The sequence below is a fragment of the Streptomyces sp. AA4 genome, from assembly GCF_000158875.1.
Classification (GTDB): Bacteria; Actinomycetota; Actinomycetes; order Mycobacteriales; family Pseudonocardiaceae; genus Amycolatopsis.
Genome location: NZ_GG657746.1, coordinates 3,110,220 through 3,164,634, shown reverse-complemented (window position 1 = coordinate 3,164,634; position 54,415 = coordinate 3,110,220). Strand labels below are relative to the sequence as shown.

Genomic DNA, 54,415 nt, shown 5'->3' with positions numbered 1-54,415 from the left:
AGCAGGCTGCCGCACACCGCGGCGGCAGCGGACGCGTCGGTGTCGACGACGTCCCACGTCACCTTCCCGGCCTCGACCATCGCCTTGAGCTTGGCGTTGTTCGACGGGCCGTCGAGGGTGACCGTGGTCCCGGTCTGCTTCTCGTACGGGTCGAGCCACGCGGCGCGCTGGCCCGCCTGGTACGCGCCCTGGCCGTAGGAAACGAACACGAGCGAGTTCGGGCCGCCCTCGGAAATCGCGCAGCCGGCGGTGGCGAGCAGAAGCGCGGCGGACAACAGCGTCGGCATCCGGCGTCTCATGGCTCCTCCGTCAGCTCGCCGCGGCCGCGACGTGCTTGCCCAGCACGTCCGCCAGCGTGTCGATCTGGTCCTCGGTGATCACCAGCGGCGGCGACAGCACGATGCTGGTCCCGGACGCGCGGACCACCACCCCGTCCGCGCGGCAGCCCGCCTGCACCGGGGCGGTGGGCCGGTCGGCGAACTCGATGCCGAGCATCAGGCCGACGCCGCGGACCTCGCGCACGTGCGGCAGCTCGGCGAGCGGGTCGAGCCGCGCGCGCAGCCGGGCGCCGAGGACGGTGGCGCGTTCGAGCAGGTTCTCCTTTTCGATGAGGTCGAGGTTCGCCAGCGCGACCGCCGCGCCGACCGGGTGGCCGTTGTAGGTGAAGCCGTGCAGGAACGTCGCCCCGTCGGCGAGTTCGAGCACCCTCCGTCCGATCAGGACCGCGCCCATCGGGATGTACCCGCTGGTGAGCCCCTTCGCGGTGACGATCATGTCCGGTTCGACGCCGAAATGCTCGCTGCCGAACCAGTGCCCGGTGCGGCCGAACGCGGTCACGATCTCGTCCATGATGAGCAGAATCCCGTGTCGGCGCAGCACTTCCTGGACGCGCGGCCAGTAGCCCTCCGGCGGCGGCACCATCCCGCCGACGCCGAGCACCGGCTCTCCGATGAACGCGGCGATCCGCTGCGGACCGATTTCCTCGATGCGCTTCTCCAGCTCTTCCACCAGAAGGTCTGTCGCATGTGGACCGTGTTCGAGGCCGTGCGGTTTGCCGAGCCATTCGACGTCCGGCAGCAGCGGGCCGTATCCGGCGCGCAAGCCCTCGATCCCGGTCGCGGCCAGCGACGCGCCGCCCATGCCGTGGTAGCCGCCGTGCCGCGCCAGCACCACCGTGCGATCCGGCTGGCCCGCGTGATGGAACGCGAGCCGGGCGAGTTTGATCGCGGTTTCGTTGCCTTCCGACCCTCCGTTGGTGAGGAAAACCCGTTCCAGCCCGGCCGGGGCGAGCGACAGCAGGCGTTCGGCGAGCCGGATCGACGGGGCGTTGGAGTAGTCGCCGAACGACGAGTAGAACTCCAGCTTGCGGATCTGCTCGGCGGCGACGTCGGCGAGTTCGGCGCGGCCGTGGCCGACCGGGCACTGCCAGAGGCCGCAGGTGCCGTCGAGGTACTGGTTGCCGTCGGTGTCCCACAGCAGCGCGCCTTCGCCGCGGTCGAGGACGAGCGGTGCGGCCGGATCGCCGATGACGGTGTGCGGATGGACGAGGCTGCGCTGGTCGGCGGCGGCGAGTTCAGCGGTGGTCAATGCGGATTCCTTTCCGGACGCGGTTCAGAACCGCAGAGCGACGGCTTTGGTCTCGGTGTAGGCCTCGATGCCTTCGGCCCCGCCTTCGCGTTCCTGGCCGGAGTTTTTCTGGCCGCCGAACGGAAGTTCCGGACGCACCGGCGCCGGGTCGTTGACGCCGAGCACGCCGAAATCGAGCCGGTCGAGCGTGCGCCAGATACGGCGCAGATCGGTGCCGAACACGTACGCGGCGAGGCCGTAATCGGTGGAGTTGGCCAGTTCGATCGCTTCGTCGTCGGTGCGGAAGGGCGACACCGCCAGCACCGGGCCGAACGTTTCCTGGTGGCTGATGAGCATGTCCGGGGTGACGTCGACCAGCACGGTGGGCTCGAAGAAATGGCCCGGCAGCGCGGAATCCGTCCACCGGTTGCCGCCGACGAGCACGCGCGCACCCTTGCCGACCGCGTCCGCGACCTGGTTCTCCACCTTCGCGAGCCCGGCTTCGTCGATCAGCGGCCCGACGTCGGTGCCCTCGGCGTCGCCCCGGCCGACCTTCAGCGCGGCGGTTTTCTTCTCGATCAACGAAAGCAGGTCGTCTCGGACGCTTTCGTGGACGTACAGCCGGTTCACTGCCGTGCAGCTCTGCCCGGCGTTGAAGAACTTCCCGGCGACGACACCCGCCGCGGCCGCTTCGAGATCGGCGTCCTCGAACACGATCGCCGGGGAATGCCCGCCCATTTCGAGCGACGTGCGGCGGAGAACGTCGCCGGTCCGGCGCAGCAGGCCCAGTCCGACCTCGGTGGAGCCGGTGAAACTGACCTTGCGCAGCCGCCGGTCGGCCAGCAGCGCGCCGACGAGTTCGGCGGGCCGGGCGGTGGTCAGCGACTGCAGCACCCCGTCCGGCAATCCGGCGCCCTGCACGATTTCCAGCAGCGCGGTGGCGATCAGCGGGGTCTGCTCGGCCGGCTTCGCGAGCACCGGGCAGCCCGCCGCGAGCGCGAGCCCGACCTTGCGGATCAGCATGCTGGCCGGGAAGTTCCACGGCGTGATCGCGAGCACCGGGCCGACCGGCGCGCGCAGCACGAGCCCCGGGCCGGCCGCGTTCGCCGGGGTGACCCGTCCGTACGCGCGGCGGCCCTCCTCGGCGGCCCACTCCAGCATCCGGGCGGCTCCGGCCAGTTCGCCGTTCGCCTCGGCGAGCGGTTTCCCGTTCTCGCGGCTCAGCAACGCGGCCAGTTCTCCTTGCCGGGCACGGATTCCCGCGGCCGCGGCGCGCAGGTGGCCGCTGCGGGTCTCCGGGTCGGTGCCCGCCCAGCCGCGGGCAGCGCGCGCGGCCGCGGCCAGTGCCTCCCGCGCCTGTTCGGGCCCCGCGTCGGCGGCCTGGCCGAGTACGGCGAGGCTCGCGGGGTCGACGACGTCGAACGTCGCCGGGGCGGAACGCCAGCGGCCGTCGATCAGCAACGTCGCGGCGGCGGTGTCGGGCATCGGTGCGCCTTTCGGGTCGGCGGGTTTCGGGATGCGCCGAGTGTGCCCCCGGGTGTTGATTAAGTCAACACCCGGGGCGGGCGGGAAATTCCGAAAAGGACAGTGGGAAGATCTTGCGGCACAACGGTATTCGGCAACACCTCGACCCCGGCCGCGTCGTGCGCGGCCGGGGCGGGTTTCGGATTCGCGTTACCGCGCGGCCGCGAGCAGGCCGCGCAGGGCTTCGAGCGCCGGGCCCGGATCGACGTCCGGATCCGCCGCCTGGTGCAGGAACATTCCGTCGAGGGCGTAGAAGACGAGCTGGGCCAGCCCGCCGTCCGCCGACAGTTCCTTGCCGACCGCGGCGAGATAGCCGTCGTAGAGCCGCCGCACGACCGGCCGCAGTTCGGGCCGCCGCGCCGCTTCCACGACCAGCTGGTACTGGAACACTTGCAGGTCCGCGCTGTCCCGGAACCGCCGGCGCACCTCGGGACCGTCCGCGCAGACGCCGGTGCGGGCGCCGATCAGGCCGTTCTCCGCGCTTTCCTCCAGCACCAGGTCCAAAGAGGACTGGAGGAGGTCGTCGATCGAGGAGAAATGGTGCTGGACCGCGCCGGTGGTGCAGCCCGCCGCCCGCGCGACCGCCCGGTAGGTGAGGCCACGCAACCCTTCGGAGGCGACCACGCCGACCGCCGCCCGGCGCAGGGCGAGCTTCGTCCCGGTCGGGTCGTCCGCGCTCATCCGCACCTCCTCGGCTGGGGTGGCGTTCACGCTACATTACATTTGTAATGCAGACCAGAGCGGCGAGTATCCCGAAGAGAACTCGCGCACTGCAACGGATTCCGGTCAGGCTTTCACGGCCGCCAACGCGGCGAGCACGCGCTCCCGGGTCGGCACATCGAGCCGGCAGGCCTCCCCCGCGACCGATTCGGCCGTGCCCATCACGTCGGTCCCGTCGACCAGGATCGTCGGCGAGCGGTAGCGGCCGATGCGTTCGACGACCGCCGCGTCGAGGCCGCTCTCGGCCAGGCAATCGGCGACGAGCGACCGGGCCGCCTCGGCGTTCGGGCAGTCCGGCGCGGTCAGCAGTTCCACCCGTGTCCCGCGGATTTCCGGCCCGGTCGCGCACATGCGGCCAGCGTAATCCTCCGGCGCAGTTTTCGGGCGGCTGCGAAGGGTGTACCCACCTTCACCGTCAAGTCGGATAGGAGCGCTACTGCCCCGGGCACCCCGCGAAAGACATGCTGATGCCGTGCCCGAGAGGCGGGCACCGGAGGGAGTCGGGTGTCATGGCGAGCGCTGTCCCGCGGATCCTTCCGGAGGCAACCGCTTCGCCGTTACCGCTGCTGCTGCGCCGGACGGCCACGGTACTGACCGTGCTCGGGCTGGCGATGGTTCCCTGGCTGGTCTTCCTGCACACCGAACTGCCCGCCACCGCCCAGGCCGCGCATTGGGCCTGGACCTGGACCGGCCTGGACAGCCTCGAGGCGCTCGGTCTGCTCTCCACCGGACTGCTCCTCAAACGCGGCGACCGCCGGGCCTGCCTGACCTCCGCCGCGACCGCGGCCCTGCTGGTGGTCGACGCGTGGTTCGACACCATGACAGCCGCCCCGGGCGCGGACTTCACGATGGCGGTCCTGATGGCGGTCCTCGCCGAACTGCCGCTGGCGGCGGCCTGCGCGGTGCTCGCGACCCGAGCCTTTCCCCGGCCGGGCGCATGAGCGGCGAAGCTCAGGGGCCAGCGCGCCCCACGGGAAGGTCAGGCCCGGGACGCTCCGAGGAACCGCAGCACAGCCAGGACTCGGCGGTGGTCCGCGTCGGCCACGGGCAGGTCGAGCTTGGCGAAGATGTTGTTGATGTGCTTCGCCACGGCGCTCTCGCTGACCACCAGCGCCTGCGCGATGCCCGCATTCGAGCGCCCTTCGGCCATCAGGCCCAGCACGTCCCGTTCGCGGGGAGTCAGCCGCGCGAGAGGGTCGCTGTCGCGGCGCAGCAGCAGCTGGGCGACGACCTGCGGGTCCAGGGCCGTTCCCCCGTCCGCCACCCGCCGGACCGCCGCCACGAAGTCGGCGACGTCGGCGACCCGCTGTTTGAGCAGGTAGCCCACGCCGCTGGTGTTCGCGGACAGCAAGTCGGCCGCGTACCGCTCCTCCACGTACTGCGAAAGCAGCACCACCGGCGTCCCCGGCCAGCGCCGGCGGATCTCCATCGCCGCCCGCACCCCCTCGTCGGCGAAGCCGGGCGGCATCCGGACGTCGATCAGGGCGAGGTCGGGCCGGTGCTCGGCCACTGCCGCCAGCAGCCCCTCGGCGTCGCCGGCTTCCGCGACGACCTGGAACCCGCCGGTCTCCAGGACCTTGGCCAGTCCGACCCGCAACAGCACCGAATCCTCGGCGATCACCGCGCGCACGGCAGCTCCGCGGCGACAGTGGTGGGGCCGCCGACGGGGCTGCTGACCCGGAACGCCCCGTCGAGCGAGCCGACCCGCTTGGCCAGCCCGGTCAACCCCGTGCCAGCGGCGTCGGCACCGCCCAGCCCGTCGTCGGCGACGCGCACGCGCAGCACCTCGCCGACCTGACGGACCAGCACCTCCGCACGCGTCGCGTTGGCGTGCTTCGTCGCATTGGTCAGCGCCTCGGAGATCACGAAGTACGCGACGGACTCCACGTTGGGCGCCAGCCTTTCCGCCAGATCGACCCGCAGCCGCACCGGCAAGGGCGTGCGGGCGGCCAGCCCGGACAACGCCGCGTCGAGACCTCGGTCTTCGAGCACGGCCGGATGCAGCCCCCGCACCAGGTCGTCGAGTTCGGCGATCGCTTCCTTCGCTTCCGAATGCGCTTTCTCGATGACCTCGCGGGCCTCGTCCGGCAGGTCCGGGCGGGTGGCGAGCGCCAGGCCCAGGTTGACCGCGAGGGACACCAGGCGCTGCTGGGTGCCGTCGTGCAGGTCGCGCTCGATCCGGCGGCGCTCCGCATCGACGGCCTCGATCAATCCGGTCCGGCTCACGGCCAGCTCGTCGACCCGCTCCTGGAGCCGCTGCGCCCGGCTGGGCCCGAGCAGGCCCGACGCCAGCCGCGCCTCGGCTCGGGCGGCTGCCCGCGCGGTCCAGGGCAGAGCGCACAGGAGGAGGAATCCGGCCGCGGTGTACGCGGGTAGCTGGGTCGCGTAGCCGAACCAGGCCTGGCGGATTCCGGTCGGCAGCGCCCATGCCCAGGCGTACGCGGTGACGCCCGCCAAGCCCGCCGCAGCCGCCGCGAGCACCAGCAGTTCCAGCAGCGCGAGCAGCGGGCCCAGCACGAGGTGGTAGCCGATCTTGCGCCAAGGCCGGGTCGCCGCGAGCCACTGGGCGATCGAGGCCCACGTCCATCGTTCCGGCGTGGCGGGGGCGAGCCGGGGGAAGTCGACCCCGAGGAGCACCCGATAGCGAGCCCGCTGAACGGCCGTCAGCACCGGGGTGCCGAGCAGGACCAGTACCGCCGACACGGAAACCGCGAGGAGCCAGTTTCCCGTCCTGGCGGCCGTCGCCGCTGCCCACGCCCAGACAGGCACCAGCGCCAGGTGCGGCAGCACCCCAGCGGCGAGGAAGCCGGTGTCCCGCCGCGCTCGGAGGACCGCGCGTTTCAGCGCGGCTGGAATCGTCATGGCATGACGCTAAGCCACCGTGGGAGGACGGTGCCATGAAGCCTGTGCCCGGCCCGATGGTGAACCTAGTACCCGGTTGGCGCGCTTCGAGGCGCCGCTGTTCAGGCAGGCTTGAGCAGCGGCATATCCCGGGAAATCTCCCGGAACCCGACGCTGTAGTACAACCCCCGCGCCGCCGGATGCCCAGGCGCACCAAGACAAGCGACCGTCGCATGGGTGGCCCCCGCCGCCCGCGCGCGGTCCATCCCGTGCAGCAGCATCGCCCGGCCCAGCCCGAGCCGCCGGTACTCCGGGTGGGTCCCGACCGGCTCGAACTCGACGGTCCGGTTCACCTCGTCGAGCCACATGATCGTGGACGCCGCCATCGTCCCGTCCGGTGCTTCGACCAGAAGGTGCAGGTCGCCGCGGTACGCCGGGGTGGCGCGGACGCCCTCGTAGCTCTCCAGCGAGTACGCGATGACGCCCCAGGCGTCGAGATGCGCCTGGACGGCCGCTTCCGGTCCGGCTTCGGCTGCGGTGCGGAAGCGGAATCCGTCCGGCAGCACCGGGTTTTCGAGCACGTCGAGCGCGCGTTCGTTCAGCTGGGTCCAGGATCCGGTGTCGCCGAGGCCGTCCGGATCGGGCCGGTAGCCGTGCGCCGCCCAGCGTTCCAGGCCGAATTTGTCCGCCGTGCCGGGCAGCACGGTGCGTTCGAGACCGTCCGCGGTCGCGTCGAACCAGTCGATCACCTCGTCGACCAGTCCGGCATGGTCGGGATGCACCTGATATGCCAGATATGCGCCGGTGATGTCTTGGACCGAGCCGTCGCTGCGCCGCACGCTCCGGGGCAGCTGCGCCCAGCCCCACGCGACGAGGCCGTCCCCGGCGAACCACAGCCGGCGGACCCAGCTCGCCCCTTGCGCAGTGTGTGCTTTGCCCCAGTTCCAGGCCAGTTCGCCGTAGGACGCGTCGCTGTTGACCAGTTCCGGGCGCACGGCGGTGATCCGCTGCGCGAGATCCTGCATGAGCTGCACGTCCGCGGCGGTCAGCAGATCGGTCATGGCCGGACTCTGTCAGGCGGACGCCCGCGCGTCGACCGGTTTTCCGCCGCAGCGGCGGATCACCGCGTCGGCGAGCAGGTCCGTCGGGTCGAGCACTCCGGCGGACTTCCCCGCCACCAACGGAAGTTCCGTGCACGCCAGCACCGACAGCGGCGTGTCGACGTCGGCCAGCGCCCGGTCGAAATGCGCCGCTCCGTCCGCCAGTTCGCCGCGCTTCACCGCCGCGACCGCGGCATCGACTTCCCGCTGCCCCGCTTCGGACGGCACCACCCACTCGACCGCGGGCACTCGCCGCTGGTACAGCCCGGCGGCGATCGTGCCGCGAGTGCCGAGCAGCCCCACCGGACCCGTCCGTCCGGCGAGGAATTCCGCGGTCTCCGCGACCATGTCGACGAACGGCACCCCGCTGTCGGCGGCCAGCCGGTCCAGGAAGAAATGCGCGGTATGGCACGGGATCGCGATCACGGACGCGCCGAGATCGCGCAGTTTTTCCGCCCCGGCAAGCAAAGCCGGGTACGGGTCGGTGCTTCCGCCGAGGACCGCGGCGACCCGGTCCGGCACCGTCGGGTCCGCCCAGATCGCCACCCGCAGGTGGTCCTGGTCGCGGTCCGCGGCCGTGCGCGCGACGAGCTTCGCGTAGAACTCCGCGGTCGCCGCGGGACCCATGCCGCCGAGGACGCCCGCGATCACTGGAACGTCGACCGGTAGCCGAACAGCCCCGCCGCACCGCCGGTGTGCACGAACACCACGCGGTCGGTCGCGGCGAACCGGCCTTCCTCGATCCCGCCGAGCAGGCCCGCGAACCCCTTCCCCGAGTACACCGGGTCCAGCAGGATTCCTTCGGTCTCGGCGAGCAGCCGCACCGCGTCCACCATGGACTGAGTCGGCACGCCGTAGCCCTCGCCGACCCAGCGGTCGTCCACCAGCACGTCGTCGCGGGAAACCTCGGCGCCGAGCAACTCCGCCGTCCGGGCGGCCAGGCCGTGCACCGCGTCGATCTGCCGTGCTTCCGGCTGCCGCACGCTGACGCCGAGCACCCGCGCCGGACTGTGCACCGCCCGCAATCCGGCCACGAGCCCGGCCTGGGTGCCGGTGCTGCCGGTCGCGTGCACGACCCAGTCGACCGGGACCGGTGCCGCGTCCAGCTCCAGCGCGCACTGGACGTACCCGAGCGCGCCGATAGGATTCGACCCGCCGCCCGGGATCACGTACGGCCGCCGTCCCTCCGCGCGCAGCTTGGCCGCCACGTCCTCCATCGCCGCTGACATGTCGGTTCCGGCCGGTACTCGGTCCACGATCTCCGCGCCGAGCAGTTCGTCGAGGAACACGTTGCCGGAGTTCTCGTACTCCTCGTCGCGCACCTGGCGTTGTTCGAGCAGCAGTTTGCAGCCGAGCCCGGCGCGTGCGGCGGCCGCGGCGGTCTGCCGGGCGTGGTTGGACTGCGTCGCGCCCTGGGTGATCAGCGTGTCCGCACCCTGCGCGAGCGCGTCGCCGACGAGGAATTCCAGCTTGCGCGTCTTGTTGCCGCCGGTCGCCAAACCGGTGCAGTCGTCGCGTTTGATCCAGAGGTCCGGTACGTCCCGGTGCCGTTCGCGCAGCCGCGCGGTGAGCCGGTCCAGCGGTTCGAGCGGGGTCGGGAAGTGTCCGAGCGGGAAGCGGGCGAAGCGCGTCGTCTGTACCACGGACGCCATCGTGCTTCCCGCGCCCGGCCGCTGTCCACCGCGTCTACTACGGATGCAGTTCGGCCCGGATCGCCTCCGCCGCCCGCGCCAGCCGGGCCCCGATCGCAGAGATATCAGCCGGACCGGTCAAATACACCACCGCGAGCGCGGCCGGATGCTGCCCGGGCACCGCGAGCGGCACCGCGATCGACGACAGCCCGGGGATCACCTCGTCGTGGCTGGTTTCGTACGGCGCTTTCTCCCCGCGCAACTGCTGCAGGATCGCGCGCCCCGGGGCGCCCGCGGTGATCGGATGCCGGGTGCCCGGCCGCTGCGCCACCGCCGCCTTCGCCTGCCGCGGCTCGACGCTGGCCAGCGTGACGACGGAATCCTCGCCGTCGAGCGTCGCGAGGAACGCGGTCATACCGAGTTCGTTGGCGAGCACAGTCAGTTCGGGCAGCGCGGTCGACTGAAGATCGCGGGAAACGTTGCGCGCCAACGCCGCCAGCCGTGCGCCCAGCTCCAGTTCGCCGTTCGCGCCGCGCACGACCAGTCCGTGGTCCTCGAGCGTGCGCACGATGCGGTAAGTGATCGACCGATGCAGCCCGAGCCGTGCCGCCAGCTCGCCGATCGACAGCGGAGTGTCGGCGTCGGCGAGCACTTCCAGCGCGGTGAGCCCGCGCGACAACGTCTGCGACCCGGCCGCTTGCTTGGCTTCCGTCACGACTCGGTCCTTCCCCGCGGGGTCTTGTGCACCGGAGCGGCCCACCTTAGCATCGATGTACTCAATAATTGAACAACGAGTTCTATTATCGAACACGGTCCCCTTTGGCGCTCACAGCGAGGTGAGGAAATCCATGCAGTTCCACCACCACGGCTACGTTTCCGGCGAACCGCGCGTCCTCCCCGCCGCCGGAACCGGGATCGACCGGCCCGCGGAACTGCCGGACGAGGTCGACGTGCTGATCGTGGGCACCGGTCCCGCGGGCATGATCACCGCCGCGCAGCTGTCCCGGTACCCGAACGTCGTCACGCGCATCGTCGAACGCCGAGGCGGACGGCTCGAAGTCGGGCAGGCGGACGGGATCCAGGCGCGCAGCGTCGAAACGTTCCAGGCCTTCGGGTTCGCGAACCGGATCGTCGAGGAGGCGTACCGGATCACCACGATGTCCTTCTGGAAGCCCGATCCCGCCGACCCGAAGCGCATCGTCCGCTCGTCGCGCGTCCCCGACGACCCGACCGGGATCAGCGAATTCCCGCACCTCATCGTGAACCAGGCCCGCGTGCAGGACTATTTCGCCGAGTACATGGCCCATTCGCCGAGCCGGATGAAGCCCGATTTCGGCCTGGAATTCCAGTCGCTGGCCATCGCCGAAGGCGACGAATACCCGGTGACCGTCACACTGCGGCACACCGCCGGCCCGCGCACCGGCGAGGACCGGGTGGTCCGCGCCAAATACGTGGTCGGCTGCGACGGCGCCCGCAGCGCGGTGCGCGAGGCGATCGGGCGGAAGCTCGTCGGCGATCAGGCGTTGCACGCGTGGGGCGTGATGGACGTCCTCGCCGTCACCGATTTCCCGGACATCCGCACGAAATGCGCCATCCAGTCCCACGACGGCGGCAATATCCTGCTGATTCCCCGCGAGGGCGGCTCGTTGTTCCGGATGTACGTCGATCTGGGCGAGGTGTCCGAGGACGACCGCGGAGCCGTCCGGAAGACCACGATCGACCAGATCATCGCGCGCGCCAACGCGATCATGCGTCCGTACACTGTGGACGTCAAGAACGTGGCCTGGCACAGCGTGTACGAGGTCGGCCATCGCCTTACCGACAAATTCGACGACGTCCCTGTCGGGGAAGACCGGCTGCCGCGCGTCTTCATCACCGGCGACGCCTGCCATACGCACAGCGCGAAAGCCGGACAGGGCATGAACGTCTCGATGCAGGACGGCTTCAACATCGGCTGGAAACTCGGCCACGTCCTCGACGGCCGCGGTCCCGCCCCGCTGCTGGCCACCTATTCCGCGGAACGCCAGCTGATCGCGAAGAACCTCATCGACTTCGACAAGGAATGGTCGGCCCTGATGGCGGCCCGGCCGGAAGACCTGGCCGATCCGGCGGAACTGGAAGAGTTCTACGTGAAGACCTTCGAGTTCCCGTCCGGATTCATGACCTGTTACCAGCCCTCGGTCCTCATCGCCGCGCCGGAACACCAGGACCTGGCAACCGGATTCCCGATCGGCAAACGCTTCAAATCCGCTCCCGTCATGCGGGTCTGCGACGCCAACCTGGTCCACTTAGGACACCATGCCCAGGCCGACGGCCGTTGGCGCGTCTACGTTTTCGGCCCCGCCGCCCAGGTGGCCGAGTTCGCCGATTGGCTGGGGAAGTCCCCGGACTCCCCGGTAGTGGCGCACACGCCCAAGGACTTGGACGTCGACGCCTGGTTCGACGTCAAGGTGATCTACCCGCAACCGTACGAGGAGGTCGATCTCGGCGAGGTCCCGGAGATCTTCCTGCCCCGCACCGGCCCCTTCTCGCTGATCGACTACGAGAAGGTTTATGCGGCCGACCCGGCGGACGACATCTTCGCCGCCCGCGGAATCTCGCCCGACGGCGCGGTGGTGGTGGTCCGGCCCGACCAGTACGTCGCGAACGTCCTCCCCCTCACCGCCACCGCCGAACTGACCGCGTTCTTCGCGCCGATCTTCAGCGCCGGATAGCCGGTCACCCCCGCAATACCGCGGCGAGCCCCTCCCGCAGATCCCGGACGAAGTACTCCGGCACCTCCAGCGACGGGAAATGCCCGCCCCGTGCGGGTTCCCGCCACCGGACGATCTGCCGGAACCGCTCCTGCGCCCAGGGACGAGGGGTTTTCTCGGTATCGCGGGGGTACATGGTGACCGCCGCCGGAACGTCCACGCGCAGCTCCGGATCCAGCGAATTGTGGCTCTCGTAGTAAATCCGGGCCGCCGACGCACCGGAGCGCGTCAGCCAGTACAACGTGACGTCGTCCAGAACGCGGTCGCGCGAAATTGTCTCAAATGGACTGTCCTCGGTATCCGACCATTCCGCGAATTTGTCCACGAGCCAAGCCAGCAGCCCGACCGGCGAGTCGACGAGCGAGTACCCGATGGTCTGCGGCCTCGTCGCCTGCTGCTTCGCGTACGCCGAGCGATGCCGCCAGAAATGCCGGGTTTCCTCGGTCCACCGGCGCTCTTCCGCGGTCAGCCCGTCGGTCGACAGCCCGGGCGGGCCCTCCGCGAACAGCGTATGGACACCGAGAACCCGCTCCGGGAAGCGGCCGGCGAGAACCGTGGTGATGTTGCCGCCCCAGTCGCCGCCGTGCGCCAAGAACTCGTGATATCCCAACCGGCCCATCAGTTCCACCCACGCGGCGGCGATCTTTTCCGTTCCCCACCCCGTGGTGGCCGGTTTGTCGCTGTACCCGAAACCCGGCAAGGACGGGGCCACGACATGAAACGCCGGGGCGCTCGGGTCGGCCGGTTCCGCCAGGTCGTCCACGATATCGATGAATTCCGCGACGCTGCCCGGCCAGCCGTGCGTCATGATCAACGGCGTGGCGTCCGCGCGCGGGGACCGGCGGTGCAGGAAGTGGATGCCCAGGCCGTCGATCACCGTCCGGTACTGCCCGATCCGGTCCAGGCGCTCCTCAAACGCGCGCCAGTCGTATTCGGTACGCCAGTAGGTGACGAGATCCACCAGATCGGCGAGCGGAACGCCCTGGTCCCATCGGCGCGAGCCGTGCACCGTCTCGGCCTCCGGAAGCCTCGCCGCGGCCAGCCGCGCCCGCAGATCGTCGAGGTCAGCGTCCGTCGCGCGGGCTTCGAATGCCTCTATTTCGCTGGTCAGAGCGGTCATGAGTCCTCCTAGCTTGCGTGGAACCGGCTTAGCCGGTTCTATCAGTCGCCCGCGCCTGAGCGCAACCGGCTAAGCTGGTTCCATGCCTGCTGGGTTCCCTGACTTCCGCCTCGGCACCGTGCTCGCGACGAGCTTCACGGCGACGCGGACCGAGCGTTGCGGCGATGCCGTCGAGCGCATTCCGACCCCGCAGCGGCTCGCCGATTGGCTGGCGGTGAGCGGTCTCGCCGTGGAGTCCTGCACCACCGAGCAGCTCGAACTCGCCCGGGAACTCCGGGAATCGATCCACGCCGCCGCGACCGCGGCCGCGCTCCACGAGCCTCTGCCCGCTCCTGCGGTCGAAATCATCAATGCCTGCAGCGCGCAGGGCCGGGCCGCGGCGGTCCTGACCCCGGACGGCAAGCGGCGCTGGCAGCTCAGCCCGGCTACCGCGGTGGAAGACGCCCTCGGAGTGATCGCCGCCGACGCGATCAGCATCATCTCGGGCGAACGCGACGGAAAGCTGGCCCTGTGTGCCTCGCCGACCTGCCAGGCCGCGTTCTTCGACACCAGCCAGAGCCGAACACGCAGGTGGTGCGACATGAACACGTGCGGCAACCGGCAGAAGAAAGCGCGCTACAACGCGAACCGCGCCGCAGCGAAGTGACCTGCACGCCGGGTTTGCCGAGCGATCAGGCTGGAGCAACGCGACCAAGCCAGTTCGTTCGCGATCCTGCTGCCCAGCGGCGGAGAAATCTTGCGCCTCAACGGAACCGTCACCGCTGCCGGCGGCCGCGAAACGGCGGCAGCTGATTTCCTGGCCCGCTCCCCGTCCTCACGGTACGTGCTGTCCTGTGCCCGCGGTCCGATGTGGCCGTCGATCTGGTAACCGTTGACGCCCGGACCTTCCTCGATTCCGGATCCGCGCTCGTCTCGTCCACCGCCCGCGCGCGGCCGACGCCCGGGAATTGTCGGTCCCCCGATTTACCATGGCGGCACATCCGAGGAGGTGTGCACATGCGGGACGCCGTGCTCGAGGCGGCGAGGTTCCTGGCCGCCGGACGCACCCGGCAGCTCACGCTCGAGGACGTGGCCGACCACGTCCGGTACAGCCCGTTCCACCTGGCGCGCGCGTTCGAGCGGGAGATCGGCCTGCCTCCGGGGAAATTCCTTGCCGCACAACGCTTCCAGCTCGCCAAGGAGTTGCTGCTGGACACCGGCGAGAAAGTGGTCGACATCTGCCACGAGGTCGGGTTCTCCGCGCCGGGCACGTTCACCACGCGGTTCACCGCGGCGGTCGGCGTGAGCCCGCACCGGTTCCGGCTGCTGCCGAGCCTGCTCGCCGAGCATCCGCCGGAACCGGTGCGGGTGGCGGGACCGGACTGCGCGGGCGGGGCGGTCACCGGGCGCGCGCTGCTGAGCCCGGCCGCGGTCGCCGCGCTCGGCAGGGATCCGGCGGTGTACGTCGGGCTGTTCGCCGCGACGTCGGCGCGCGGCGTCCCCGTGAGCGGTTCCCTGCTCGGGCCGGACCTGGAGTACGCGCTCGTCGGCGTGCCCCCGGGCACTTACCGGCTGCTGGCCTGCGCGCTGCCCTCGGCCGCCGGTCCGCGCGCGCAGCTCGCGCCGAGTGTGCAGGCGGTCGGCTCGGCCGCCCGGCCGGTGCGGATCCGGGCCGGGCCGGAGCCGCTGCGCCAGGACGTCCGGTTGGAGGTCGCGCCCTCGTGGTCGCCTCCGGTGCTCGTCGCGCTGCCGCCGCTGGCGTCGGCGGGAGCGCAAGAATGGAGAGGCGGCGCGCGGCTGGCGAGGTTAGGTTAGACCAGGTCACAGGGCCGTTGTCAGGGAGAAAGCATGCCTGGAGTTCGAGTATTGGTCGGCACGCGCAAGGGCGCTTGTCGTCAAGCCGCACTCTAAGGCAGACTCGTCACGTGACCCCGTATATCGCCCTCTACCTGCGCATATCCATTTCGAGCCCCGACTCGATCGAGGATCAAGACATGCAAGGGCGCGAGTACTGCGCCCGAGTCTGGCCGGGCGTGCCGATCGTCGTTTTCGCAGAGGACGGGTTCAGCGGCGAGAAAGAAGACGTGATCCGACCGGAGTACGACAGGCTGCGAGCCGCAGTAGGGCGACGCGAGGTCGCGCAGATCTGGTGTGCCGAGCAGGGGCGGCTTGAGCGCAACCCTGTTCGCTGGTTTCAGCTGGCGCAGGAGCTGGTCTCAGGCGGCATAACCGAACTTCACACGCGCCGTGAGGGGATTGTGCACGTCGATTCCGAGGTCGCGGACATCCGCGCTGTGTTCAACGCCCGGGAGGTTCGCAAGCTGCGCCAGCGGGTGAACGACAAGCTCGCGACGAACGCGGCCCGCGGCAACGCGCCGGCAGCGCTGCCCTTCGGCTACCGGCGCGAGGGCAAAACATTCGAGATCGTGCCCGAGCAGGCGGCCGAGATTCGACAGGCGGCCGAGCGTGTGCTTGCCGGATGGTCGATGAAGAGCATCGCGCTCGACATGCGCACTCGGAACGTAGGCAGTGCGCGGGGCGGCACGATCACGGGGGCGACCGTGAAGGCCTTCCTCACGACACCGGCGATTGCCGGGTTGCGTGTCTACCGGGGCGAGGTTGTCGGCCAGGGCAACTGGAAAGAAATCCTCGACGTGCCAACGTGGCGCACAGTATGCGCGAAGCTGTCGCGGCCCCGCCGAGTGGCGGGTGCCCGCGGCCCCTACGAGGTGAGCGAAGCGTGCCTGACCGGCTCCACCGGCCGTAAGTATTTGTTGACAGGAGGCCTGATTGTCTGCGGCGTTTGCAACGCACCTCTGATTGGGTCCATGAAGACGGTCAAGCCGGTGCCGGGCAAGCCGCCGCGCGAGCCGAAGCCTTACTTCTTCTGCCACAATGTCAAGGGCGGCAGAGGATGTGTTGCCGCGGTCATGGCGGGCGTCGATGAGTACGTACTCGATCAACTATGGGAGAAGTTGGACAGTACGGATTTTCTCAGGAATCTCGGCGGCGACGATCACGCGGAGCAGCGGGACCAGCTGACGCGAGCACTGTCCGATCTTGACAGTGCGCGCCTTGAGCTGGCCGCCGAGTGGGCGACGCCCGGTGCGCTGACGATGAGCGAATGGCGGGAGGCACGTACAGCGCTCGATGCTCAGAAGCGAAACCTCATGAGTGACCTTGCCGCGCTGCCCGCTCCGCGCGCGGCCCTGCCCAACATCGCGCTTACACGCGAAGCGTGGCCAAAGATGACGCTCGACGAACGGCGGGGGTTTGTCCGGATGTTCGTCGAGCGCGTCGTCTTGTATCGCGCGATCTTGAGGGGCAGTAAGGTTTTCGACGATCGTCGCGTCGATATCGAGTGGCGGCGGCGCTAGCGCACCCCCCCACCGGCTGATGCTGGCGTTGCCTTTCGAATACGTCCGAAAGAGCAAGCCCTCCCAAGCCATCTCTGAGCAGGCGGCAATGCGACCCGACCGCCCACGGCAGTTGGCTCGGTTCTGACAGGACGCGCGGTCAGTTGTAGTTGCGGAGTTCGCGTTGGAGCGCGGCGATGGCTTGTTGCCCTGCGCGGTTGCGTTCGGCGGCAATGAGCAGGTCGTCAAGGCTGTGGCCCTCGTCGGAGGAGCCAGCGACTCCCACGCAGACCTCGAGGTTTTCCGAGATGTCCCGGACTGCGTCTGCGACTCGGTCACCGACGCGTGCTGCGTCGTCGGTCTTCGTTTCGGGCAACAGCATGACGAACTCGTTTCCGCCGAGCCGGGTCACCAGGTCGGGTGCTCGCACCTCGCTCCTCACCGCATCGGCCACCGCGAGCATCAGGACGTCCCCGGCCTCGTTCGTTCCGCAATCGATATCGACTGTCACGATGGCTGTTGCCCCGGCGTGGCGTTCGGCGTTGGCGAGCGCTCGGGTGGCCGCCCGGTGCCAGCTTGGCAGGGTAAGCAAGCCGGTATCGGGATCGAGCGCGGTCGCTTCTTCTATTTGCCGCAGCACGCTGCTGCGGTGAACGAAATAGACCATGATGGGAATCGCGACGAGCGCTAACGGCAGCCGGAGGGTAAATCCGGCCGTCATGACCCCCAGCACCAGCGTCGCGATTTCCTGCAAGTTGTCGGTCCAATTCGCGACCAGGTCACGCAGCGGCGCGCGGCCGGTGTCGATGACGATCGCGATGGCGACCAGCACAAGGCTGACGCCCCAGAACGCGAGGACTGCGAGCAGCAGCTCCAGGGCGTCAAGCGGCCTCGTCAGGGCCAGGAGCGCGCCGGGAGGCTCGGAAAGGACCACAGCGGCGGCCAGGGTGGAGAGGATCATCACTGCGCCGTTGAATGTGGTGCGATACAGGGCCGCCCCGGACACTGATCGTGTGGTCCGCAGCCAGAGGTGACCGTAGAGGAGGACGGCGCAGACGCTGCCCAGAACGGGTGTTGTGGCCAGGGTGACGGCGAAGATCCAGACAGATGCCATGTTGAAGTGCGGTGCACCTGCGAGCATCCGACGTGTGGTTTCGGCGCGTCGGCCGACCTCCGCGACGCACAGACCAAGACCGGTCAGCATGGCCGCGTTGGTCAGCGCCTCGTGCGAAATGTGTGTGTTGATGGCGGTCGCCGCAGTTGCGGCGACCGCGGCGACATCGACGGCGACTATGAAAGCACGGGCCCGTGCGGACAGTTCCCAGAATCGCCATCGGGCGATTGCGGAGCGTAATCCACGCGCTGATACGGTGTCGTGCACCTCAGCACTCCCTGTAGCCTGGTCGCGGTTGGAATCGGGTTCTCCGGAGGAGGTGCGTCCGGTGCGCGGTCGTGAGTGGTGACGCTGTGGACGAGGCGCGCTCTCGCCACGGCGGGAGCGCGCCAGTTTCCACGCGCAGCCTGCCGCAATCGCGAGCGCGCCTGCGATCGCCGACGTGGCAGCTATAGCGCGGGCTGGCCCGATCCCCGCAGCTGCGACTCCCCCGAGAGCCACGGCTCCGCCCTGTGCGCAGGACATCAGCGCGGACATGCGTCCAGATGCACGGCCGAGCTGGAAATCTGGCACAGTCTGCACCACGATGGCCTGGAGCTGGACAAGGCAAACGGTCGCCAGCATACCGGAAATGCTGACGATCAGGAGTGCGACCGGGAGGCGCGGCGCAGGCCACAGGAATATGAGGGCGAATGCTCCGGCTGCCGCGAACCATGACGCTGTGAGCATTGTCGCGGGCCGGGCGAATCGAGTCGAAATCCACGCCCCGACCACACTACCTACGGGGTCCGCAGCCATCAGGAGCCCGACTCCAAGCGCACCTGAACCAATTTGATGACCGAATGGAGCGGCGAGCCCTTCAGGTATCACCGAGAATCCAAGGAGCACCACGAGAAAATAGAGCCATGTCATCCCGGATAACCTGCTGGCCGTCCGGCCGCTATTCGGCGAAACAGGAGAAGCGGTTGGCGTCGGGCGCGACTTAACGCCAACCACCACAAGCACGGCGCTCGTCAAGAACGTAGCCGCATTGATTACCATGGCGATACTAGGCCCAACGAAACCCAGTAGCACGCCTCCGCCTGCGAACCCAACCAACTGCGCCGTCTGCACTGTCGCTTGGCGGACAGCGATTCCGGCCGGGTACAGCCGATCCCCCAGGACCGCGGGGAGCAAGGCACTCTGCGCCGCCTTGAACGGGCCACTGGCCACGCTGAGAAGGGCGACGCATGCCCACAACACTGGCAGAGCGACATTCGGGATCGCCATCGTGGCGGCCAGCGCAGCGCGGACAAGATCGGTTGTGATCAACACCGCACGCCTGGGGTACCGGTCGGCGAGGCCAGACAGCAATAGGCCGCCGACCAGGGCCGGAGCATAGGTCAAGGCGTAGGTAAGACCGGTGAGTACGGCGCTGCCCGTCTGAGTGAAAACCAGCAACGACAACGCTATTCGCGCAACCTGGTCCCCGAGTTGAGACAAAACCTCGGCCGCCCACAGCGTCCGGAATTCGCGAACGCGAAGCGGCGCTATCAACCCCGCCACGCTGCCCGGCCGACTCATTCGTCCCCCATGTCCTTCGAAGCACCCGCGCGCAGTCCTCAGGAGCGCTACGGACTCCGAGTGTCCCTCTCGTCACTGTACGTGCGATCTGAGCGAACCTCCACAACATCACCCATGCATGGGGCATCTAACGTCGGTCAGGTGCGCCGTTTTCGGCCACATCCGCCGCATCTTGCTCACGCGCCGCCACGGCCTGCTTCTTCACGTTCAGTGCCGCCAGCAGAAACTGAAGCTCCATCTCGGACCCAAACTGCCGACCGAGCGAACGGCCTACCTCGGTAATGTCCGATACTGACATCCCCGCTACCTGCGACCTCATGTCGGCCGGCCATTCCTGCGGCGGATCCTTCGCCACGATGAGAAATAGCCTCATCTTCGTGTCACCGCTCGGCGTCGTGGCCGGGTTAGGCTCGCCGGCCTCGGAGTCGTCCGCGTTCGAGCGCGACACGCGCTGAAGGCGGTTCCATGTGTCTCCGCGCGGCCGCTCAAGGAATACGTCGAAACGCGCAGCTACGTCTTCGGTGATTGGCACCTTCCCTTGCCGAATCCGAAGGAGGTGTTGAGGAGTGATGTTCAGTTCGCGCGCGACGTGCGTCCACTTCAGGTAGCGGTCCATGCGCTTGTTGCCGAGGTCCTCGATCAGCTGGGCATGGAAGTCGTCCATCACTGCCCCCCTAGTTGACACATAGCAACACGTTACAACACACGCAGCTCCTCACGTGACTGCAGGAGTGAACACTTCACAGCGCATGCTCAGTTTGGTGTTGCTATGTGTTGCTTTGTGTCGTAAAGTTCACTCCATGCCACGCATGCAAACTCTCGATTTGCCGTTTAGCGGTCGCCTGCTTCGCGCCCAGCGGCAGCGCCAGGGGATGTACCAACAGGACCTCGCCAACCGATGTGCCGCGTTAGGGCGGCCCATTGACCGGAGCCAGATTTCACGGTTCGAACGCGACGAGCGTCGCCCGAACCCTAGAGACTTAAAAGCAATCGTCGAAGCGCTCGGAATCGATGTAGATGCGCTTTTGGATGAGAATCAGGCTGTCGCATGACTCGGCAGCGGGATGAACTCTGCCAGCCAGACGGAAAGCCTGACCGAGACCTCGCGATTCATGATGTGGCAACACTCGCCCGCGCCGCACGCATTATTCGTACCGCGCTTGCCCGGCAGGCAGCCAGCGAAAATGCCGCGCCCGGACGCGAACCTGCTTGCCGCCTCCAAGGAGATCGCGGTGTCTGAGTTGGACATCTTCACGGCTGCTGGTGACGGTTTGGTGGTCGAGCATTTTGGGCTGGCTGAGGACGGCCGGGCGTATGTGGTGGCTGGTCCGTTCGCGAAGGCGATGGGCTACCGGCAGACCAAGAACGCGCTCGACAGCTTGGACGCCGACGAAAAGGGTTTCGCCGAGACCGAAACCCCTGGCGGTCGCCAGCGGGTCGCCGTCATCTTCGAGGACGGGATCTGGGAACTGATCTTCCGTTCGACGTTGCCGTCGGCGAAGGCGTTGAAGTCGCGGGTGAAGGCGATTCTGCGGCAGCTGCGGGAGACGGGGGTGGTCGATACCCGTGCGCAGCGGTTCGAGATCCCGCGGTCTTATGCGGAGGCGTTGGAGCTGGCGGCGAAGCAGACGCGGGAGCTGGAGGCCGCGGAGCAGCGTGTTGCGGAGCTGGAGCCGAAAGCGGATCTGGCGGACACGTTCCTGGTCGCGGACGGCAGCACGCGTTTGGTGCGTGAGGTGGCGAAGCTGCTGGGGATGCGGGAGGGCGAGCTGCGCCGGTTCCTGGTGAACGAGGGGTTGATCTACTCGAAGCACGCTGTGTGCGGCGTCGTCTCCTACGACTTCTACGCGCAGTACGCGCACCACTTCGTCGCGAAGGAACACGTCGTCGAGCACGTCTTCGGGACGTGTTCGCACTACACGCTGCGGGTGACCGCGCGCGGCATCGAGCTGATCAAGGCCCGGCTGGCCAAGACGCGCCGCCCGGCCGCGTGAGGGGAGGAATGACGGTGACGTCAAGGGAACGGGCGGTCGCGTGGGTCTTCGGCGCGGCGTTCGCGGGCAGTTTCGTCGCGGGGCTGGTGCTGGGCGATCCGTGGAGGACGGTCATCACCTGGGTCTATCTGGGGGTGAGCGTCGCGTCCGCCTGCGGCGCTTTCTGCTACGCCGTCGGCACGGGCAAGGCGCGCAAGCGCGCTGATGCGGCCCTCGCGCGGGCGTCGGCGGTCGATGCCCGGACTAGACCGGATAGTTCTGCCGCTGAGGTTCGTCGCTCAGATCAGGCTGGTGGTGCCAGATGATGTCCACGGAGCCGGCGGTGTCGCCGGGACGGTGGACGAGCAGGAATTCCGTAGTGTGGCGGTCGGGGAACTCGTTGCCCACGGACCAGTTGCGAACTTCCACGGTCCCCGCGTCGATCCTGACGCCGAATGCCGACTCGGTTCCGCGTTCCTCAACACGTACCGATGTTTGCTTGCTTGATTCAGCTCCCAGCGGACGCGGTTGCGCATCGCTTCAGCTTTCTCGTCGGCGCGGCGGTCTCGCTCGATGCTGACCGTTTCGGCCGCCGCGGTGGCCGAGACCACTGCCGTTCTCTCGGAACGTTCAGCCGATCCTGCTGACCGTTCCGAGGCTTCCGCCGACCGATCCGCGGCCTTTTTCTGACCGCGCGCATACCACAGCGAACCGGTCGACACGAGCAGCGCGGCGGCCGCGACAACAAGAGACGCGATGTCCATGGCGGCATCCAAGCAGCCGGTGTCTGGGCCCGGCAAGAAATCAGGACCCGTTCCGGTGCCGTGCCGGGCTCCGGAACGGGCTCGACCACAGGAGGAGTGATCTCCCATGATCGGAACACAGGATAGGGCGCCCGTGCGGGTGTGCGTGCCGCCGGAGTTGCTGCGGGGCGGGGTGTGGGTGTGATGGCCGCGCGCATCCGTGTGGTCGGCGACCGGCCGCCGGGCGAGTGCGGCGGGGCTGGTTCTTGTGTGCGGCGGGCTTGTGAGCTGGCGGGGTTCGGCGGGATCGTCGCCGTCACCGTGGTGGCTGCGGTGGCCGGTTTGGCCGGGTGCAAGCGATGAGCGCGGCGACCGAGGAGCTGTTCGACACGATCGACGCCTTGCGCAAGGAGAACAACGCCATCCGCGGTCGAGTCGCGTGCCTGGTCGGCTACTACGGCGAGGCGGCGGCGCGGTCCGGGAACCCGGAGCTGGCCGAGATCGTGCGGGGTCTGCGAAGCGTCCTGGACGGCAGGTGGGTCGAGCCGGGGAGCGGACAGTGAAGCGCTGCGCCGCCAGCGCGCTGCTAGTGATCACGCTCGCCGTGCTGGTGTACGTGGCTCCGGCGGCGCGCGCGGACGTCGACGGCTGCGTCCCGTCGGCGGAGTTCGCCGACGCCCGCACCGCCGCGAACGCGGCCACCTGGCAGGAGATGGGCGGCATCTACACCCGGTTCGTCGCGCAGCGCGGCACCGGAACGATCGGAGGAACCCTGTGAGCATCAACGAAACGACCTTCGCGGCCCGCGCGATCGCTGTTGCGAAGGAACTTCCCGCCTTCGACCACCTGCCGAAGCTGCGCGGCCTCATGGCCCTCAACGACGAGGTGTCCCTGTTCCTCGGCACGTCGTGGAAGCCTTGGGATGGCGTCGAGAAGCTGTCGCAGTGGGCGCATGCCTTCGGTGCCGACGTGACTGTCGGTCTCTCGTTCTACGGTGGCAGCGGCGAGGCGAAGACCACGTTCGTGCTCGGCGGCAGCGCGGTCAGCATCTCCGAGACGATCAGCACGGCGCACGCCTACGCGCTCGGTGCGCTGCTGCAGAAGCCGCTCGCCAAGGACAGCCCGATCACGCTGTCCGCCGCGAAGCTGCAGGAGCTGCTGCCCAAGCTCGCGGAGATGTCGGCGTGAGCGTCCAGTTCTTCGAGTCGTCGCACCGGTACAAGATCGACGGCCGGTGGGCGACCAGCGTGACCACCGCGTTGAAGGGCATCCCGAAGGACGGGGTGCTCACGCGGTGGGCCGCGAAAACCGTTGCCGCGCACGCGCTGGACAACATCTCGACCCTCGCGGAGAGCATCGAGAGCTTCGGGTACGGCCCGGCGTTGAAGATGCTCGCCGACGTTCCGAACGAGAAGCGGGACACGGCCGCGGTGCGCGGCACCGCCGTGCACGCGCTGGCCGAGCGGTACATCGCGGGCGAGGAGATCGAGGTCCCCGACGAGCTGATGCCGTACGTGCGCGGCTATGCGCAGTACATCGAGGACTGGAACCCGACCTCGCTGCACGAGGAAGCGATCGTCGCGTCCCGCACCCACTGGTACGCCGGGCGGCTCGACTCCATCCAGGACATCCCGGATCTCGGGGTGTGCTTGGTGGACTACAAGACCTCGAAGGGCGTCTACGGCGAGTACGCGCTGCAGTGCGCGGCCTACCGGGGCGCCGAGGTGATCGTGGTCGACGGCGTCGAGCAGCCGATGCCGGAGCTGGACCGGGTGCTGATCCTGCACATCCAGCCCGACACCTACGACCTGGTGCCGGTCGACGCCGGGCCCGCCGTGTTCGAGAAGTTCCTGACCGCCAAGGCGAACTACCTCGCCAACGTCCAGTCGGACAAGCTGCGGAAGCTGATCGGCGAACCTCTCGTGCGGGAGGTCGCGTGATGGCCGAGCAGAGCGAACTCACCCGGGCGCTGACCGAGCTGCAGGCCGCGCTCCCGTCGATCGGCAAAGACCAGAAAGCCACGGTCAAGTCCGACAAGGGCAGCTACACCTACAACTACGCCGACCTAGCGGACATCTCGGCCGCCGTGCTGCCGCTGCTGTCGAAGGTCGGCCTAGCCTGGACCACCCGCCCCACGGTCGAGGACGGCAAGTTCGTTATGCGGTACCAGCTGCGGCACGTCTCGGGAGAGATGCTGGAAGGCACCTATCCGCTGCCAGCTGCGTCGCGCCCGCAGGAGATCGGCTCCGCGATCACCTACGCCCGCCGGTACGCGCTGTGCGCGGTCACCGGCGTGGCCCCGGCGAACGACGACCAGGACGCCGCGCAGGTCGAGCGGGCGATGCAGTCCCGGGAGCGCACCGAGCGGGAGTTGAAGGACTCGATCTGGGCCGAGGCGAAGAACCGCGGCTGGATCGGCGAGGGCGACGACTTCTCGCAGCTGCAGGACGAGTTCGCGCAGTGGAACGGCGGGGGCGACATCACCGCCGCCGACGTCGAGGCGCTGAAAGGGTTCGCCGTTCATCTCCGGCCGAAGCAGACGATGCAGCGGGGGAGGAAATGAACTCGCCGGCGTGCTTGCACGCGTGGGTCACCGAGCGCCGCGGCGGCCGCCCGGTGCTGGCGTGCCAGCTGTGCGACCGGGTGATGTCCGAGCGGGAGTGCCGGGAGATCGTCGCGGCCCGCAGCGGCGGGGTGTGCGAGATCTGCGGGGAGCGGCCGGTGCAGTCGATGCACCACCGGCTCACCCGGAAGTTCGGTCCGTGGTCTCCGGCGAACATCGTCGCCCTCTGCGGGGACGGTGTCGCCGGTTGCCACGGCCGGGTCACCAACACCCGCACCCAGTACTACGACGACGGCTGGCTCATCCACTCCTGGGATCTCCGGACACCGGACGAGATCCCGTTCCTGCACTGGCAATGGGGCGCGGTGTGCCTCGACAACGCCGGTGACTACCACCAGAGAAAGGACGCGGCATGATCACGAGTCTCGACATGCTGCAGCACGTCGTCGAGCACGCCAAGCGGTGGCGGATCGGCGAGGCGTTCAAGCAGTTCGACGTCTCCGCGGAGCAGACGAACCTGACGTTGCGGGACCACGACCTCGACGGGTTCCTGGCGTGGGTGGCGCATCTCGACGGGCTGCAGATCGTGGCGTCGGCCAGCTACGCCCGGTCCTCGGGTTTGCTGCACGCGCAGGGCCGGTTGATGTCCGGGCACGTGCTGCACGTGTGGGTCACCAGCGACGGGGAGCGGATGCGCCGCGCCGAACTCGTCGGCAGCGTGCTGGCCGGGGAGGTCGAGGAGTACCTGCGCCACAACGTGGTCGGTCTCCCGGCCCTGGACCCGGTCGGTGCCGAGTGAGCGGCGAGTTGAGGACCCCGACCGAGCAGGGCCGCCAGTACCTGGACGGCCCGATCGAGAAGGGCAGCCAGGAAGAGATCGACGCGTGCGTGCGGCGGGTGAAGCTGGAGTCGCGCGACCAGGCCGAGGCCGTGATGTTCCTGCGACAGCTCGGCCTGATCGATCAGGACTTCGAGTGGGTCGCGACGTCCCGCAACCGGCGGAAGCGGGTGCCGAAATGAGTGCCCTCACCGGCGATCGCAACCTCGACACCCTCGTCGAGTCCGCGGGAAAGCTCGTGCGCGCGGTGCGCCGGGACGACTCGCTGATGGTCGACGCGATGCTCGCCGACGCGGAGATGGCCTACGGCGACCCACTGACCGGCGCCCGCGCGATGGTCGTGCTGCTCGCCGCGATGGTCCCGGCCGACCAGCCGACCGCGGAACTGCTGCTGTGGCGCGCGAACCCGCGTCAGCGGCTGCGCCCGGCGGCGGTCGCGTGACCGGCCGCGTGTTCCGCACGGGCGACCCGGAGCCGCCGAACAACGAGGTGCGGCAGGTGCGCGGAGCGTCCGGTGCCGTGTACGGGCGGAGCCCCGGCGGCCTGCACTGGTTCCTCCGAGGCGGCGGGGTGAGCCCTCTCCGGCACTGGCCGGTACTGCTCGCCCACGACGGCCCGCTGACCGCCGGGGCCGCGCCGCCGCAGCTGGTGCTGTTCGACCTGCCGGGGGCGTCATGACCGCGCCCGCGTGCAGGAGATGCCGTCGCCCGCTGCGCGACGAGGCGAGCAAGCAGCGCCGGTACGGGCCGGTGTGCTTCCGGCGCGAGTTCGGTCCGCCCGCACCGAAACCCCGCGGCGGCGCCACGCTTCCGGCCGCCGTACGGACCGTCGACCACCACCCGGCCGACCCCAACCAGATCCCGCTACCCCTGGAGGCAACCGTGCCCGCCGTCGATTCGGTGTCCGCACACGATGACCCCCGCCCCGTCGCCACCGTCCGGGAAGGACAGATCAGATGAGCGTCACCCTCAGCGGCAGCCTGCCCGCCGACGACCGCAACGGCATCGCGCGGATCGCGGCCGCGCTGGTCGACAATCCCGAGAGCGCGCATGTCATCGTCGCGCTGGTCGACTGCACGAAGATCACCACGAAAGTCGAGAGCGGCGACGTCGTGCCCACCGCGCGGATCCGCGCGATCGAAGGGTTCGAAGGCCACACCGCCGACGCGAAAGAGCTGCGCCGGCTGCTGCGCCGAGCGTACGAGCGCCGCACCGGGCGGGTGGAACTCCCGCTGGAGATGGAGAAAGCGTTCGACGACCTCGGTTCCTGATCCCGCGGTCCCGGTCGTTCCCGATACGGCCGGGGCCGCGCACCGCCTGCACGAGAACGAAAGGGGGCCATGGTGAGCCACGAAGCCGTGAGCTGGGCGCTCCACGATGCCCCGATGCCCGTGACCGAGAAGGGCAAGACCGACAGCACCGCGCGTCTGGTGCTGATCGAGCTGGCCGAGCACGCCGCGGTGGACGGCCGGAACAGTTTCCCTTCGGTGCTGCACATCCGTTACGCGACCGGGCTGGACGAGCGGACGATCCAGCGCGCCCTGCGGCGGTTGGAAGAGGCTGGCCTGGTCCAGCGGGACGGCGTGGCGCGCAACGGGTGCACGCGGTGGAAGCTGCATTTGTCGGTGACGCGTCCGAATACGGATTGGGTGTTCCTGGAGGCCGAGGCGGAGGAGGCGAAGCGGCGGCAGACGGCGGCGCGTGCGGCGCGTCGTGCGCGGTCGGCGGCCGCCGCTGTGTCCGGGACGCGGAATGCCGGACACGATCCCTTGTCCGGCACGGAGAATCCCGGACACGAGCGGTTGTCCGGGACGGAGAGTGCTGGACAAGCTACGGATGTCCGGGACGCAGAGTGCGTTGTCCGGGACGCAGAATCCCGGCGTCCGGCACTCTGCGTCCCGGCGTCCGGCACGCAGAATCCCGGCGTCCGGCACGGAACGCCACCCGAACCATCAGTTAACCCTCAGGAACCACCAGGAACCGTCACCGGGGGCCACGCTGCCCCCCGGACCCCCTTGCGACGAGACGACCCGCAAGCGGGCCGTCTCAACGATCAAGCGAACTCACCGTCCGAAGTGGACCCGTCCGAAACCGGTTTGGGAACGCAACCCACCACCGCGCGCGTGCGCTGTCTGCACGGCCTGTCCGCGCACACCGACCCCGCCACCGGAGAACCCACCTGCCCGCTTTGCCGACGAGCCCTGGAGGCGTCGTGAGCAACCTCGACCGCACCGGCGAGCCGATCGAGCCCGGCGAGCACCAGTGCGACAACGGGTTCCTCGACCGCGACGCCGATCCGCCGCTGCGCCCGTGCCTGATCTGCCGCCCGCAGCTGTCGCGCGACAACCGCCGCCGCGCGCTGCTCGATGCCGACCAGCTCCGCCAGGAGCCCCGAAACCCCGAAGGAGACCCGGATGCCTGAACAACCCGAGAACGCCAGCGAGCGGCCGAGCCAGCCCGGCGGAACGGCTAGCTTCGGCGAAATCGTCCGGGCCCTGACCGACGGATTCAACGCTGCCTCGATCGAGCTGGGCAGTGAGCTGCGGCAACTGCTGCGTGGCATGGGTTTGGTCGGACCGGACCTTTCCGCCAGCGAGCGGCCTAATGCGGGCGCGGAAACGGCACGCCGAGACGAGGGTCGGCACACCGCCAGGTACTCGCCGGACGAAGCGACCTACGACGAGCGCCGTGCCTATTCGCACGGCTACACCAACGGGCTCGACGCAGGGAGCGAGCTTCCCTACGACCACCCGCTGCTCGAAACCCAACGGCAGGACTGGGAGGCCGAAAGCGACGTCCGGCAGCGTGCCGCGTCGTGGTGGGAAGCAGCGAAGACGTACAACCGGGCGTGGAAGGGGCGGAAAGCGCTAGACGAGTCGCGCGAGTGGCTCCACCGCGAAACGCAGCGCCAGTGCGACGCGGTACAGCTGCACCTCGGCCCGCTCTACAACGACGACCACCATTCGTGGTCGGTTGAGACGCTGGCGCAGAAGGCCGCCGCCGACATCACGAGCGGCGTGAAGCGGGAAACCTCGATCGACTCAGGTTCCCTCGGTGCCATGGCGCGGATCATCGTGCGGGCTGGTGAGGTGGAGCGCGAACTCAAAGCCGAGCGCGCCTGCGCCGAGGCTGCGGAGGCGCAGCTGTCGGAGATGAACCGGATGATCGGCGAGGCCAACGACCGCGCGCTCCGGGCCCTGCGCGGGCGTGACGAGTCTGAAGATCAGCTCACTCAGGCGCACAACACGTTGCGCGAACGCACCATCGAGCGTGACGAGGCCCGAGCGAAGCTCGACCAGGTGCGCGCGGTGCTGGCTCGCTGGGACTCGACGACCGTCGCGGTCGACCTCCTCGACGAGATCGCCGATGCTGTTGCGTCCCCCGCGCCCGTCACGGACCGCGAGGAACCGGCGCGGGAGGTGGATCCGCTCGACGAGGTCGCGCGGGTCATCGGCGACGTAACCGGGCTCGGCGTCACCAAGGAGGCATGGGATCACCTGGCGGACACCGACGCTTCCGGCATCGCCCGGGCGCTCGCCGCGGCTGGTCTCCTCGCCCGCATCGAATACCGCGAGGCCCCGTCGCCCTGGGACTCCGTCGCCGACTCCTACCGCATCAGCGAAGACCACGAGGAACCGGCCGGCGAGACGAAGCCGGACGCAGAGGCCGACCGGTGAAGCCGCCGTTTGCTTACTTCGGCGGGAAGACGCGGCTGGCTGAGCAGATCGCGGCCGCGTTCCCGGCGCACGAGCACTACGTCGAGCCTTTCGGCGGATCCCTCGCCGTGTTGCTGGCCAAGCCGCGGAGTCGGATGGAAACCGTCAACGACATCGACGGCGACCTGATGACGTTCTGGAGGGTGCTGCGCGAGCAGCCTGAGGAGCTGGCAAGAGTCTGTGCGCTCACTCCGCACGCGCGCGCCGAGTTCCTCGAGGCCTACGCGGCAGGCCTCGAGGTCCCCGACGAAGTGGAACGTGCTCGCCGCGTGTGGGTGCGGCTGTCCCAGTCCCGTACTGGGACACTGCTGCGCACCGGGTGGCGTCACTACGTCGACCCGGCCGGTTCGAGCGCGTCCATGCCCGGATACCTTGCCGGATACGTCGACCGGATGGCCCCGGCGGCGGCACGCCTGGCCGGTGTTTCGCTCGAGTGTCAGCCTGCGCTGGAGCTGATCGCCCGTTACGGCCAGAGCCCGAACGTCATGCTCTACGTCGACCCGCCGTACCTCGGCAGCACCCGGTACTCCGGCGGCTACCGGCACGAGATGAAAACCGAGGTCGAGCACCGCGACCTCGCCGCTGTACTCCGCGCCTGCAAAGCCGCGGTCGTGCTGTCCGGCTACGACTCGCCGCTCTACGAAGAGCTGTACGCAGGTTGGCACGTGACCCGTATCGACACCATGACCGGGCAAGGCGGCACCCGGCAGGGACGCACCGAAGTGCTGTGGTCCAACCGAACCCCGGCACCAACCCTGTTCGACGAGGCGAGCTTCGATGCCGCACGCAAGGAAACCGAGGTGCAAGCCCAATGACCGACGCCGACACCCCGCGCGTGCCGAACTTCTGGTGGTGCCCGACGCATCACCTGTACAGGGGAGGCGACGAACGCCCGTGCGCCGACGCCGTCAAGCTCGGCGACGTCAAGGTACTGCGCAAGTTGCTGCAGCGTGCCGCGCGCCTGATCCAGGAAGCAGCCGAAGGTCTGGAGTCCGCAAACGCACCGGCCGATATGGAACGTGCGTGGCTCGCCGACTGGAGTGCGCTCGCCCTCCTCGACCGCGAGCCGGTCCGCGAGGAACCGAACTCCCAGCGAACTCCCAGTTCGCCCCAGACTGGGAGTTCAGCCCCGCGCACGCTGCTCGGCTGGACCGTGCCCGACCACGTGACAACTCGGGAAGACGAGGAAGACCTCAACCAGATCGTCCTCGAATGCTGGCAGTGCGATCCATGGCCGTACGCCATCATCAAACGTACCGATCACGAGGCAGTGCAGGACTTCCTCCGCAACCACGCTCACGGCCAGGTCGTCGAGCACCAGCCGGAGGAGGCCGACCGTGGCTGAGGACTGGCGAGACGACGTCGACGACGAATGGTTCGAGGACTGGGACGACGACCGGCCACCACCGAAGCTGGAGCCGGATTGCTACGCCTGCAACGACCACGGCTGCCGCTCGTGTGATCCGCCCCGTTGGCAGGTGTGGTGGTGGCAGAACGTCAGCCGCCGCGTCTCCAACGTCAAGCTCCGCCGCGCTGCCCGCCGCGGCGTCAACCCCGACGAACCGCCGTTTTGAGGAGGCTCACCATGCAGCAACCCTTGTGCAGCAACCGAGACGACGGCGAGTGCCCGAACTTCGCGCTCAACGGCACCCCGAACTGCCTGCAGCACACCGAAGAAACCGGGCTCTGGGACCCGGTCGACATCGGCTATCGGCCCGGCGGCCTGGCTTCCGTGCCGACACCGCTCCAGATGTTCGCGACTGCGCTTCGCGGCTTCGAGCAATCGCTCCGCTCCGCCACCGAAGCGGTCCGCCAGTTCGACACCGTCATCAAGCCAACGGGGGAGAGCCAACCATGACCGACGTTCTGAGCCTCCTGGACCACGTCGTCCACCGCACCGCCGTCACCCGCCACCCGGGCGCGATCGGCACGAAAACCGGGTACGCCAGCGCGCCCCCGATCGACCTCGACGCGCTCGAACTCCGCGACCAGCTCCGGTACGCCGCCGGCCGCGAATACCTCGACCTGGAGGAGGAAGCGCTGCACCTGATCGAACGACCGGCCCGTGTCCCGCTCGGGCTGTGCGCGTGCGGGAACCCGGTGCACTGCGAGTTCGACCGGGTTTCGGCCGAATGCCGGGAGTGCGGCGATTGGCTTTCCCGCGCGGACGCCGTCGCCGCGGCCCGCCGCTACGTCGAGAACACCTGGCTGCTGCCCGCCGACATCGAGCACGAGACCCGCGGCTGGGGCACGCCGGTGCGCGCGGCCCGCGTCCGGCTGTGGCGGCACCGCGGCCAGATCACCCCGGACGAGCACGGCCGCTACTGTCTCGCCGACGTCCTCGCCATACTCGACCTGCACGCCGCCCACGCAGCCTGAGGAGCGCCACTGTGGACCACGACCCCCAGATCACGTTCCTGCGTGCACGGATCGCCGAAGCCGAGCAGCGTGCTCGCGCCTGCGGCCCGGTTCCGTGGGTCGACACCGTGCCCTGCGCGGTCCATGTCGACCCGGCAGCGATCCGGGACAACAAGCTGGCCTACGGTCATCTCGGCTACGTCGCGGGGACGCACCGGGGCGAACTCGGCGACGCCTACCGCGCGCACATCGCACACTTCAGCCCGAAGCGGATGCTCGACGAGATCAACGCCAAACGGCAGATCATCGAGCACTGCGTCGAGACCATCGCGTCGCTCGACCCCGGCGAACCGGCGGACCGTGCATCGATCACGGACCTGACCGTTCCGCTGCGCCTGCTCGCCCTTCCAGACGCCGATCACCCGGACTACCGCGAGGAGTGGCGACTGTGATCGCGATTGTCCTGTCGATCGTTGTTGTTCTGCTGGTAGTGGCGATTTTCGGGTTCTATCTCGTCATCCCGTGGATGAACTGGAACGACATGGAGCGACGAGCAGGGTTGCGGAAGCCGCGACGACGCGATCGAAAACCCAGTTAGGCCAGCTTGACAGGCCCCTGTCGATCATGCGATGTTTCAAGACGTCGCCGAGCTATGCCCTCGGCAGACCCTGAACCACCAGGAACCCCACCGCACACCCCCTCGGCGGTGGGGTTCCGTCGTATCCCCGGCAGGTGCCGGACAGAGCCCGGTACAGCCCTCGGTCACAGCACCGTCCACGGGCACGACGCGGAGGGCACCCATCGACTCCACTTAATCGAATACGCACTGCGGAAAGGCGGCACCCTCATGCCCTCATCGCGCGCCTCCATCGACTTCGGCCGCCCCGCCACCCTCGACGAACTCATCGCCGCCCTGCAGCAGCTGCGCGCCAAGGCGGGAGGCCATGCCGAGCCCCGCTTCACCAGCGCGATCGAGTTCGACACCAACGGCCCCCGCGTCACCGGCGTCAACGTCGAGGTCCCCGACAGCGGGCCGGTGATCGAGGCACCGCAGTGAAGCGCCACACCGTCCGCGAGCGGGACGGCCGCTGGATCACAACACGCCAGGGCTACGGCTTCCGCACAGCACCGGTCGTCACCGTGCACAGCAGCTGGCGCAACGCCATCCGCGCCACCGAACCACGCCCCGGCGACGGCAACACCTACATCGAGTCACGCTCGCAACCCGACCTCACCTACCGCATCGGCGACGACGAGTGGTGACCATGCAGCACATCCACGCCTTCACCCGTCCCCGCTGGAACGGCATGGGCTACACGCACCACTGCCGATGCGGCACACCACGACCGGAGGAACCCGTGTCTTACCCCGTGTCATACCGCGACAACGACTTCGTCCGCTTCGCGCTGATCATGCTTCGCCGCGCCGGTGGAGAGATCCGCCTCAGCGACACCGAGATAGTCGACGCGACCATGGTGGAAGACGGCTACCTCGTCGAGGCGCACCGCGACGAACAGTCCTTCGAGACAGTCCTGCGAATGAGGAAGAAGCCCGCCGAGGAGTGCGGCCGATGCCGAGGCGAACGCGACGAGCACACGCCAGCGACCGAACGCAACGCCCGCAACTGGCCGCGCTGCGCGAACTGTGCAGCGCGCGACCGAGCCGAAGACGACGAGGCTGACCGACGCCTACGTACACAGCACAACGGCCGCTGCGGTGCGCTCGGCCCAGACCTAGGCGGTGATGCTCGGATGCTCTGCTACCTCCGCGGCGGACACCTCGGCATGCACGAGACCCAGGACGGCATCTCGTTCACCAACGGCGGCATGGTCCATCTCAACTCGACCGCGACTACGCACAGCGACGAAACGCGGCGATGATCAACCCCAGGGGGCGTTACCTACCCCACCCCATTGCCTGGTCCAACGGAGGTCATGCCGCCTCCGGGGCTGTACGGGTTTGGAACTCACGGGAGTTGGTGACTGAGCATGAGGCTTGAGGTTGGGGGCGGGTCGGTGATCGGCGTGGATGTCGAGGTCGGGCGGCGGATGCTGGTGCAGGGCGCGCGGTGGCGGGGCCTGCGGCCGGTGCGCGAGGTCGCGCGGGTGTCGGGTCGGCCGATCCGGGTGCTGGCGGTGGTGCACGGGTTCCCGCCGGGGTTGTCGGCGGGCAGCGAGCGGATGGTGGAGCATCTGCTGCGGTCGCTTCCGGCGGCCGAGTTCGAGACGGGGGTGCTGTCGTTCGGGTTGCGGGACGCGGCGGACGCTCCGGCCCGGTACGAGTACCGCGGGCTGCAGGTGCGTCGGGGGTTTATGGCTCCGTTCGCGCCGGATGTGATCGTGGCGCATCACGCGATGGCGGTGCGGGTGCTGCCGTCGCTGGCGGAGGAGTTCCCGGGCGCTGCGGTGGTGCTGGTGCACCACAACGACCGGTTCGACATCCCGGAAATGCTGGCCGCGGACCGGGATCTGGACGTGTCGAACACGGAGTGGGTGCGGGAATCGCTGGGGCTGGGCGGGATCGTGGTGCACCCGCCGCTGCTGCCGGGCCTGCACGAGGTCGAAGCCACCGGGGACGCGGTCACGCTCGTGAACCTGTCGGCGGACAAGGGCGGTCACCTGTTCCACGGGCTGGCCGCGCAAATGCCGAATACCCCGTTCCTGGGCGTCGAGGGCGCGCACGGCGAGCAGCTGCCGTCGCCGGGCATGCCGAACGTGGTGCGGATCCCGACCGTGCAGGACATGCGCGAGGTGTGGAAGCGGACGCGGGTGCTGCTGGTCCCGAGCGCGTACGAGTCGTACGGGATGGTCGCGGCCGAGGCGTGCGTGAACGGCATCCCGGTGATCGCGGCATCGACGCCCGGACTGCGCGAGTGCCTGGGCGACGCGGGGATCTTCCTCGACCGGCGGTATCCGGAGGTGTGGGCGGACGTGCTGCATCTGCTGCTCACCGACGAGGACGCGTACCGGGAGCGGTCGGAGCGGGTGCGGCTGCGGGGTGCCGAGCTGGCCGTGCAGACCACTGTGGAAGCTGGCGTGTTCGCCGAGGCGCTGCGGAAGCTGGTGACGTGATGCGGGGCCCTGTGCCGAAGCGGAGCGACCAGCGGCGCCGGAGGAACAAACCGGAGGTGCCGATCGAGTCGCTGTCCGGCGGCGAGCCCGCGGAGTGGGGCGAACCGCTCGACGCGTGGCATCCGCTCGCCGCGGAGGTGTACCGGTCGGTCGCGGCGTCGCCGGTGGCGAAGTGGATGACCGCGACGGACGTCGCGTACGCGAAAGTCGTCTGCCAGGTCCTCACCGACCAGCTCAACCGGGACGGCGGGGCGGTCGCGAACGCGCTGTCCCCGATTTTCTCGGCGCTGAACGACCTTCTGATGACCGAAGGGGCGCGGCGGCGGCTGCGGATCGAACTCGCACGCGACGACGACGGCGACGAGGCCGAGGTGTTCGACATCGAGGCCGTGGTGAACCAAATGAACGCGGGGTAGGTCCCCGCCCAGTGCGGGAGGCTGGATGCTGCCCCCAGGAGCCACCCGGAAACCCGGGTCGACCGGGTACACGTGGGTGAAGAAGGCGGACGGCGGGTGGCTGCTGCCGAGGGACCTCGGCTATTCCGAGGCGGTCGGGCTGTCGGCGTTGAAGTTCGCGCACGAGGACCTGGTGCTCGACGGGAAGCCGATGCGGCTTTCGCCTGAGCAGATCCGGCAGATCCTGTGGACCTGCGCGGTCGACCCCGTGACCCTCAGGTTCGTCTACCCGGTGTCGGTGCTGGTGCGGATCAAGGGCGCGGGCAAGGACTTGATCCAGGCCGTGCTGTCGCTGCACGAACTCGTCGGCCTGTGCCGTCCGGCGCGGCTCAAGGATGGCCGGGTCGGGGTCACACGGCAGCCGAACCCCTGGGTCATCGTCACCTCCACGAGCTTGGAGGCGACCGCGACGACGACGAAGTACTTCAAGGAGATCACCCCGGAATCGACGGTCGAAAAGTACGGCATCGACATCAAAAAGGAGATCACCTACACCGTGGCAGGTGGCCGGCTGGAGGCGGTGACCGCGCAGCCGCGGCGGATCGAGGGCAACCGGCCGACGTTCATTTCCGGTTCCGAGCTGGGTCTGTGGGTCCCTTCGCAGGGCGGCCCGGAACTGTTGGAGGCCGCGGAGGGCGGCGCGTCGAAGATCCCGAACACGCGGCTGGTGGGCAGCTCGAACGCCTACGCATCCGGCCAGGGCAGCGCGCTGGAGCTGATCCACAAGGACTACGAGGCACAGGAAGAGGGCCGCGCGCCCGCCGAAGCGCTGCGGATCAACTACGACCAGCTCGGCGCACCGTTCGCGGACCCGTCCGATGTGGAATCGCTGCGCGCCGGGATCGAGCACGCCCGCGGCGACGCGGTGTGGCTCGACGTGGACCGGAAACTCGCCGTGTCGGTGTCCAAACGCACCAGCATCGCGCGGACGATGCGGTTCGAGCTGTGCGTGAACTCCGCGGCCGACGACGCCCTCTACGACGAGGTGCAGATCAAGGCATGCGAGGACGAAACGCTCCGGCTGGAGCCGCGCGACAGGGTAGCGCTCGGGTCGGACTTTTCCCTGAGCGACGACGCTTCGGGTCTGGTGGCGATGCGGATCCGGGACCGGGCGGTGTTCCGTCTCGCGCTCGCCGAACGGCCGCTGAAAGTGCGGCCGGAGGACTGGGAAGTCGACATGGGCATCTTCGACCTCGCGATCGAGAAGGCGTTCTCGGAGCTGCGGGTGGTGGCGTGGTTCTCCGACGTGAACCCGGTGCAGGGGCACGTCGAGAAGTGGACGAAGGAGTACGGCCGGAAGCTCCGGGTCGGTTTCACGAAGGACAGCGTCATCGGCGCAGACATGCGCGGGTCGCAACGTCGGTTCACGCTCGCGCACGAGTCGCTGCAGGCCGGGATTGAAAACGCCGAGGTGCGTCTCGACGGCGACACCGCGATGAAGCGGCACTTCCTGAACGCCTTCGGCCGGCCGAACCGGTACGGCATGAGCTTCGGGAAACGGACCCGGGACTCGCCGGACAAGGTCGACCTGTACGCGGCGACGCTGCTCGCGGACATGGCGCGCACCGAGTTCCTGCGTGCCACGCCGCCGGCGGCGAAGACGCGGCGGAGGCGCAGCACCTACTCTGGGAAGCGGTAAATGGCCCGGGTGGCCCTGATGTCAAGGGGCCAGGATGTCACGGGACACGCTCGAAAACGTTCTCGCGGTGAACGAGCAGAAAACCGCCAAATACCAGGCGTACGCGCGCGCGGAGCAGACGTGGCGGAACACGTCGCCGATGATCCCGCCGGAGCACCGGATCTCGTTCTACACGCCGCAGCCGTGGGTTCGCCTGGCCTGCGGCGTGATCGAGGAGCGCATAACTCTGGACGCGGTGACCGCGTTCGGCAAGGACGGCACTGAGGACGAGAAGGCGACCGCGTACCTGCGTGGCGTGCTGAAGGCCAACGGCGGCGACGAGTTCGTGTCGAGCGTGCACATCGAGGCGCTGGAGACCGGACGCAGCTACGTCGTCCCCTCGTCGTCCGAGCGGGTCGACGGGTACCCGGTGCTGCAGATGATCGGTGCTGCGGACATGGTGCACGCGATCAATCCGCTGACGGGCGAGATCGCCGAGGCGCTGCAGGTGTACGGGGCCCAGCGCGAGAAGCGGGCCTACTACACGCCCGGCAACGCCCAGTACCTGAAGAAGGTGAACGGCCAGTGGATCGCCGACCGGGAACCGGTGACGTGGCCGGGGATGCCGGTGTTCGACTTCCTCTGCCGCCGCAAGGCGAACGACCCGTTCGGGCGGCCGGAGGCGAAGGACATTTTCAAGCTGCAGGACGCAGGAACCCGGGTGACTTCGGACCTGGTGTGGACCTCGTCGTCGATGGCCGCGCCCCAGCGCGTCATCTCCGGCACCACGCTGGAGGATTTCGCGCCGCCGAAGCTCGACCCGGAGACCGGCGAACCGATCCAGCAGGAAGACGACCTCACCGGCGAGATGGTCGACGTCCCGGACATCGCGAACGCGCCGGACCCGGACGCGCTCTACACGTCCCGGATGCTGCTGCTCGGCGACGCCGCGGCGAAGATCGCCGAGTTCCAGGCGGCGAACCTGCAGAACTTCACCACCGGCATGAACATGCTTACCCGCAACGCGTCGGCGCTGTCCGGCATCCCGGTGTCGGTGTTCGCGGTTGCCTCCGACGCCAACCCGGCGTCCGGCGACTCGCAGCGCGAGGACAACGGCCGCCTGATCACCCGCTCGGAGCGGTTGCGGCAGGGTTTCCAGCCGCGGTGGATCGCACTGTTCGAGTACCTGGCCGCGCGCGCCGGGTTCACGGTCACGGTGCGGCTGCGGTGGCGGGATGCGTCGCTGCCGAACACCGCGGCCGCCGCCGACGCCGCGGTGAAGCTGGCACCGGTGCAGGTCGACGGGAAACCGTTGCTGACGCTGAACTTCCTGCGCCGCCTGCTCGGATTGACGCAAGACGACATCGACGAGATGGACGACGAGACCGAGCTGCGCGGCATCACCGGCATGGTGAACGACGCGGTCAACGAAGCGCAGCGCAACAACCCGGCGGCCTGATGTGGCGCGGCGACTCGACGACACCTACCGGGCGCAGGCGACGCTGACGCGGCGCTTGGTGGACGCGATCGTTCCCATCCTGGTGCCGTTCATCGGCTCCACCGCCCCGGCCAAAGCGTTGGCGCAGCTGCTGTTCCCCGAAGTCGTGAAGTCTCGGCGGCTGCACCAGGCGCTGGCCGTCGACGACTACCGGAAGCTGCGGCGCGACGCCGGGATCACCGGGGAACCGCCGGCGGCGTCGATCCGCGACTACACGCCCGACGCGCTCGTGACGGTGATCGAGGACGTCCGCGCCGACGAAGACCCGGTCACGCAGGAACACGTCGAGCAGATCATCGGGCGCGCGGACCAGCACGCCCGCAACGCGCATCGGAATCAGACCAGGGCCTCGACGTTCGCCGACAACCAGGCCATCGGGTGGGCGCGTGTCGACCCGGAACCGCCCACCTGCCCGCTGTGCCGACTGACCATCTCGCGCGGACCGGTGTACAAGACGGCGGAAACCGCGCAGGAGAAGGACATCTTCCACCCGGGCTGCACCTGCATCGTGGTGCCCGCGTTCAAAGGGCAGCGCACCAGCTATCCGGGCAGTGAGCACGCTGCCGCCGAGCTGGAGCGGTACAAGACGCTCACGAAGGGCCTGTCGGGGAAGGCGGCAATGCGCGCCTACACGCGCGGCGTGCGCGAACTCAACGGCGAAGTGAAGCCCCGAACATCGGCCCCGCCGGACGGCGAACAGCGTGCCGCGCAGGTCCGCGCGCAGGCCGAGAACAACCGCAAAGCCGTCGAGGCCCGGATCCGGACCCTCGAAGGGATGAACCCCAAGTCCGCCAGCGCGAAAGCCTACGTGGCCAAGCAGCTGGAGGTTGACCGCAAGAAGCTCGCCGAGCTGGATGCCTGAAGGAGAAACCCGTGCCCGACCGCGACAACGAGATCGACCTGAGCACGCTGGAGGAACCGGTCCGCGCCTACATCAAGGAGCTTCGCGGGGAGAACGCGAAGCACCGCGCGGCGAAGAACACGGTTGCCGCCGAGCGCGACGAACTGGCCAAGAAGTACGAGGAAGCCGGGCAGCTGCTGCAGTCCGCGAACGAGCGGCTGACCCAGTTCGACGCGTTCAAGGAGAAGGCGACGAAGCTGGACGCGCTCACCGACGACCACGAAAAGCTGCTCACGGAGAACTCCGTGCTCGGCGACAAACTGACGCGGCTCGAAGCGGCTGCGAAATTCGGAATCGCCGACGAAGCGGACCGGATCAAGGGAACTACCAAGGAAGAGCTGGAGAAGGACGCTGAGGCGTTGGCCAAGCGGCTCGGCGGACGAGGGTTGCCGATGAACCCGGCGGCCGGTTTCACCCCGCCGCCGCCGAACGAGGACCCGCTCGTGCAGGCGTTGCGCGACGCGGTCGGCGGCTGACGCGCTATTCTTTCCGCAGACCACTATTCGCCCCTGCTGATCCGGGGCTCTGTGAGCCGGGTGCTCGACGATCCCCACGGATTCCGAGGAGCACCCCATGGTCACCTCTCTCGCGCAGTTCCAGCTCACCCCGCAGCAGGTTGAGCCGATCATCAAGACCGCCCGCAACTACTCGGCGATCATGCAGCTGGGCAAGCAGATCCCCATCAACGTGATGGGCGCGAAGATCCCTGTCCTCAATGGACAGACCACCGCGACGATCGTCGGCGAGAACCAGGTCAAGCCGAAGTACGACCCGCAAATCGGGTTCCAGTTCGTGCAGCGCAGCAAGTTCGCGCTGATCTCCGTCCTGTCGATGGAGGCCGCGCGGGAGGACCCGTTCGGGCTGGTGAACCTCGTCAAGGACGAGATGGGCGGCGCGTTCGCCCGCGCCATCGACGTCATGGGCATCTACGGCGGCGTGTCCGGCCAGGGCTACATCAACCAGACCTCCACGTCGGTGGAACTGGGATCGGCCGCGCAGAACGCCGGCGGCACTTACCGGGACATCGTTTCGGGTCTGGCGCTGCAGGCCGGCAAGAACCCGCCGCGGCAGACCACCGGGTACCTGTGGGACCAGAAGGCGGAGCCGACGCTGCTCGCGTCGGTGGACCTGCAGGGCCGCCCGCTGTGGGTGGACGCGTGGACCGGCGAGAACGCCGCGTTCCACGGCACCCCGGGCCGGATGCTCGGCCGCCCCGCCTACCAGGTTCCGCAGATCGCGCAGGGCGCCGACATGGGCTGGGCTGGCGACTGGTCCAAGGTGGTGTGGGGCGTGTACAAGGCCCCGAACTTCCGGGTCGTCACCGACACCGCCTACACCGACTCCACGGGAAAGCTGGTGTCGACCACCGAGCTGAACCAGATCCTGGTGATCGGCGAGTTCGAGGGCACCGCCGCGTGCACCGACCCGGACGCGTTCGTGCGGTTCACCGACGCGACCGCCCCGGTCGTCACCAGCTGACCCCGGTTGGCCCGCCCGCGAACGGGGGGCGGGCCAACCCCTGGCTTTGGAGGGTTCCCTTGCCCCGCTACACACTTCCCGGCGGTTCCACCGTCGACTGCCCGGACGACATCGGCCGCGCACTCGGCGGCACACCATCCGCTGAGTCCACAGAGGACGCCGAAACCGGCGAGCAGACGGAAGCACCACCCAAGCGCGCGACGCGCACGCGGTCCAAGCCGAAGGAGGAATGATGGTCGACGCGGGCGACGTGCGGGAGCGGGTCGGCCGCGACCTCACGCCCAGCGAGAAATCCCGTGTCGAGGCGTACATCGAGGACGCGGTCGCCGAGGCCGAACGGCTCGTGCCGGGTGTGTCCGCGGACGCGGGCCGGGCGAAGCTGTTCACCAAGGCGGTGTGCGCGGCGGTCCTGCGGGCCGCGCGTCTCCCGGACGCGCTCAACGCGCTCGTGCCGTCCGACGAGATCAGCACTACCCCGACGCCGATCAACGCGCAAGGCCAGGTGTACTTCCGGCGCGACGAACAGCGGGACCTCGGCTACAAGCCGAACCGTGCGCTCCGGCTCACGCCGAGCCCTGTCCGGACGGTCCGGAGGTACTGGTGAAGCACAAGACCCTGCCGAACCTCGAACGCGTCGTCGCGCACTCCGCGGAAGTCGAGCAGGTGCTCGGCGACGAGGCGTACGGGGTGCTGGTCGCCGCGCGCGGCAACCTCGCCCGCCACCACCGCACCGGCAAGACCCGCGTCACCCAGACCAAGGGACGCGTCGACCACTACGTGAACCTCGACGCCGGTTCGCTCGAAGCGAGCCTCAGCATCGAGGAAGGGCATGTGAACGCCCGCACCGGCGAATGGGTCGAGGGGCTGCACATTCTCCGCGACGCGCTGCGGGGTGCCTGATGCCGACGCATCTGAACCCGGTCGACGTGGTCGTCGCGTTGCTCGACGCGTCCGGTGTGGACGCTTCGGACCGCTACGACAGCACCGCGATGTCCGTCCCCGCCGGCCGCGTCATCGTGGCGGAGGCCCCGGGCCGGGTGCCGCATCCGGCGTACGCGTCGCGGTGCACGCTCAAACTCACCGGCTGGCACGTCGAGGGCTGGCGGGCCGCGCGGGCCCTGCTGTACACGGCGATCGGGATCCTCGACACCGCCCGCGACACGGCCGCGACCACCGCGGCGGGCGGCGGTATCCACAAGTTCACGGTCACGTCGTCGCCGGCCCGCGCCGACGTGGCGAACATGGCGTCCGGCAGCGGGCGCGCGACGTGCATCATGGATGCGACCTTCACGACCGCCGAGAAGTGGTCGGCGTAGCCCGGGTGGCTCTCCCCCAGTTTCCGAGTCTTGAGAGGACACCCGCGATGACGTTGCGCGACGAGGGCTACTTCATTCCGCAGAGCCTGCACGTGTACCAGGCGGCACCGGGCACGCCGCCGCCGACGCCGGAGCAGATCGCGCCCGGCGGCACGCTTCCGGCCGTGTGGAAAGAGATCGCCCACGTGGCCGACGAAACCGGCGACGGCGGAATCCAGCTGACCCGCGACGGCGGCGACCGCACCCCGAAGGGGTCGATGGCCAAGAAGACGATCCGGGTCGTCACCGCGGCGGTGGTGACCGGGTTCGAGCTGGACTTCACCCAGATCACCCGCGAAACCCTCGCGCTGTACCACGGCACCCAGGGCGGGACCGTGGACGGCGTGTTCGGCGTGGCCGACGGCGAGGACAGCAACGACACGGTCACCGCGTTCCTCGCTGTGTGGACCGACGGCGCGGTGTCACTCGGCCTGCACGCGCCCAAGAACTCGTGGGCAGCCCGGGACAACATCGACACCAGCAGCACCGAGGACGCGACCCGTGTCCCGGTCGTCGGCACGTTCATCAGCCCCGACCTCGTCGGCGGGGTGCGGCCGAAGAAGTTCAACTGGATCAGCCCGCAGCTGTTCCCGCTTTCCTGACCCCCGATCACCCCGGGCGCGCGGAGTCGTGGCCGCCGCCCGGGGCCCCACGACAACGAAAGAGGTTCCGCGATGACCGCACTCTCCGCATACCGTGCCAAAGCCGCCGAGGAACACCCCGGCGTCCCGCTGGAGTTCGACAACGGCACCTCCGTGATGCTGCGCAGCATGGTGATGCTCGACAAAGTCGAGCTGGAGCTTTTCCGGTCCCGGTTCCGGGCCTTCGGCAAGATCGACCAGGACACCGCCGACGAGTCAGCGTTCGAGGACGTGCGTTCCTCCCTGATCGACACCATCGCTGACGTCACCGACAACCCCGAGGTCGCACGCGCCGGACTCGACAACGAGTCGATCGGCGTGCTGATGGCGATCGTCAAGGACCTCGGATCGTCCTCCGAGGAGGCCGCCAAAAGCGACGGAAGTGCTGCGCTGCCTGGAACTGGAGGGACCGCTGACGGCGGACTTCCGCCGGTTTTACCAGCTGCGGCTCCTGGAAGCGGTGACGACGCTGCCGGAACAGGAACTGCTGGACTTGATCGGGTGGCTGCCTCCTGATTCCGCGTACTTCACCGTGCGGCGGGTGAAAGGCGACATCCGGAAGGCCCGCCAGGTGCTGGGCTGGAACGTGGACAGCGAGATGCTGCAGGCGATCCGGCAGGACTTGCAGGACAACACGTTCACCACCGCGCAAGTCCAGTCCCCGCGCCGGTTGCCGACACCGAAACCGGCTCCGCACCCGGTGGACAAACCGAAACGCTCCACGACGTCGGCGCTGGCAATCGGGCTGGCGGTGACACAGCAGATGAGACAGGGCCAGGTGCCCGCACCGTAACGAACGGGGCGCACCCATGGCCGTCGTTGACGTCGCATCGGTGAAGTTCACGCCGGACCTGTCGGAGTTGCGGCGTGAACTCGACGCCGAGCTGAAGAACATCAAGGCCGAGGTTGTCGTCAACGTCCGCGCCGACACCAAACGCGGCATCGCGGAGATCGAAGCGTTCCTCCGCCGCGAGTCCGGCAAAACGATCCAGGCGAAGGTCGACGTCGACACCACGGGCGCGCTCGCCCAGATGAAAGCGTTCAGCATCGCCGCGGGGAAACTCGCGACGGTCAGCCCGAAATTCGGGCTGGAGAAGACGCTCGGCGCGGCCCAGGCTCTCGGCCCGGTGATGGCGAAGATCGGCGCAGCCGCGCTCGCGTCGGCAGCGTCGTCGGCGCTGATTCAGCCGGCACTCGCGGGTGCGGCGGGCGCGGCCGCGTTGATCCCGGCCGCGTTGATCGGCGGAATCGGGGCGATGGCCGCGATCAAGCTTGGCGCGGACGGGGCGAAGAAAGCGTTCGAGGGCCTCAAACCGACGATCGACACTCTCAAGTCGCAGGTCGGCGCGTCGTTCCAAAGCTCGCTCGCCCCCGCGGTCGACAACCTGAAGAAAGCGTTGCCGCAGCTGCACGTCGGGCTGCAGGCGATCGCGACCGCGATGGGCGGCGTCGCGACCAAAGCCACGCAGGTGCTGGCGTTCGGGCCGAACGCGGCGAAGGTCAACGGGATCTTCGTCGAGATGTCGAAGGTGATCCAAAACGTCGGCAACGCGGTGAAACCCGTGCTGCAGGGGTTCATCAACATCGGCGCGATCGCCGCGCCGATGCTGTCCCAGCTCACCACCGGCATCGGCGCGACGGCGCAGAAATTCAGCGCATGGACCGCGAGCGCCCAAGGCGCGGCCACCATCAAGAACGTCATCACCGGCATGGCGGACGCGTTCCGTCAGGTCGGCGCGATCCTCGTCCAGGTCGGCGGGATCGCGCAGGCCGTGTTCACGGGCATGAGCCAGGGCGGCGCCGGTCTCGGAGCGGTCGTTCTGCCGCTGCTGGCGAACATCAACGCGGCGCTGTCCTCGACGGCCGGGCAGGCGGCGCTGGGCGCGCTCGGTGCGGCGTTCGCGACGGTCGGGCAGGTGCTGGCGCAGACGGTCGTGCCGGTGCTGAACGCGATCCTGCCGGTGCTCCCGCAGGTGGCGGGGGCGTTCGCGTCGCTCGCGCAGGCGATGGGGCCGGTGCTGGTGTCCGCGGTGCAGGCGCTGGCTCCCGCGATCGGCCCGATCGCGGGCATCCTGAGCACGACGCTGGCGTCGGCGATCAACTCGCTGGCGCCGTTGTTCCCGCCGATCGTGTCCGCGCTGTCCGCGCTCGTGCAGGCGGCGGCGCCGCTGCTGCCGGTGCTGGTGCAGATCGCGACCGCGGCGCTCATGCCGCTGCTCGGGGCGCTCACCCCGCTGGTCCCGGTGCTGGGGCAGGTCGCGCAGGCCCTGGGGCAGGCGCTGCTCGCCGCGGTCCGGGCGCTCACGCCGATCCTGCCGGTCATCTCCTCGGCGATCACCGCGATCCTCGCCGCGGTGCAGCCGCTGATCCCCGTGATCGGCGGGTTGTTCGCGCAGGCGATCCGGCTGCTGGTGCCGATCGTGACGCAGCTGGTGCAGGCCCTCGTTCCGGTGGTGCAGGCGCTGATCCCGCCGCTGATGAGCATGGTTCCGGTGCTGAGCCAGTACATTTCGACCTTGGCGGGGTTCTGGTCTCAGCTGATCGCCGCGATCCTGCCGATCCTGCCGCCGATCACTCAGCTGATCGCGTCGCTGCTGCCGCCGCTGCTGCAGCTGTTCCAGGCCGTGATGGGCGCGATCCAGCCGCTCCTGCAGGCGTTCATCTCCCTGGTGCAGGCGATCGTCCCGATCCTGCCGCCGATCGTGCAGCTCGTCGGGGCGCTGCTGCCGCCGCTGATCCAGCTGTTCACCGCCGTCGTCGCACCGCTGATCCAGTTCGCCGGGGTCCTCATCGGCAGCGTCGTCAGCGCGATCTCGTCGGTGATCAAGTGGGTCACGGACCTGTTCTCGAGTTTCGCCAAAGCCGGCGGGGTGCTGGACACGGTGAAAGGCTGGTTCCGCGACGCGTGGGAGTTCATCAAAAGCGTGTGGTCGGGCGTCGGGAAGTTCTTCGGCGGCATCTGGGACGGCATCACCGCGGGGCTCAAAGGCGCCCTGAACTTCGCGATCAAACTGCTGAACGGGCTGATCTCGGCGGCGAACCACATCCCTTGGGTGAACATCCCCCAAATCCCGTACCTGGAGCGGGGCGGGACGGCGACCGCGGGCATGCCGCACATCGTCGGCGAGAACGGGCCGGAATTGTTCGTCCCCGGGCAGACCGGCCGTGTGGTCGACAACCGCAACACGATGGACGCCATCGGATCGGGCGGCCGGGGCGCGGACTACGGGGACCTGGTGGCCGCGTTCCGCGAGGCGATCGCGGGGATGCGGTTCTCGATCGACTCGAGCGGGCAGGCCCGGATCACGTCCGTGGGCTACGGCCAGAACCTCAACCGGTAGGGGGAAAGCGGTGCTCGAAGACCACTATTTCGGGACGCTGGCGGAAATCTCCGCGGGCACCGGGACGCTGCCGGTGGCCGACAGCTACAGCCGCCCCGCCGAGCGCGTCCAGTCGGTGTTCGCCGGCGCGACCGGCGCCAAGACGGTCAACGTCACCGGCGTGAAACGGGTCTGGGACCTCGGGTTCGACGACGCCGAACCCGAGGTCCGCCACCGCGTCGAGGGTTACTGGCTGGGGTACAAGGACAACACGTGGCTGCGGTTTTTCGAGGCGTACACGGTGAACATGCTCGACTTGCGCACGTCCACGGCGGGTGCGAGCCCGGGCGTGCGGCCGGTGTTCTCCACCCTCGGCAGCGGCCTCGGGCAGATCCTCACCGCGCCCGCGGCGGGCGTGCCGCGCCAGACCCGGCTCACCACGACCCTGACCAACGGCGCGACGGCCGCGCGCGAGGCCTCGGCCGGGTGGCCCGGCACGCTCTGCCCGGCGTTGGGCACGACGACGTTCTCCGTCTATCTGCGGGCTCCGTCCGGGGCGGCGGTGACGCTGTACTCGGCCGGCGCGGACGGGGAGGCGTTCGTCACGGGCACGCTCGGCGGCACCGACGTGCCGGCGTCGGGCGCGTGGCAGCGGGCGGCGGTCACCGTGACCCCGCCCGCGGGCACGGCCGCCCTGTACCCGGCGGTCTCCGTCCCGGCGTCCGGCCTGGTCGAGGTGGCGCACATGCAGACCGAACTCGGCCCGGAGGCGACGCCGTGGGTCGCGGGCACCGGCGCGCGCGTCGTGGTCTGCGAGGTGCCCGACGACGTGACGCTCTACCCGTACGACAACCTGACGCTGCGGCTGGCGGAGGTCTGATGCTGTCCACGGGCGACACGGCGAAAGACGCCGCCCTCGCGGACGCGTTGGCGTCGCGGCTGGGGGAGACCTACGCGCGGGTGATGATCGACTGGGCCAAGGACGGCAGCTACGGCTCCCGGTACGCGGACCTGTCCACCGCGGTCGCCGAGGTGTCGGTGGACCGGTCGTTCAACTCGAACCTCCCGGACGGCGTGAACGCGGTCGCCGGGTTCGCCTCCGCGCGGATGGACCTGACCCTCGGCGGAAACCAGGACCGCGGCACGTCGGTGCGGCGGCTGTTCGACCCCTACGACCCGCTGTCGCCGACCGCGAGCACGACCCTGGTCGGCACTCCGATCACGCTGGAGTGGGTGACCCGGACCGCGCTGGGGGACGCGGCGCTGCCCGGGTTCACCGGGCATGTCCAGTCCTACTCCTACCGCCGGGTCGACGGGACCGTGTCGCTGGTGTGCGTGGACAACTGGGTCGAGACCGGCGCATCGGTCACCCTCCCGCGCTGGGCCGTGGCCTCGACGTCCCCGACCTCGGCCTACGGCAACGGCCCGGACTGGAGCGGCGCGGAGAACCCGATCTCCGGCAAGTGGGTGCTGCACGAGGTGCTGCGCCAGCTCGGGGCGCCGATGCTGCGGGTCCCGCGCCCGGACGCGGTGTCGTACCAGTCGATGATCGGGTCCCCGCTCCCGAGCTACGGCCTGGGCCGGGTCGACAACTGGTATCAGCTCCGCTCGAACATCAGCACCCAGCCCTGGCAGTACGGGTCGACCGGGGTCCCGGCGCTGGAGGAGTTCGGCGGGAACACCGCGGCCTACGGGCAGGAACGGCTCCCGGTCGACAAGATGGTGCGCACCGCGTCGGTGAACCTGCACACCGCGAACCGGCAGGTGTTCCTCCCGCAGAACGCCGGGGACCCGGCGCAGGAGATCGGGTTCGTGGCGAACTGGTACCGCGCCAACGCCGCGGGCGCGGACCCGGTCTGGCGCCACCGGTTCTACCTGGAGGATTTCCGGCTGGGCGAGCAGCCCTACGTCTCGGCAACGGTCTACGAGGACCCGGTTTACCAGTGCGCGCAGATCGCGATCGCGGGGTACACGGACGGCACGATCCAGGTCTACGTCCGCGAGAACTGGGCATCGGGCTATCAGCGTTCCTGGACCTGGACCACCCCGACCTCGACCGCGATGCCGGTCAACATCAGCGATCTGGGCCGCCCGCACGAGATCTGGGTGAAGGTCCGGTTCGCGGCCGGGGGCGTGATCCCGGAGGTGCGGTTCAACGGCGTCGTCCAGGCGCTCACGCCGGGTTCGGGGAACTCGCCCTCGGACCAGGGCGTCCGGTACCGGGACGTGCCGACCGCGGACATCAACAACGCGACCAACGGCGGACCCCCGCGCAAGAAGCGCGGCAACGTGGTGCAAACCGACCTGGCGTCGGACAACGCGACCGAATTCCCGTACCTGTTCGCGGCCGAATGGTTCGCGCCCGCGGCCGGGGTCACGGCCGGTTATCAGGCGAAGCCCGCGTTCCCGGTGCAGGCCAACGGAAAACCGTACTGCCGGTACCTGACCCAGTATTACGACTACCACGCGGACGGGTGGCTGCACTATCTGCCGGAGGTCTCCGGCCGGGAAGGCTGGGAAGTCCTCAAGAACTACGTCGAGGGCATCCGCGGCCTGATGTGGAAGGACGAGCACGGGGCCCTCAACATCGGGGACGCGACCCTGGGGCAGCTGCCCGCGATCCGCCCCGGTGCCCAGACCGAAGACCTCACCCTGGACTCGTTCGCGGACATCACGGTCAACCCGAGTTCCGACAACCGCCGGAACAAGGTCATCGTCAACGGCGCGTTCCGCGGTTCCGGTTTCAACTGGGTGTACCGGCAGCAGAGCGCGCGGGACAAGTACACGCCCGCGAACACGGCCCTGAACGCGACGCTGTCGCTCCCGGCCGAAGCCGTCATGGTGAACTCGCGGATCGCCGCGGACACGCCGCCCGCGAACGAGCAGGACATCGACATCATGACCGGGCACTGCTCCGCGGTGAACACCTACGATTTCACCGCGGACAACACCCAGTTCCAGGTGGACTCTCAGGTCACCGACGATCCGCGGTTCTTCAAAATCCTCTGGGCCAACCTGCAGAACTCCAACGACAACTACACGGGTTCCTACCCGGGCGGGAACCAAGGATATTTCCTGGTGTCGGGCCGCGTGCTCTCCGAAGCGCAGCCCATTCAGGGCGTCCAGTCCGATGCGGCGTCGATCGCCGAGATCGGCGCTCGGGTCCTGTCGCTGGACACCACCGACTGGATCCAGAACGCGCTGGCCGCCAACGCGATCGCCAAGGCGCTGCTCGGCGCACTGTCCGCCCCGGCGCCGATCGTGGACGACCTCGAAGTCCCCGCGAACCCGCGGCGGCAGGTGTTCGACGTGGTCCGGCTCGCCACCCAGCGCGACAACGAACCCGGCGCCGAATTGTTCGCGCAGGTGCTGTCGAAAACGACGCGATGGTCCGCGAGCGAGTACACCGACACGCTGAAACTGCGGGCGCTCGGCACGCCGGGAGCCGGGGTGTGGGACGCCGCGGTGTGGGATTCTGACCAGTGGAGCTGACGGTGAGCCAGGTGCTCGGCAACGAGACTACGTGGAGGCGCCAGTGACGCTCACCAACCCGCCCGCCATGCCCGTGCCGGGAAGCCAGATCACCGTCAACGGCGTCGGTTCCGTGCCCGCGTTCGGGAAACCGGTGGTCGACTCCCTCGCCGAACTCGACGCCCGCACCTCCGACCCCGCGACCGGAAACAGCGCGCTCGGCGTCCGCGTGACCGCGGCGGAATCCGGAAAGGTCCCGACCGCCCGGACCGTCACCGGGGCGAACGGGCTGCAAGGCGGCGGGGACCTCTCCGCCGACCGGGCGATCAGCCCGCTCTACGGGACCGACGCCGGCACCGTCGCCGAAGGAAACGACGCCCGGATCACGATCACCCAGGACGCGACCAAGGGCAACAACGCCCTCCACACCCGGGTCGCCGCCCTCGAAAACGGCAAGCCCGACGCCTACGCCACCCGGGTCGTGCTCGCCGCGGACCAGGCCAACACCGCCAACGCCGGCTACTACAAAGTCGCGTGGCCGGACCCGGAGCGGAACACCGGCTTCGCCTGGAACCCGGCCAAGGACGCGTTCACCGTCCCGGCGACAGGCTGGTACAGCATGGGCCTGTCCATGCGGTTCGACGGCACGGCCGCGCCCGCGGCGGCCAACAGCGAACGCGCGGCGTGGGTGTCGCTCGCCTCGGACCCGAACGCGGCCCGGCTGGTGTGGGCCTCGAACACCGGCATCCCGCGGCCGGGCGAGTGGCCGAAAACGAGCGACGCGCAGCCGGTCTACCTGACCGCGGGCACCGAGCTGAGCGTGTGGACCTACCAGAACTCCGGCGGGGACCTGAACCTCAAATCCTTCGCCGCGGCCTGCGCGCTCAACGTCGTGTACCTCGGAAACTGAGCGATCCCGTGACATCGGCACTCGCGACCGTCTCGCCGAAACTGTTCGCCTACTGGGCCACCGGCGCAGGCGCCAAGAAGTGGATGTTCTCCCCGCACCCGTGGACGGCGCTGCGGGACGCGCTGATCAAAGCCGGGGTGCCCGCACGCGAAGCACCCGGTTTGGCGACCAGCATCATGCGGTCCACCCCGCAGGGCAGAGCGCTGTTCAAGGCTCACCACGGCGGGACACGGTGACCGCGTGGCGGGCCGCGCCGCTGCCGCCGGACTGGGCCGAGCGGCGCGCGGCCTGTCTCGAACGCGACGAATACCGCTGCCGCCATACTTATTCCGACGGCACCCGGTGTGCCGAAACCACGCGGCTCGAGGCCGACCACATCGGCGATCGCGACGACCACCGCATCGAGATGCTGCGCACCAAATGCACGTGGCACCACCGCCGCCGCACCGCCGCCCAAGGCGGCCAGGCCGCCGCCGCGAAACGCCGCCGCCGGTCACGCCACCAGCACCCCGCCGACCGACACCGGGGAACGTGACCATGACCACGACCATGACTGTCCACTGTGCACGGAAGGAGGACCGATGGCCCAGCCCGGCGACGTCGTCATCACCACGCGAGAACTGTACGACGAAGTACGCGCCGTCCACGACGAGGTGAAAGGCGTCCGCAACGAGCTGAAACACACCGTCGGGCCGACGCTGAGCGACCACGAGGCCAGAATCCGCGCGCTCGAACGGAAAGTGTGGGCCGCCGCCGGCGCCGCCGCGGTCCTCGGCGGCGGAGTCGTCCAAGGCCTGCACTCGATCCTGGGAGGCTGACCCATGGCCACCGTGCTCGACTACTCCTCCGGCCGCCCCAGCGGTGCGGCCGTGGCCGACGCCGGCCACGCCGGCGTCGTCCGCTACATCGGCACCCCCGGCCGGACGAAGAACCTCACCCCCGCCGAGTACGCGGACATGGCCCGCAACGGCGTCGGGGTCGCGCTCGTCTACGAGAATCACGCAGGCGACGCCGCGGGCGGCTGCCCGGCCGGGGCGGCCGCCGCGCGCGCCGCCCGAGCCGACGCCGACGCCTGCGGGTTCCCCGCCGACCGGCCGATCTACTTCGCGATCGACTCCGACCAGGTCACCCCCGGCCAGTTCGCCGCGGTCATGGCCTACCTCGACGGCGCCGCGTCCGTCCTCGGCTACGACCGGACCGGCGTCTACGGCGAGTTCGACGTGATCGAGCAGGCCGTCGGCGAGCACGCCCGCTACGGCTGGCAGACCGCAGCCTGGTCCCGCGGCAAGCGGTCGGCGAAAGCCGCGCTCTACCAGCGGATCGGGACCGTCCGGGTGGGCGGCGTCGACTGCGACCTCAACGACGTGCTGGCCGAGGACTGGGGCCAGCACAACCACACCGCCCCGGCGGCATCCACAACGGAGGACGACATGGCAGTTGTTGCCGAACCGACGGACGACGACTTCGTTTCCGTCCCGTGCAACGGCAAACGGAACCTGTTCATCAGCACGCACTACGGCCGCCGGGTGCAGATCCTCGGCCTGTCCGGGATCTGCGACTCCGGCGCCGATCCCCAGTACAAGCCGATCCCGGCCGCGCAGTTCATCGACTCTGACAGGCCGGGAGCCATCGCGGTGCCCGACGGGGTCCGGTGCGTCAGCCTGCGGTACAAGGCCGACCACAAATTCACTGCGTGGTGCGCGTGACCGGCCAGCACGCCGACCCGATCGGCGCACCCGCCGCCTCCGAACCGGTCGCGATCGCCGAAGCCGTCCGGGGACTGCTCGTCGCGATCGTCGCCACCGGCTGGGCCGTCATCCCCGACACCACCATCAACATCATCGTGTCCGCGGCGGGCGTGCTCGGCTCGATCGCGTCCACGATCCTCGCCCGCCGCAAGGTCGTACCGCTCTCGAAACTCGACGCCCCACCTCCGCCCCGCCCGTAACCACAGGAACACGACAAGCCCCCCGCCGATCCGTCGGCGGGGGGCTTGTCGCGTGCCCCGGGGTCTACTTGATCTTCGCGCAGAAGTCGTCGCTCGCCGCGTACACGGCCTCCTTGTCGACCTTCACACCGGACGTCTCCCGGACGCCGATGCCGATATCGATGATCTGGCGCAGGGTGTTGGCCTGGCATATCCCCTTGTACGCCTGAAGCTTCGCGCGCTCGGCCTCGGTATCGAGGTTCATGCCCGCGGCGTTGGCGCGCTGCACGAACTCGGCGACAGGGTCACCGGTCCCCGCCGGGACGGCCGTGGCAGAGGAAGCGGGCTGCTCCGCCGACGAACCGGCCGACGGTGTACTGCTGCCGCTGCCGCAGGCCGCAACGCCGATACCGATCGCAACGGCGATCGGGACGAACGCGATGCGCTTGATCATGTCCTGGTCTCCTCAATGTGCGTGCACCACGCGCGCAGCAGATCGCCGAGCTGCGACGGCTCGGCAAGCGCGCGATCGACCTCGTCGACGGGCCTGCGCTCGGCCAGACCGGCCCCGGCGGAAACAACGGTCACAGCGGCAATCGCGGCGAACCCGCACAACGCGGCCAACCGCTCTCCCCACCGGCCACCGCCGACAGACCGGACACGCGCGGCCCCGATCCTCCCTGCCGCCGTTCTCACCGCCTCCAGCACCGCCGTCAACCCCATCAGTCTCCCGTCGTAATCGCTCGATCACGCTACGGGAGCAAAGCTGTCAACGCGCCTCACCTCCCCTGAAAAGGGGGTACAACTCGGGGAAACACACAGGGCTGACCCAGCCGAGAGCCGAGTAGCATCACCTTCTCCGCGAGGACCGGCTCAGGATCAGACCTCGAAGACGTTGAGTATGTCTTTAGAAAAACCCACCAAGGGCGCGTTCATCCTCACCTCGGACGAGGGCCGCACGCGCTGGGAGGTTGACGGTCCGCACTTCGGCGGCTGGGAGGTCTACCACGTCGCCGGCTCGCCCGCGGACCCGGACCGGCTGTACGCGTCGCAGTCCACGTCGTGGTTCGGCCAGCTGATCCAGCGTTCCGACGACGGCGGGAAGACGTGGAACCAGGTCGACCACGACTTCGCCTACGAGGGCGGGGCGGGCGAGCACCTCTGGTACGACGGCACGCCGAAACCGTGGGAGTTCACGCGGATCTGGCATCTGGAACCGTCGCTGACCGACCCGGACACGGTGTACGCGGGCGCGCAGGACGCGGCGCTGTACCGCAGCACCGACGGCGGGAAGAGCTGGCGGGAGCTGACCGGGCTGCGCAAGCACACGTCCGGGCCGGGCTGGCAACCCGGCGCGGGCGGGCTGTGCCTGCACACGATCATCCTCGACCCGAAGAATTCGCAGCGGATGTTCACCGCGATCTCCGCCGCCGGCGCGTTCCGCAGCGACGACAGCGGCGAAACCTGGCAGCCGATCAACCGCGGCCTGCACTCCGACGGCATCCCGGACCCGGACGCCGAGGTCGGGCACTGCGTGCACCGCCTCGCGCTGCACCCGTCGCGGCCGGACGTGCTGTTCATGCAGAAACACTGGGACGTGATGCGCTCGGACGACGCGGGCGAGAACTGGCGGGAAATCAGCGGCAACCTGCCGAGCGACTTCGGCTTCCCGATCGCGGTCCACCCGCACGAACCGGAAACGGTGTACGTGATCCCGATCCACAGCGATTCCGAGCACTACCCGCCGGAGGGCAAGCTGCGCGTGTACCGCAGCCGCACCGGCGGCGACGAATGGGAACCGCTCACCGCGGGACTGCCGCAAGAAAACTGCTACGTGAACATCCTGCGCGACGCGATGGCCGTCGACTCCTGCGACGAGGCAGGCATCTACTTCGGCACCACCGGCGGACAGGTCTACGCGTCGAACAACGCGGGCGACAACTGGACCCCGATCGTGCGCGACCTGCCCGCGGTGTGCTCGGTCGAGGTGCAAACCCTGCGATGACCACCACCGTGCGCGTCAAACTGCCCACGCACCTGCGCCGTCTGGCGAAGGTCGAGGGAGAGATCCAGCTGCCCATCGAGGACCCGCCGACGCGGGACACCCTGCTCGACGCACTGGAACGCGCGTACCCGCAACTGCGCGGCACAGTCCGCGACACGACGACGGGCCAACGCCGCGCGTTCGTCCGGTTCTTCGCCTGCGAGGAAGACCTGTCGAACACCGCCCCGGACACCGCCTTGCCCGCCCCGGTCCTCTCGGGAGCCGAACCGTTCCTGATCATCGGAGCCATGGCAGGCGGCTGACCCAC

The 54,415-nt window shown here is 69.1% G+C and carries 73 protein-coding genes (1 of these 73 running past the window's edge); 57 read left to right on the top strand and 16 right to left on the bottom strand.

Annotated elements, in window-relative coordinates:
- The 5 genes from SSMG_RS14740 to SSMG_RS14720 all read right to left on the bottom strand — a co-directional run.
- Positions 1-299: the 5' end (the start) of an extracellular solute-binding protein gene (locus tag SSMG_RS14740; protein WP_009077041.1), read on the bottom strand. The gene continues 742 nt to the left of window position 1, outside the view; 299 of the gene's 1,041 nt are visible here — the first part of the coding sequence; its start codon is at positions 297-299; the stop codon falls past the left edge of the window.
- 10 nt (positions 300-309) lie between these two features.
- Positions 310-1,587: an aspartate aminotransferase family protein gene (locus SSMG_RS14735; protein WP_009077039.1), complete on the bottom strand. Its 1,278-nt coding sequence runs from the start codon at positions 1,585-1,587 to the stop codon at positions 310-312.
- Between the two features lie 24 nt (positions 1,588-1,611).
- Positions 1,612-3,051, bottom strand: a complete 1,440-nt coding sequence (locus SSMG_RS14730; RefSeq protein ID WP_009077036.1) for an aldehyde dehydrogenase family protein — start codon at positions 3,049-3,051, stop codon at positions 1,612-1,614.
- A 189-nt stretch (positions 3,052-3,240) separates the two neighbouring features.
- The gene (locus tag SSMG_RS14725) at positions 3,241-3,771 is read right to left on the bottom strand and encodes a TetR/AcrR family transcriptional regulator (protein WP_050788189.1); all 531 of its coding nucleotides are present in this window, start codon (positions 3,769-3,771) and stop codon (positions 3,241-3,243) included.
- Between the two features lie 105 nt (positions 3,772-3,876).
- A complete protein-coding gene (locus SSMG_RS14720) occupies positions 3,877-4,161 on the bottom strand; it encodes a hypothetical protein (protein WP_009077033.1) in 285 nt (94 codons plus the stop codon).
- Positions 4,162-4,319: 158 nt separating this feature from the next.
- On the opposite strand from SSMG_RS14720, the gene SSMG_RS14715 reads away from it, so the two are divergent.
- On the top strand, positions 4,320-4,751 hold the full coding sequence (locus SSMG_RS14715; RefSeq protein ID WP_037713699.1) for a hypothetical protein: 432 nt from the start codon (positions 4,320-4,322) through the stop codon (positions 4,749-4,751).
- A gap of 38 nt (positions 4,752-4,789) precedes the next feature.
- Here the strand turns inward: SSMG_RS14715 and SSMG_RS14710 are convergent, their stop codons facing one another.
- The 6 genes from SSMG_RS14710 to SSMG_RS14685 all read right to left on the bottom strand — a co-directional run bounded on the left by SSMG_RS14710 (position 4,790) and on the right by SSMG_RS14685 (position 10,097).
- Positions 4,790-5,440, bottom strand: a complete 651-nt coding sequence (locus SSMG_RS14710; protein ID WP_009077029.1) for a response regulator transcription factor — start codon at positions 5,438-5,440, stop codon at positions 4,790-4,792.
- Complete coding sequence (locus SSMG_RS14705; protein ID WP_009077027.1) at positions 5,428-6,672, bottom strand: sensor histidine kinase; 1,245 nt, start codon at positions 6,670-6,672, stop codon at positions 5,428-5,430. The genes SSMG_RS14710 and SSMG_RS14705 overlap by 13 nt, the downstream gene beginning before the upstream one ends.
- A gap of 101 nt (positions 6,673-6,773) precedes the next feature.
- A complete protein-coding gene (locus tag SSMG_RS14700; protein WP_009077025.1) occupies positions 6,774-7,712 on the bottom strand; it encodes a GNAT family N-acetyltransferase in 939 nt (312 codons plus the stop codon).
- A 12-nt stretch (positions 7,713-7,724) separates the two neighbouring features.
- Entirely contained in the window at positions 7,725-8,402 is a 678-nt protein-coding gene (locus SSMG_RS14695) for an aspartate/glutamate racemase family protein (RefSeq protein WP_009077022.1), read from the bottom strand.
- Positions 8,399-9,403, bottom strand: coding sequence for a D-cysteine desulfhydrase (locus SSMG_RS14690; RefSeq protein ID WP_009077019.1), 1,005 nt, complete (start codon positions 9,401-9,403; stop codon positions 8,399-8,401). The genes SSMG_RS14695 and SSMG_RS14690 overlap by 4 nt, the downstream gene beginning before the upstream one ends.
- 37 nt (positions 9,404-9,440) lie before the next feature.
- A complete protein-coding gene (locus SSMG_RS14685) occupies positions 9,441-10,097 on the bottom strand; it encodes an IclR family transcriptional regulator (protein ID WP_050788188.1) in 657 nt (218 codons plus the stop codon).
- A 133-nt stretch (positions 10,098-10,230) separates the two neighbouring features.
- Between SSMG_RS14685 and SSMG_RS14680 the strand changes: the two genes are divergently transcribed.
- A complete protein-coding gene (locus SSMG_RS14680) occupies positions 10,231-12,096 on the top strand; it encodes an FAD-binding monooxygenase (RefSeq protein ID WP_009077017.1) in 1,866 nt (621 codons plus the stop codon).
- Between the two features lie 4 nt (positions 12,097-12,100).
- Here the strand turns inward: SSMG_RS14680 and SSMG_RS14675 are convergent, their stop codons facing one another.
- A complete protein-coding gene (locus tag SSMG_RS14675) occupies positions 12,101-13,255 on the bottom strand; it encodes an epoxide hydrolase family protein (RefSeq protein WP_009077015.1) in 1,155 nt (384 codons plus the stop codon).
- 82 nt (positions 13,256-13,337) lie between these two features.
- On the opposite strand from SSMG_RS14675, the gene SSMG_RS14670 reads away from it, so the two are divergent.
- The 3 genes from SSMG_RS14670 (at position 13,338) to SSMG_RS14660 (ending at position 16,611) form a co-directional block, all read left to right on the top strand.
- Positions 13,338-13,901, top strand: coding sequence for an ABATE domain-containing protein (locus SSMG_RS14670; RefSeq protein WP_009077013.1), 564 nt, complete (start codon positions 13,338-13,340; stop codon positions 13,899-13,901).
- A 350-nt stretch (positions 13,902-14,251) separates the two neighbouring features.
- Entirely contained in the window at positions 14,252-15,049 is a 798-nt protein-coding gene (locus SSMG_RS14665; protein ID WP_037713695.1) for a helix-turn-helix transcriptional regulator, read from the top strand.
- A gap of 110 nt (positions 15,050-15,159) precedes the next feature.
- Positions 15,160-16,611: a recombinase family protein gene (locus tag SSMG_RS14660; RefSeq protein WP_050788187.1), complete on the top strand. Its 1,452-nt coding sequence runs from the start codon at positions 15,160-15,162 to the stop codon at positions 16,609-16,611.
- A 139-nt stretch (positions 16,612-16,750) separates the two neighbouring features.
- Here SSMG_RS14660 and SSMG_RS43430 read toward each other — a convergent pair whose 3' ends face one another.
- On the bottom strand, positions 16,751-19,267 hold the full coding sequence (locus SSMG_RS43430; protein ID WP_009077007.1) for an MFS transporter: 2,517 nt from the start codon (positions 19,265-19,267) through the stop codon (positions 16,751-16,753).
- 127 nt (positions 19,268-19,394) lie between these two features.
- Complete coding sequence (locus SSMG_RS14650; RefSeq protein ID WP_009077004.1) at positions 19,395-19,931, bottom strand: hypothetical protein; 537 nt, start codon at positions 19,929-19,931, stop codon at positions 19,395-19,397.
- 136 nt (positions 19,932-20,067) lie between these two features.
- Between SSMG_RS14650 and SSMG_RS43425 the strand changes: the two genes are divergently transcribed.
- The 50 genes from SSMG_RS43425 to SSMG_RS14420 all read left to right on the top strand — a co-directional run bounded on the left by SSMG_RS43425 (position 20,068) and on the right by SSMG_RS14420 (position 52,124).
- Entirely contained in the window at positions 20,068-20,319 is a 252-nt protein-coding gene (locus SSMG_RS43425; RefSeq protein WP_158688034.1) for a helix-turn-helix domain-containing protein, read from the top strand.
- Positions 20,320-20,499: 180 nt separating this feature from the next.
- Positions 20,500-21,261: a phage antirepressor KilAC domain-containing protein gene (locus SSMG_RS42410; RefSeq protein ID WP_199785909.1), complete on the top strand. Its 762-nt coding sequence runs from the start codon at positions 20,500-20,502 to the stop codon at positions 21,259-21,261.
- An 8-nt stretch (positions 21,262-21,269) separates the two neighbouring features.
- Positions 21,270-21,566: a hypothetical protein gene (locus SSMG_RS45370; RefSeq protein ID WP_158688033.1), complete on the top strand. Its 297-nt coding sequence runs from the start codon at positions 21,270-21,272 to the stop codon at positions 21,564-21,566.
- 776 nt (positions 21,567-22,342) lie between these two features.
- The gene (locus tag SSMG_RS14635; RefSeq protein ID WP_037713690.1) at positions 22,343-22,546 is read left to right on the top strand and encodes a hypothetical protein; all 204 of its coding nucleotides are present in this window, start codon (positions 22,343-22,345) and stop codon (positions 22,544-22,546) included.
- Positions 22,543-22,761 carry a hypothetical protein gene (locus SSMG_RS14630; protein ID WP_037713688.1) on the top strand — a complete coding sequence of 73 codons (219 nt, stop codon included), beginning with the start codon at positions 22,543-22,545 and terminating at the stop codon, positions 22,759-22,761. Before SSMG_RS14635 ends, SSMG_RS14630 begins: the two co-directional genes overlap by 4 nt.
- Positions 22,758-23,171 (top strand): hypothetical protein, encoded by a 414-nt coding sequence (locus SSMG_RS42405; RefSeq protein ID WP_050788184.1) that lies wholly within the window; start codon positions 22,758-22,760, stop codon positions 23,169-23,171. The genes SSMG_RS14630 and SSMG_RS42405 overlap by 4 nt, the downstream gene beginning before the upstream one ends.
- On the top strand, positions 23,168-23,923 hold the full coding sequence (locus SSMG_RS42400) for a hypothetical protein (RefSeq protein ID WP_050788183.1): 756 nt from the start codon (positions 23,168-23,170) through the stop codon (positions 23,921-23,923). The genes SSMG_RS42405 and SSMG_RS42400 overlap by 4 nt, the downstream gene beginning before the upstream one ends.
- Positions 23,923-24,546: an ERF family protein gene (locus SSMG_RS42395; RefSeq protein WP_009076984.1), complete on the top strand. Its 624-nt coding sequence runs from the start codon at positions 23,923-23,925 to the stop codon at positions 24,544-24,546. The genes SSMG_RS42400 and SSMG_RS42395 overlap by 1 nt, the downstream gene beginning before the upstream one ends.
- Positions 24,543-24,962 (top strand): hypothetical protein, encoded by a 420-nt coding sequence (locus SSMG_RS46130; RefSeq protein WP_050788182.1) that lies wholly within the window; start codon positions 24,543-24,545, stop codon positions 24,960-24,962. The genes SSMG_RS42395 and SSMG_RS46130 overlap by 4 nt, the downstream gene beginning before the upstream one ends.
- Positions 24,959-25,345 carry a hypothetical protein gene (locus tag SSMG_RS14605; protein ID WP_009076981.1) on the top strand — a complete coding sequence of 129 codons (387 nt, stop codon included), beginning with the start codon at positions 24,959-24,961 and terminating at the stop codon, positions 25,343-25,345. Before SSMG_RS46130 ends, SSMG_RS14605 begins: the two co-directional genes overlap by 4 nt.
- Positions 25,346-25,353: 8 nt before the next feature.
- A complete protein-coding gene (locus SSMG_RS14600; RefSeq protein WP_158688032.1) occupies positions 25,354-25,566 on the top strand; it encodes a hypothetical protein in 213 nt (70 codons plus the stop codon).
- Positions 25,563-25,826 carry a hypothetical protein gene (locus SSMG_RS14595; RefSeq protein WP_037713681.1) on the top strand — a complete coding sequence of 88 codons (264 nt, stop codon included), beginning with the start codon at positions 25,563-25,565 and terminating at the stop codon, positions 25,824-25,826. Before SSMG_RS14600 ends, SSMG_RS14595 begins: the two co-directional genes overlap by 4 nt.
- Positions 25,823-26,062 carry a hypothetical protein gene (locus SSMG_RS14590; protein WP_037713679.1) on the top strand — a complete coding sequence of 80 codons (240 nt, stop codon included), beginning with the start codon at positions 25,823-25,825 and terminating at the stop codon, positions 26,060-26,062. Before SSMG_RS14595 ends, SSMG_RS14590 begins: the two co-directional genes overlap by 4 nt.
- Positions 26,059-26,343, top strand: a complete 285-nt coding sequence (locus tag SSMG_RS47625) for a DUF6011 domain-containing protein (RefSeq protein ID WP_009076975.1) — start codon at positions 26,059-26,061, stop codon at positions 26,341-26,343. The genes SSMG_RS14590 and SSMG_RS47625 overlap by 4 nt, the downstream gene beginning before the upstream one ends.
- Entirely contained in the window at positions 26,340-26,654 is a 315-nt protein-coding gene (locus SSMG_RS14585; RefSeq protein ID WP_009076973.1) for a hypothetical protein, read from the top strand. The genes SSMG_RS47625 and SSMG_RS14585 overlap by 4 nt, the downstream gene beginning before the upstream one ends.
- Before the next feature lie 114 nt (positions 26,655-26,768).
- On the top strand, positions 26,769-27,599 hold the full coding sequence (locus tag SSMG_RS42390) for a helix-turn-helix domain-containing protein (RefSeq protein WP_158688031.1): 831 nt from the start codon (positions 26,769-26,771) through the stop codon (positions 27,597-27,599).
- Positions 27,596-27,805 (top strand): hypothetical protein, encoded by a 210-nt coding sequence (locus tag SSMG_RS14575; protein ID WP_009076969.1) that lies wholly within the window; start codon positions 27,596-27,598, stop codon positions 27,803-27,805. Before SSMG_RS42390 ends, SSMG_RS14575 begins: the two co-directional genes overlap by 4 nt.
- Positions 27,798-29,060 carry a hypothetical protein gene (locus SSMG_RS14570; RefSeq protein WP_037713678.1) on the top strand — a complete coding sequence of 421 codons (1,263 nt, stop codon included), beginning with the start codon at positions 27,798-27,800 and terminating at the stop codon, positions 29,058-29,060. Before SSMG_RS14575 ends, SSMG_RS14570 begins: the two co-directional genes overlap by 8 nt.
- Positions 29,057-29,914 carry a DNA adenine methylase gene (locus SSMG_RS14565; RefSeq protein WP_009076966.1) on the top strand — a complete coding sequence of 286 codons (858 nt, stop codon included), beginning with the start codon at positions 29,057-29,059 and terminating at the stop codon, positions 29,912-29,914. The genes SSMG_RS14570 and SSMG_RS14565 overlap by 4 nt, the downstream gene beginning before the upstream one ends.
- Positions 29,911-30,444, top strand: coding sequence for a hypothetical protein (locus SSMG_RS14560; protein ID WP_009076964.1), 534 nt, complete (start codon positions 29,911-29,913; stop codon positions 30,442-30,444). The genes SSMG_RS14565 and SSMG_RS14560 overlap by 4 nt, the downstream gene beginning before the upstream one ends.
- Positions 30,437-30,673 (top strand): hypothetical protein, encoded by a 237-nt coding sequence (locus SSMG_RS14555; RefSeq protein ID WP_009076963.1) that lies wholly within the window; start codon positions 30,437-30,439, stop codon positions 30,671-30,673. The genes SSMG_RS14560 and SSMG_RS14555 overlap by 8 nt, the downstream gene beginning before the upstream one ends.
- Positions 30,674-30,684: 11 nt before the next feature.
- Complete coding sequence (locus tag SSMG_RS14550) at positions 30,685-30,957, top strand: hypothetical protein (protein WP_009076961.1); 273 nt, start codon at positions 30,685-30,687, stop codon at positions 30,955-30,957.
- The gene (locus tag SSMG_RS14545) at positions 30,954-31,478 is read left to right on the top strand and encodes a hypothetical protein (protein WP_009076960.1); all 525 of its coding nucleotides are present in this window, start codon (positions 30,954-30,956) and stop codon (positions 31,476-31,478) included. The genes SSMG_RS14550 and SSMG_RS14545 overlap by 4 nt, the downstream gene beginning before the upstream one ends.
- Positions 31,479-31,489: 11 nt before the next feature.
- A complete protein-coding gene (locus SSMG_RS42385) occupies positions 31,490-31,909 on the top strand; it encodes a DUF6221 family protein (protein WP_009076958.1) in 420 nt (139 codons plus the stop codon).
- A gap of 395 nt (positions 31,910-32,304) precedes the next feature.
- On the top strand, positions 32,305-32,514 hold the full coding sequence (locus SSMG_RS14535; protein ID WP_009076956.1) for a hypothetical protein: 210 nt from the start codon (positions 32,305-32,307) through the stop codon (positions 32,512-32,514).
- Positions 32,511-32,720, top strand: coding sequence for a hypothetical protein (locus SSMG_RS14530; protein WP_009076953.1), 210 nt, complete (start codon positions 32,511-32,513; stop codon positions 32,718-32,720). The genes SSMG_RS14535 and SSMG_RS14530 overlap by 4 nt, the downstream gene beginning before the upstream one ends.
- 95 nt (positions 32,721-32,815) lie before the next feature.
- Complete coding sequence (locus SSMG_RS14525; protein WP_158688030.1) at positions 32,816-33,337, top strand: hypothetical protein; 522 nt, start codon at positions 32,816-32,818, stop codon at positions 33,335-33,337.
- 108 nt (positions 33,338-33,445) lie between these two features.
- Positions 33,446-34,528 (top strand): glycosyltransferase family 4 protein, encoded by a 1,083-nt coding sequence (locus tag SSMG_RS14520; RefSeq protein WP_009076950.1) that lies wholly within the window; start codon positions 33,446-33,448, stop codon positions 34,526-34,528.
- A gap of 56 nt (positions 34,529-34,584) precedes the next feature.
- The gene (locus SSMG_RS14515) at positions 34,585-34,944 is read left to right on the top strand and encodes a hypothetical protein (protein ID WP_158688029.1); all 360 of its coding nucleotides are present in this window, start codon (positions 34,585-34,587) and stop codon (positions 34,942-34,944) included.
- A gap of 25 nt (positions 34,945-34,969) precedes the next feature.
- Positions 34,970-36,622, top strand: coding sequence for a hypothetical protein (locus SSMG_RS14510; protein WP_009076947.1), 1,653 nt, complete (start codon positions 34,970-34,972; stop codon positions 36,620-36,622).
- Between the two features lie 34 nt (positions 36,623-36,656).
- Positions 36,657-38,060 (top strand): phage portal protein, encoded by a 1,404-nt coding sequence (locus SSMG_RS14505; RefSeq protein WP_009076945.1) that lies wholly within the window; start codon positions 36,657-36,659, stop codon positions 38,058-38,060.
- Between the two features lies 1 nt (position 38,061).
- The gene (locus SSMG_RS14500; protein ID WP_009076944.1) at positions 38,062-38,961 is read left to right on the top strand and encodes a hypothetical protein; all 900 of its coding nucleotides are present in this window, start codon (positions 38,062-38,064) and stop codon (positions 38,959-38,961) included.
- An 11-nt stretch (positions 38,962-38,972) separates the two neighbouring features.
- Positions 38,973-39,476 (top strand): hypothetical protein, encoded by a 504-nt coding sequence (locus SSMG_RS14495; protein ID WP_009076942.1) that lies wholly within the window; start codon positions 38,973-38,975, stop codon positions 39,474-39,476.
- Between the two features lie 97 nt (positions 39,477-39,573).
- Positions 39,574-40,479 carry a phage major capsid protein gene (locus tag SSMG_RS14490; protein WP_009076941.1) on the top strand — a complete coding sequence of 302 codons (906 nt, stop codon included), beginning with the start codon at positions 39,574-39,576 and terminating at the stop codon, positions 40,477-40,479.
- 59 nt (positions 40,480-40,538) lie between these two features.
- Entirely contained in the window at positions 40,539-40,712 is a 174-nt protein-coding gene (locus tag SSMG_RS45365; RefSeq protein WP_158688028.1) for a hypothetical protein, read from the top strand.
- On the top strand, positions 40,712-41,083 hold the full coding sequence (locus SSMG_RS42380) for a hypothetical protein (RefSeq protein WP_009076939.1): 372 nt from the start codon (positions 40,712-40,714) through the stop codon (positions 41,081-41,083). Before SSMG_RS45365 ends, SSMG_RS42380 begins: the two co-directional genes overlap by 1 nt.
- A complete protein-coding gene (locus SSMG_RS42375; protein WP_009076936.1) occupies positions 41,080-41,379 on the top strand; it encodes a DUF5403 family protein in 300 nt (99 codons plus the stop codon). The genes SSMG_RS42380 and SSMG_RS42375 overlap by 4 nt, the downstream gene beginning before the upstream one ends.
- Complete coding sequence (locus SSMG_RS14480) at positions 41,379-41,795, top strand: hypothetical protein (RefSeq protein ID WP_009076934.1); 417 nt, start codon at positions 41,379-41,381, stop codon at positions 41,793-41,795. Before SSMG_RS42375 ends, SSMG_RS14480 begins: the two co-directional genes overlap by 1 nt.
- 47 nt (positions 41,796-41,842) lie before the next feature.
- Complete coding sequence (locus SSMG_RS14475) at positions 41,843-42,436, top strand: hypothetical protein (protein ID WP_009076932.1); 594 nt, start codon at positions 41,843-41,845, stop codon at positions 42,434-42,436.
- Between the two features lie 168 nt (positions 42,437-42,604).
- The gene (locus tag SSMG_RS14470; protein ID WP_158688027.1) at positions 42,605-42,991 is read left to right on the top strand and encodes a hypothetical protein; all 387 of its coding nucleotides are present in this window, start codon (positions 42,605-42,607) and stop codon (positions 42,989-42,991) included.
- Positions 42,936-43,268: a hypothetical protein gene (locus SSMG_RS14465; protein ID WP_009076929.1), complete on the top strand. Its 333-nt coding sequence runs from the start codon at positions 42,936-42,938 to the stop codon at positions 43,266-43,268. Before SSMG_RS14470 ends, SSMG_RS14465 begins: the two co-directional genes overlap by 56 nt.
- A gap of 16 nt (positions 43,269-43,284) precedes the next feature.
- A complete protein-coding gene (locus SSMG_RS45360; RefSeq protein WP_009076927.1) occupies positions 43,285-45,816 on the top strand; it encodes a hypothetical protein in 2,532 nt (843 codons plus the stop codon).
- 10 nt (positions 45,817-45,826) lie between these two features.
- Positions 45,827-46,675, top strand: coding sequence for a hypothetical protein (locus tag SSMG_RS14455; RefSeq protein WP_037713670.1), 849 nt, complete (start codon positions 45,827-45,829; stop codon positions 46,673-46,675).
- On the top strand, positions 46,675-49,287 hold the full coding sequence (locus SSMG_RS14450; protein WP_037713668.1) for a hypothetical protein: 2,613 nt from the start codon (positions 46,675-46,677) through the stop codon (positions 49,285-49,287). The genes SSMG_RS14455 and SSMG_RS14450 overlap by 1 nt, the downstream gene beginning before the upstream one ends.
- Before the next feature lie 43 nt (positions 49,288-49,330).
- Positions 49,331-50,176, top strand: coding sequence for a hypothetical protein (locus SSMG_RS14445; protein WP_037713666.1), 846 nt, complete (start codon positions 49,331-49,333; stop codon positions 50,174-50,176).
- A gap of 8 nt (positions 50,177-50,184) precedes the next feature.
- The gene (locus tag SSMG_RS14440) at positions 50,185-50,412 is read left to right on the top strand and encodes a hypothetical protein (RefSeq protein ID WP_009076921.1); all 228 of its coding nucleotides are present in this window, start codon (positions 50,185-50,187) and stop codon (positions 50,410-50,412) included.
- A complete protein-coding gene (locus SSMG_RS14435; RefSeq protein WP_009076918.1) occupies positions 50,409-50,711 on the top strand; it encodes a hypothetical protein in 303 nt (100 codons plus the stop codon). Before SSMG_RS14440 ends, SSMG_RS14435 begins: the two co-directional genes overlap by 4 nt.
- 46 nt (positions 50,712-50,757) lie before the next feature.
- On the top strand, positions 50,758-50,994 hold the full coding sequence (locus SSMG_RS14430; RefSeq protein ID WP_009076917.1) for a hypothetical protein: 237 nt from the start codon (positions 50,758-50,760) through the stop codon (positions 50,992-50,994).
- A 3-nt stretch (positions 50,995-50,997) separates the two neighbouring features.
- Positions 50,998-51,882, top strand: coding sequence for a glycoside hydrolase domain-containing protein (locus SSMG_RS14425; RefSeq protein ID WP_009076915.1), 885 nt, complete (start codon positions 50,998-51,000; stop codon positions 51,880-51,882).
- The gene (locus tag SSMG_RS14420) at positions 51,870-52,124 is read left to right on the top strand and encodes a hypothetical protein (protein WP_037713663.1); all 255 of its coding nucleotides are present in this window, start codon (positions 51,870-51,872) and stop codon (positions 52,122-52,124) included. Before SSMG_RS14425 ends, SSMG_RS14420 begins: the two co-directional genes overlap by 13 nt.
- Before the next feature lie 64 nt (positions 52,125-52,188).
- Here the strand turns inward: SSMG_RS14420 and SSMG_RS14415 are convergent, their stop codons facing one another.
- Positions 52,189-52,557, bottom strand: coding sequence for a hypothetical protein (locus SSMG_RS14415; protein WP_009076912.1), 369 nt, complete (start codon positions 52,555-52,557; stop codon positions 52,189-52,191).
- On the bottom strand, positions 52,554-52,820 hold the full coding sequence (locus SSMG_RS45355; protein WP_286156955.1) for a hypothetical protein: 267 nt from the start codon (positions 52,818-52,820) through the stop codon (positions 52,554-52,556). The genes SSMG_RS14415 and SSMG_RS45355 overlap by 4 nt, the downstream gene beginning before the upstream one ends.
- Before the next feature lie 184 nt (positions 52,821-53,004).
- On the opposite strand from SSMG_RS45355, the gene SSMG_RS14405 reads away from it, so the two are divergent.
- The gene (locus SSMG_RS14405; RefSeq protein ID WP_037713660.1) at positions 53,005-54,108 is read left to right on the top strand and encodes a sialidase family protein; all 1,104 of its coding nucleotides are present in this window, start codon (positions 53,005-53,007) and stop codon (positions 54,106-54,108) included.
- Complete coding sequence (locus SSMG_RS14400; RefSeq protein WP_037713658.1) at positions 54,105-54,410, top strand: MoaD/ThiS family protein; 306 nt, start codon at positions 54,105-54,107, stop codon at positions 54,408-54,410. The genes SSMG_RS14405 and SSMG_RS14400 overlap by 4 nt, the downstream gene beginning before the upstream one ends.
- The last annotated feature ends 5 nt before the right edge of the window (positions 54,411-54,415 follow it).

Coding starts and splice junctions, on each gene's coding strand:
- SSMG_RS14730 (WP_009077036.1), bottom strand. CDS start 3,051: ATGCCCGACACCGCCGCCGCGACGTTGCTGATCGACGGCCGCTGGCGT.
- SSMG_RS14725 (WP_050788189.1), bottom strand. CDS start 3,771: ATGAGCGCGGACGACCCGACCGGGACGAAGCTCGCCCTGCGCCGGGCG.
- SSMG_RS14720 (WP_009077033.1), bottom strand. CDS start 4,161: ATGTGCGCGACCGGGCCGGAAATCCGCGGGACACGGGTGGAACTGCTG.
- SSMG_RS14715 (WP_037713699.1), top strand. CDS start 4,320: ATGGCGAGCGCTGTCCCGCGGATCCTTCCGGAGGCAACCGCTTCGCCG.
- SSMG_RS14705 (WP_009077027.1), bottom strand. CDS start 6,672: ATGACGATTCCAGCCGCGCTGAAACGCGCGGTCCTCCGAGCGCGGCGG.
- SSMG_RS14700 (WP_009077025.1), bottom strand. CDS start 7,712: ATGACCGATCTGCTGACCGCCGCGGACGTGCAGCTCATGCAGGATCTC.
- SSMG_RS14690 (WP_009077019.1), bottom strand. CDS start 9,403: ATGGCGTCCGTGGTACAGACGACGCGCTTCGCCCGCTTCCCGCTCGGA.
- SSMG_RS14680 (WP_009077017.1), top strand. CDS start 10,231: ATGCAGTTCCACCACCACGGCTACGTTTCCGGCGAACCGCGCGTCCTC.
- SSMG_RS14675 (WP_009077015.1), bottom strand. CDS start 13,255: ATGACCGCTCTGACCAGCGAAATAGAGGCATTCGAAGCCCGCGCGACG.
- SSMG_RS14670 (WP_009077013.1), top strand. CDS start 13,338: ATGCCTGCTGGGTTCCCTGACTTCCGCCTCGGCACCGTGCTCGCGACG.
- SSMG_RS14665 (WP_037713695.1), top strand. CDS start 14,252: ATGCGGGACGCCGTGCTCGAGGCGGCGAGGTTCCTGGCCGCCGGACGC.
- SSMG_RS43430 (WP_009077007.1), bottom strand. CDS start 19,267: ATGAGTCGGCCGGGCAGCGTGGCGGGGTTGATAGCGCCGCTTCGCGTT.
- SSMG_RS14650 (WP_009077004.1), bottom strand. CDS start 19,931: ATGGACGACTTCCATGCCCAGCTGATCGAGGACCTCGGCAACAAGCGC.
- SSMG_RS43425 (WP_158688034.1), top strand. CDS start 20,068: ATGCCACGCATGCAAACTCTCGATTTGCCGTTTAGCGGTCGCCTGCTT.
- SSMG_RS45370 (WP_158688033.1), top strand. CDS start 21,270: ATGACGGTGACGTCAAGGGAACGGGCGGTCGCGTGGGTCTTCGGCGCG.
- SSMG_RS14635 (WP_037713690.1), top strand. CDS start 22,343: ATGAGCGCGGCGACCGAGGAGCTGTTCGACACGATCGACGCCTTGCGC.
- SSMG_RS42395 (WP_009076984.1), top strand. CDS start 23,923: ATGGCCGAGCAGAGCGAACTCACCCGGGCGCTGACCGAGCTGCAGGCC.
- SSMG_RS46130 (WP_050788182.1), top strand. CDS start 24,543: ATGAACTCGCCGGCGTGCTTGCACGCGTGGGTCACCGAGCGCCGCGGC.
- SSMG_RS14605 (WP_009076981.1), top strand. CDS start 24,959: ATGATCACGAGTCTCGACATGCTGCAGCACGTCGTCGAGCACGCCAAG.
- SSMG_RS14595 (WP_037713681.1), top strand. CDS start 25,563: ATGAGTGCCCTCACCGGCGATCGCAACCTCGACACCCTCGTCGAGTCC.
- SSMG_RS47625 (WP_009076975.1), top strand. CDS start 26,059: ATGACCGCGCCCGCGTGCAGGAGATGCCGTCGCCCGCTGCGCGACGAG.
- SSMG_RS14585 (WP_009076973.1), top strand. CDS start 26,340: ATGAGCGTCACCCTCAGCGGCAGCCTGCCCGCCGACGACCGCAACGGC.
- SSMG_RS42390 (WP_158688031.1), top strand. CDS start 26,769: ATGCCCGTGACCGAGAAGGGCAAGACCGACAGCACCGCGCGTCTGGTG.
- SSMG_RS14570 (WP_037713678.1), top strand. CDS start 27,798: ATGCCTGAACAACCCGAGAACGCCAGCGAGCGGCCGAGCCAGCCCGGC.
- SSMG_RS14560 (WP_009076964.1), top strand. CDS start 29,911: ATGACCGACGCCGACACCCCGCGCGTGCCGAACTTCTGGTGGTGCCCG.
- SSMG_RS14550 (WP_009076961.1), top strand. CDS start 30,685: ATGCAGCAACCCTTGTGCAGCAACCGAGACGACGGCGAGTGCCCGAAC.
- SSMG_RS14545 (WP_009076960.1), top strand. CDS start 30,954: ATGACCGACGTTCTGAGCCTCCTGGACCACGTCGTCCACCGCACCGCC.
- SSMG_RS14535 (WP_009076956.1), top strand. CDS start 32,305: ATGCCCTCATCGCGCGCCTCCATCGACTTCGGCCGCCCCGCCACCCTC.
- SSMG_RS14520 (WP_009076950.1), top strand. CDS start 33,446: ATGAGGCTTGAGGTTGGGGGCGGGTCGGTGATCGGCGTGGATGTCGAG.
- SSMG_RS14510 (WP_009076947.1), top strand. CDS start 34,970: ATGCTGCCCCCAGGAGCCACCCGGAAACCCGGGTCGACCGGGTACACG.
- SSMG_RS14505 (WP_009076945.1), top strand. CDS start 36,657: ATGTCACGGGACACGCTCGAAAACGTTCTCGCGGTGAACGAGCAGAAA.
- SSMG_RS14490 (WP_009076941.1), top strand. CDS start 39,574: ATGGTCACCTCTCTCGCGCAGTTCCAGCTCACCCCGCAGCAGGTTGAG.
- SSMG_RS42380 (WP_009076939.1), top strand. CDS start 40,712: ATGGTCGACGCGGGCGACGTGCGGGAGCGGGTCGGCCGCGACCTCACG.
- SSMG_RS14480 (WP_009076934.1), top strand. CDS start 41,379: ATGCCGACGCATCTGAACCCGGTCGACGTGGTCGTCGCGTTGCTCGAC.
- SSMG_RS14475 (WP_009076932.1), top strand. CDS start 41,843: ATGACGTTGCGCGACGAGGGCTACTTCATTCCGCAGAGCCTGCACGTG.
- SSMG_RS14470 (WP_158688027.1), top strand. CDS start 42,605: ATGGTGATGCTCGACAAAGTCGAGCTGGAGCTTTTCCGGTCCCGGTTC.
- SSMG_RS45360 (WP_009076927.1), top strand. CDS start 43,285: ATGGCCGTCGTTGACGTCGCATCGGTGAAGTTCACGCCGGACCTGTCG.
- SSMG_RS14450 (WP_037713668.1), top strand. CDS start 46,675: ATGCTGTCCACGGGCGACACGGCGAAAGACGCCGCCCTCGCGGACGCG.
- SSMG_RS14430 (WP_009076917.1), top strand. CDS start 50,758: ATGGCCCAGCCCGGCGACGTCGTCATCACCACGCGAGAACTGTACGAC.
- SSMG_RS14425 (WP_009076915.1), top strand. CDS start 50,998: ATGGCCACCGTGCTCGACTACTCCTCCGGCCGCCCCAGCGGTGCGGCC.
- SSMG_RS14415 (WP_009076912.1), bottom strand. CDS start 52,557: ATGATCAAGCGCATCGCGTTCGTCCCGATCGCCGTTGCGATCGGTATC.
- SSMG_RS14405 (WP_037713660.1), top strand. CDS start 53,005: ATGTCTTTAGAAAAACCCACCAAGGGCGCGTTCATCCTCACCTCGGAC.
- SSMG_RS14400 (WP_037713658.1), top strand. CDS start 54,105: ATGACCACCACCGTGCGCGTCAAACTGCCCACGCACCTGCGCCGTCTG.